50 protein-coding genes and 1 pseudogene are annotated in these 56,316 nt (G+C 57.2%); 23 read left to right on the top strand and 28 right to left on the bottom strand.

The window, feature by feature from the left end; all coding sequences use genetic code 11:
• From AB7S84_RS04805 to AB7S84_RS04780, 6 genes and pseudogenes are all read left to right on the top strand, one after another.
• Positions 1-325, top strand: a pseudogene (locus AB7S84_RS04805) (fatty acyl-AMP ligase); the annotation flags it as partial.
• A 36-nt stretch (positions 326-361) separates the two neighbouring features.
• Positions 362-1,438, top strand: a complete 1,077-nt coding sequence (locus tag AB7S84_RS04800) for an NAD-dependent epimerase/dehydratase family protein (protein ID WP_200809302.1) — start codon at positions 362-364, stop codon at positions 1,436-1,438.
• Positions 1,438-1,689, top strand: coding sequence for an acyl carrier protein (locus tag AB7S84_RS04795; protein WP_020876521.1), 252 nt, complete (start codon positions 1,438-1,440; stop codon positions 1,687-1,689). The genes AB7S84_RS04800 and AB7S84_RS04795 overlap by 1 nt, the downstream gene beginning before the upstream one ends.
• A 7-nt stretch (positions 1,690-1,696) precedes the next feature.
• Positions 1,697-2,878 (top strand): serine palmitoyltransferase, encoded by a 1,182-nt coding sequence (spt, locus tag AB7S84_RS04790; protein WP_020876522.1) that lies wholly within the window; start codon positions 1,697-1,699, stop codon positions 2,876-2,878.
• Between the two features lie 7 nt (positions 2,879-2,885).
• The gene (locus tag AB7S84_RS04785; RefSeq protein ID WP_428153169.1) at positions 2,886-4,670 is read left to right on the top strand and encodes an ABC transporter ATP-binding protein; all 1,785 of its coding nucleotides are present in this window, start codon (positions 2,886-2,888) and stop codon (positions 4,668-4,670) included.
• Positions 4,671-4,817: 147 nt separating this feature from the next.
• Positions 4,818-5,864 (top strand): hypothetical protein, encoded by a 1,047-nt coding sequence (locus AB7S84_RS04780; RefSeq protein ID WP_428153167.1) that lies wholly within the window; start codon positions 4,818-4,820, stop codon positions 5,862-5,864.
• Here AB7S84_RS04780 and AB7S84_RS04775 read toward each other — a convergent pair.
• The 3 genes from AB7S84_RS04775 to AB7S84_RS04765 are packed head-to-tail and all read right to left on the bottom strand — an operon-like array spanning position 5,842 to position 9,291.
• Positions 5,842-7,065: a CDP-alcohol phosphatidyltransferase family protein gene (locus AB7S84_RS04775; protein ID WP_428153165.1), complete on the bottom strand. Its 1,224-nt coding sequence runs from the start codon at positions 7,063-7,065 to the stop codon at positions 5,842-5,844. The two genes, AB7S84_RS04780 and AB7S84_RS04775, sit on opposite strands and share 23 nt — an antisense overlap.
• A 53-nt stretch (positions 7,066-7,118) precedes the next feature.
• Entirely contained in the window at positions 7,119-8,069 is a 951-nt protein-coding gene (locus AB7S84_RS04770) for a hypothetical protein (protein WP_428153163.1), read from the bottom strand.
• 1 nt (position 8,070) lies between these two features.
• A complete protein-coding gene (locus AB7S84_RS04765; RefSeq protein WP_428153161.1) occupies positions 8,071-9,291 on the bottom strand; it encodes a CDP-alcohol phosphatidyltransferase family protein in 1,221 nt (406 codons plus the stop codon).
• 215 nt (positions 9,292-9,506) lie between these two features.
• Between AB7S84_RS04765 and AB7S84_RS04760 the strand changes: the two genes are divergently transcribed.
• On the top strand, positions 9,507-10,505 hold the full coding sequence (locus AB7S84_RS04760; RefSeq protein ID WP_020876528.1) for a metallophosphoesterase family protein: 999 nt from the start codon (positions 9,507-9,509) through the stop codon (positions 10,503-10,505).
• Between the two features lie 15 nt (positions 10,506-10,520).
• Here the strand turns inward: AB7S84_RS04760 and lptG are convergent, their stop codons facing one another.
• The 3 genes from lptG to AB7S84_RS04745 form a co-directional block, all read right to left on the bottom strand.
• On the bottom strand, positions 10,521-11,588 hold the full coding sequence (gene lptG, locus AB7S84_RS04755; protein WP_020876529.1) for an LPS export ABC transporter permease LptG: 1,068 nt from the start codon (positions 11,586-11,588) through the stop codon (positions 10,521-10,523).
• Positions 11,589-11,651: 63 nt separating this feature from the next.
• Positions 11,652-12,725 (bottom strand): LPS export ABC transporter permease LptF, encoded by a 1,074-nt coding sequence (lptF, locus tag AB7S84_RS04750; protein WP_200809301.1) that lies wholly within the window; start codon positions 12,723-12,725, stop codon positions 11,652-11,654.
• Positions 12,712-12,936: a hypothetical protein gene (locus AB7S84_RS04745; RefSeq protein ID WP_020876531.1), complete on the bottom strand. Its 225-nt coding sequence runs from the start codon at positions 12,934-12,936 to the stop codon at positions 12,712-12,714. Before AB7S84_RS04745 ends, lptF begins: the two co-directional genes overlap by 14 nt.
• 272 nt (positions 12,937-13,208) lie before the next feature.
• Between AB7S84_RS04745 and AB7S84_RS04740 the strand changes: the two genes are divergently transcribed.
• Entirely contained in the window at positions 13,209-15,494 is a 2,286-nt protein-coding gene (locus AB7S84_RS04740; RefSeq protein ID WP_020876532.1) for a Tex family protein, read from the top strand.
• Between the two features lies 1 nt (position 15,495).
• Positions 15,496-15,936: a D-aminoacyl-tRNA deacylase gene (gene dtd / locus AB7S84_RS04735; protein WP_020876533.1), complete on the top strand. Its 441-nt coding sequence runs from the start codon at positions 15,496-15,498 to the stop codon at positions 15,934-15,936.
• Between the two features lie 157 nt (positions 15,937-16,093).
• Here the strand turns inward: dtd and AB7S84_RS04730 are convergent, their stop codons facing one another.
• Together AB7S84_RS04730 and AB7S84_RS04725 are read right to left on the bottom strand one after the other, a co-directional pair.
• Positions 16,094-22,960: a type I polyketide synthase gene (locus AB7S84_RS04730; RefSeq protein ID WP_234979144.1), complete on the bottom strand. Its 6,867-nt coding sequence runs from the start codon at positions 22,958-22,960 to the stop codon at positions 16,094-16,096.
• A 28-nt stretch (positions 22,961-22,988) separates the two neighbouring features.
• Positions 22,989-24,650 carry a PfaD family polyunsaturated fatty acid/polyketide biosynthesis protein gene (locus AB7S84_RS04725; RefSeq protein WP_020876535.1) on the bottom strand — a complete coding sequence of 554 codons (1,662 nt, stop codon included), beginning with the start codon at positions 24,648-24,650 and terminating at the stop codon, positions 22,989-22,991.
• Between the two features lie 628 nt (positions 24,651-25,278).
• On the opposite strand from AB7S84_RS04725, the gene AB7S84_RS04720 reads away from it, so the two are divergent.
• On the top strand, positions 25,279-27,177 hold the full coding sequence (locus tag AB7S84_RS04720; protein WP_020876536.1) for a bifunctional acetyl-CoA hydrolase/transferase family protein/GNAT family N-acetyltransferase: 1,899 nt from the start codon (positions 25,279-25,281) through the stop codon (positions 27,175-27,177).
• A gap of 6 nt (positions 27,178-27,183) precedes the next feature.
• Positions 27,184-27,873: a 16S rRNA (guanine(527)-N(7))-methyltransferase RsmG gene (rsmG, locus tag AB7S84_RS04715; protein ID WP_020876537.1), complete on the top strand. Its 690-nt coding sequence runs from the start codon at positions 27,184-27,186 to the stop codon at positions 27,871-27,873.
• 24 nt (positions 27,874-27,897) lie between these two features.
• Here rsmG and mutY read toward each other — a convergent pair whose 3' ends face one another.
• A complete protein-coding gene (gene mutY, locus AB7S84_RS04710; RefSeq protein ID WP_020876538.1) occupies positions 27,898-28,992 on the bottom strand; it encodes an A/G-specific adenine glycosylase in 1,095 nt (364 codons plus the stop codon).
• Between the two features lie 91 nt (positions 28,993-29,083).
• Between mutY and AB7S84_RS04705 the strand changes: the two genes are divergently transcribed.
• Positions 29,084-29,719 (top strand): hypothetical protein, encoded by a 636-nt coding sequence (locus AB7S84_RS04705; RefSeq protein WP_020876539.1) that lies wholly within the window; start codon positions 29,084-29,086, stop codon positions 29,717-29,719.
• A gap of 37 nt (positions 29,720-29,756) precedes the next feature.
• On the opposite strand, the gene AB7S84_RS04700 is transcribed toward AB7S84_RS04705, so the two are convergent.
• On the bottom strand, positions 29,757-31,370 hold the full coding sequence (locus AB7S84_RS04700) for a SagB/ThcOx family dehydrogenase (protein ID WP_020876540.1): 1,614 nt from the start codon (positions 31,368-31,370) through the stop codon (positions 29,757-29,759).
• Between the two features lie 195 nt (positions 31,371-31,565).
• On the opposite strand from AB7S84_RS04700, the gene AB7S84_RS04695 reads away from it, so the two are divergent.
• The 3 genes from AB7S84_RS04695 to AB7S84_RS04685 are packed head-to-tail and all read left to right on the top strand — an operon-like array spanning position 31,566 to position 33,698.
• On the top strand, positions 31,566-32,198 hold the full coding sequence (locus AB7S84_RS04695) for a hypothetical protein (protein WP_020876541.1): 633 nt from the start codon (positions 31,566-31,568) through the stop codon (positions 32,196-32,198).
• Positions 32,188-32,454 carry a hypothetical protein gene (locus AB7S84_RS04690; RefSeq protein WP_020876542.1) on the top strand — a complete coding sequence of 89 codons (267 nt, stop codon included), beginning with the start codon at positions 32,188-32,190 and terminating at the stop codon, positions 32,452-32,454. The genes AB7S84_RS04695 and AB7S84_RS04690 overlap by 11 nt, the downstream gene beginning before the upstream one ends.
• Positions 32,451-33,698: a D-alanyl-D-alanine carboxypeptidase/D-alanyl-D-alanine-endopeptidase gene (locus AB7S84_RS04685; protein WP_020876543.1), complete on the top strand. Its 1,248-nt coding sequence runs from the start codon at positions 32,451-32,453 to the stop codon at positions 33,696-33,698. Before AB7S84_RS04690 ends, AB7S84_RS04685 begins: the two co-directional genes overlap by 4 nt.
• Here the strand turns inward: AB7S84_RS04685 and folE2 are convergent.
• The 7 genes from folE2 to lon form a co-directional block, all read right to left on the bottom strand.
• A complete protein-coding gene (folE2, locus tag AB7S84_RS04680; protein WP_428153175.1) occupies positions 33,691-34,494 on the bottom strand; it encodes a GTP cyclohydrolase FolE2 in 804 nt (267 codons plus the stop codon). The genes AB7S84_RS04685 and folE2 overlap by 8 nt on opposite strands.
• Positions 34,495-34,552: 58 nt before the next feature.
• Positions 34,553-35,278 carry an ATP-binding protein gene (locus tag AB7S84_RS04675; RefSeq protein WP_020876545.1) on the bottom strand — a complete coding sequence of 242 codons (726 nt, stop codon included), beginning with the start codon at positions 35,276-35,278 and terminating at the stop codon, positions 34,553-34,555.
• The gene (gene rpoZ / locus AB7S84_RS04670; RefSeq protein WP_020876546.1) at positions 35,279-35,482 is read right to left on the bottom strand and encodes a DNA-directed RNA polymerase subunit omega; all 204 of its coding nucleotides are present in this window, start codon (positions 35,480-35,482) and stop codon (positions 35,279-35,281) included. It abuts the gene before it with no gap.
• Positions 35,483-35,544: 62 nt separating this feature from the next.
• Positions 35,545-36,012 (bottom strand): transcription elongation factor GreA, encoded by a 468-nt coding sequence (gene greA, locus AB7S84_RS04665; RefSeq protein ID WP_020876547.1) that lies wholly within the window; start codon positions 36,010-36,012, stop codon positions 35,545-35,547.
• Positions 36,013-36,353: 341 nt separating this feature from the next.
• On the bottom strand, positions 36,354-37,025 hold the full coding sequence (locus AB7S84_RS04660) for a phosphatidylserine decarboxylase family protein (RefSeq protein ID WP_020876548.1): 672 nt from the start codon (positions 37,023-37,025) through the stop codon (positions 36,354-36,356).
• A gap of 90 nt (positions 37,026-37,115) precedes the next feature.
• Positions 37,116-37,865 carry a tRNA (adenosine(37)-N6)-threonylcarbamoyltransferase complex dimerization subunit type 1 TsaB gene (gene tsaB, locus AB7S84_RS04655; protein ID WP_020876549.1) on the bottom strand — a complete coding sequence of 250 codons (750 nt, stop codon included), beginning with the start codon at positions 37,863-37,865 and terminating at the stop codon, positions 37,116-37,118.
• Positions 37,862-40,318 (bottom strand): endopeptidase La, encoded by a 2,457-nt coding sequence (lon, locus tag AB7S84_RS04650; RefSeq protein WP_020876550.1) that lies wholly within the window; start codon positions 40,316-40,318, stop codon positions 37,862-37,864. The genes tsaB and lon overlap by 4 nt, the downstream gene beginning before the upstream one ends.
• A gap of 400 nt (positions 40,319-40,718) precedes the next feature.
• Between lon and AB7S84_RS04645 the strand changes: the two genes are divergently transcribed.
• Positions 40,719-41,510, top strand: coding sequence for a prepilin peptidase (locus tag AB7S84_RS04645; protein ID WP_020876551.1), 792 nt, complete (start codon positions 40,719-40,721; stop codon positions 41,508-41,510).
• A 10-nt stretch (positions 41,511-41,520) separates the two neighbouring features.
• Positions 41,521-42,246 (top strand): metallophosphoesterase family protein, encoded by a 726-nt coding sequence (locus tag AB7S84_RS04640; RefSeq protein ID WP_020876552.1) that lies wholly within the window; start codon positions 41,521-41,523, stop codon positions 42,244-42,246.
• Positions 42,247-42,310: 64 nt separating this feature from the next.
• Here the strand turns inward: AB7S84_RS04640 and AB7S84_RS04635 are convergent, their stop codons facing one another.
• The 9 genes from AB7S84_RS04635 to ffh are packed head-to-tail and all read right to left on the bottom strand — an operon-like array spanning position 42,311 to position 47,526.
• Entirely contained in the window at positions 42,311-42,685 is a 375-nt protein-coding gene (locus AB7S84_RS04635) for a YraN family protein (protein WP_020876553.1), read from the bottom strand.
• Positions 42,675-43,298 carry a ribonuclease HII gene (locus tag AB7S84_RS04630; protein WP_020876554.1) on the bottom strand — a complete coding sequence of 208 codons (624 nt, stop codon included), beginning with the start codon at positions 43,296-43,298 and terminating at the stop codon, positions 42,675-42,677. The genes AB7S84_RS04635 and AB7S84_RS04630 overlap by 11 nt, the downstream gene beginning before the upstream one ends.
• Positions 43,299-43,311: 13 nt before the next feature.
• Entirely contained in the window at positions 43,312-43,659 is a 348-nt protein-coding gene (rplS, locus tag AB7S84_RS04625; RefSeq protein WP_020876555.1) for a 50S ribosomal protein L19, read from the bottom strand.
• An 8-nt stretch (positions 43,660-43,667) separates the two neighbouring features.
• Positions 43,668-44,261 (bottom strand): RNA methyltransferase, encoded by a 594-nt coding sequence (locus tag AB7S84_RS04620; RefSeq protein WP_144016475.1) that lies wholly within the window; start codon positions 44,259-44,261, stop codon positions 43,668-43,670.
• A complete protein-coding gene (gene trmD / locus AB7S84_RS04615; protein WP_428153173.1) occupies positions 44,212-45,069 on the bottom strand; it encodes a tRNA (guanosine(37)-N1)-methyltransferase TrmD in 858 nt (285 codons plus the stop codon). Before trmD ends, AB7S84_RS04620 begins: the two co-directional genes overlap by 50 nt.
• Before the next feature lie 47 nt (positions 45,070-45,116).
• Positions 45,117-45,641, bottom strand: coding sequence for a ribosome maturation factor RimM (gene rimM, locus AB7S84_RS04610; protein WP_040414871.1), 525 nt, complete (start codon positions 45,639-45,641; stop codon positions 45,117-45,119).
• A gap of 1 nt (position 45,642) precedes the next feature.
• On the bottom strand, positions 45,643-45,873 hold the full coding sequence (locus AB7S84_RS04605) for a KH domain-containing protein (RefSeq protein ID WP_020876559.1): 231 nt from the start codon (positions 45,871-45,873) through the stop codon (positions 45,643-45,645).
• 49 nt (positions 45,874-45,922) lie between these two features.
• Positions 45,923-46,174 carry a 30S ribosomal protein S16 gene (rpsP, locus tag AB7S84_RS04600; RefSeq protein ID WP_020876560.1) on the bottom strand — a complete coding sequence of 84 codons (252 nt, stop codon included), beginning with the start codon at positions 46,172-46,174 and terminating at the stop codon, positions 45,923-45,925.
• Positions 46,175-46,194: 20 nt separating this feature from the next.
• Positions 46,195-47,526, bottom strand: coding sequence for a signal recognition particle protein (gene ffh / locus AB7S84_RS04595; RefSeq protein ID WP_020876561.1), 1,332 nt, complete (start codon positions 47,524-47,526; stop codon positions 46,195-46,197).
• A 104-nt stretch (positions 47,527-47,630) separates the two neighbouring features.
• Between ffh and rlmN the strand changes: the two genes are divergently transcribed.
• From rlmN to AB7S84_RS04565, 6 genes are read left to right on the top strand one after another with little or no spacing between them, the layout of a single operon-like run.
• Positions 47,631-48,719, top strand: coding sequence for a 23S rRNA (adenine(2503)-C(2))-methyltransferase RlmN (gene rlmN / locus AB7S84_RS04590; RefSeq protein ID WP_020876562.1), 1,089 nt, complete (start codon positions 47,631-47,633; stop codon positions 48,717-48,719).
• A 55-nt stretch (positions 48,720-48,774) separates the two neighbouring features.
• Positions 48,775-50,118 carry an FAD-dependent oxidoreductase gene (locus AB7S84_RS04585; protein ID WP_020876563.1) on the top strand — a complete coding sequence of 448 codons (1,344 nt, stop codon included), beginning with the start codon at positions 48,775-48,777 and terminating at the stop codon, positions 50,116-50,118.
• 18 nt (positions 50,119-50,136) lie between these two features.
• Positions 50,137-50,553, top strand: a complete 417-nt coding sequence (locus tag AB7S84_RS04580) for a secondary thiamine-phosphate synthase enzyme YjbQ (protein WP_020876564.1) — start codon at positions 50,137-50,139, stop codon at positions 50,551-50,553.
• 17 nt (positions 50,554-50,570) lie between these two features.
• Positions 50,571-52,946, top strand: a complete 2,376-nt coding sequence (mrcB, locus tag AB7S84_RS04575; protein ID WP_159449715.1) for a penicillin-binding protein 1B — start codon at positions 50,571-50,573, stop codon at positions 52,944-52,946.
• Positions 52,946-53,563 (top strand): tetratricopeptide repeat protein, encoded by a 618-nt coding sequence (locus AB7S84_RS04570; RefSeq protein ID WP_020876566.1) that lies wholly within the window; start codon positions 52,946-52,948, stop codon positions 53,561-53,563. Before mrcB ends, AB7S84_RS04570 begins: the two co-directional genes overlap by 1 nt.
• Before the next feature lie 49 nt (positions 53,564-53,612).
• Positions 53,613-54,452, top strand: a complete 840-nt coding sequence (locus AB7S84_RS04565; protein WP_234979143.1) for a rhomboid family intramembrane serine protease — start codon at positions 53,613-53,615, stop codon at positions 54,450-54,452.
• Positions 54,453-54,460: 8 nt separating this feature from the next.
• Here AB7S84_RS04565 and AB7S84_RS04560 read toward each other — a convergent pair whose 3' ends face one another.
• Together AB7S84_RS04560 and AB7S84_RS04555 are read right to left on the bottom strand one after the other, a co-directional pair.
• Complete coding sequence (locus tag AB7S84_RS04560) at positions 54,461-55,438, bottom strand: glycosyltransferase family 9 protein (RefSeq protein ID WP_020876568.1); 978 nt, start codon at positions 55,436-55,438, stop codon at positions 54,461-54,463.
• Positions 55,439-55,451: 13 nt separating this feature from the next.
• On the bottom strand, positions 55,452-56,279 hold the full coding sequence (locus AB7S84_RS04555) for a universal stress protein (protein ID WP_020876569.1): 828 nt from the start codon (positions 56,277-56,279) through the stop codon (positions 55,452-55,454).
• Between the last annotated feature and the right edge of the window lie 37 nt (positions 56,280-56,316).

Raw genomic sequence — 56,316 nt, 5'->3', positions numbered from 1 at the left:
GGAAATCCGCACAGGAGATGCCTCGGCCTTCTCGTGCCTCTCTGCGACCGGCGAGGAAAAAGCCATCGTGATGATTCAGTGCCGGGAATCCGACCCTGCCCGGCGTCAGGAACTGACCGAACGCTTGAATCGAATCATCCGTGAAGAGTTGGGCATCGCCTGCGTTATCGAACTGGTGCCTCGGAACACCCTGATCCGCACGACATCCGGAAAACCGTCCCGTCACGGCACCCGAAAGGTTTACCTGGAACAGATCGCCGCCCAATCGTCGTCCATAGGCAACACTCATGCCGCTGCCGCTCCCGGACAACGACAGGCTGTTTAGCAGGACTGCCAACGTAGCGGCGGAATGGGGGTTGCTTTGAGATCCCCATCCCGACCTATCGCCGTCACAGGTGCGACCGGTTTTATCGGCGGTGCCGTAGCGCGACGCCTTTCGGCCCAGGGGTGGCGTGTCCGGGCCCTGATCCGACCCCGGTCGATCCATAAATCAACCGATGGTATTTCAGTGGATTGGGTAACGGGCGATCTGGAAGACGCGGAAAGTCTCCGGCGGCTGGTCGACGGCGTCGAGGCGGTGATCCATTGCGCCGGCGTCGTTCGAGGAAGAACTTCGGCCGATTTTGATCGTGTCAATGCAGACGGCGTGGCACGACTGGTCCATTTGGCGGCCCAGCAACATCCGCAACCCCGCTTTTTGCTGGTTTCCTCACTTGCCGCACGGGAACCCGGCCTTTCGGATTACGCCGCAAGCAAACGCAAAGGGGAGACGATTCTGGCAACTCTGTCAGGCGGCATGCCGTGGGCGGTGGTTCGGCCGCCGGCGGTCTACGGCCCTGGAGACCGTGAGATCCGCCCCCTTCTGGAATGGATGCAACGGGGCATTGCCCCTGTCATGGGATATGCCGACAGGCGACTCTCGCTGCTTTACGTCTCGGATCTGGCCGACGCCCTGATCCGACTTCTGGAGCGGAAAACAGCCGTCCACCGTGCCTATGAGTTGCACGACGGCCGAACGGGCGGTTATTCCTGGCCGGAGATTGTCGATGTCGTGGAAACCGTTGCCGTTCAGCCCATTCGCCGTTTCAGGATCCCGAGTCCCGTCCTGATGCTGGCTGCGGTTCTCAATCTTGCGGGATCTCGTATTCTGAAACGAGCGCCGATGCTGACGCCGGGAAAGGTCAGAGAGATGTATCACCTCGACTGGATAGCCGACAACGGCCCATTGAACGCCGACACCGGATGGGCGCCCAAAATCAGCCTCTCCGAAGGGTTTCGCCGAACGCTGATGGCCGGGGAATCCACCGCTATCCGGCATCGCCTCGAGAAAGAGCGGTTAAAACCATCATCTCCGCAGACGAAAGACGGCGGCAGTCATCTCCGGACGAAAACAGTGTCGATCAATTGCGTCGGCACTACAGGAAAGCTCAAAAATTGATGGAAATAGACGATAAGGTATATGAACGGATCATGGAAATTCTGAAGCCGCTGGTCCCCGAAGGCGTGACGGCCGGAATGGAGACCGACCTGACGGTAGACCTGGGTTTCGATTCATTGAAAGTGATGAAGCTTCTCGAGGATCTGGAGGACGGCTTCGATATCTCAATCCCCATCAGCATATTGCCGGAAGTCCGCACGGTGCAGGATCTGATGCACCAGATTCAGAAACTCTCTCAACCCGGAACATGAATTTCCAATGAAAATTTTCGATAAGTTTCAGCCGCTGGCCGAGACACGGCAGAGGATGTCCGAAACCGGGGGTACTTTTTTCAATATCGTGATGGATGAGGTGCTTTCCGCCACCGAGGCCGTTATCAACGGTCGCCGGGTCATTCTGGCCGGGTCCAATAATTATCTGGGTTTGTCATTCAACCAGGAGTGCATCCAGGCCGCTTGTCAAGCGACCCGGGAAGCAGGGACCGGGACCACCGGATCACGAATGGCCAACGGCACCCTGGCGGGCCATCTGGCGCTGGAAAAGGAGCTGTCCGATTTTTTCGGTCGACGCGGCACCATTGTCTTCTCCACCGGATACATCGCGAACCTGGCGATGCTTTCGACAATAGTGGGCCAGGGAGAGGTGATCCTCCTGGACGCCGATTGTCATGCCAGCATTTATGACGGCTGCCGGCTGGGAGCTGCCGAAGTGATCCGCTTTCGTCACAATGATCCGGAGGACCTCGAAAAGCGTCTGAAGCGCCTGGAGAAACGCCGCACCAATGTTTTGATCGTCGTCGAAGGACTATACAGCATGATGGGCGACCAGGCCCCGCTGGCCGAAATCGCCGGGCTGAAATCGCAATACGGCGCATACCTGCTCGTAGACGAGGCCCATTCCCTGGGTGTGCTCGGCGCCAACGGTCGGGGGCTTGCGGAAGCTTCGGGTGTCGAGGAAAGCGTCGATTTCGTGGTCGGCACCTTCAGCAAAAGTCTCGGCACCATCGGCGGATTCTGCACCAGCAACCATCCGGAGCTCGATCTGCTCCGATATGCCAGTCGGCCGTATGTATTCACGGCATCCTCCGCCCCGTCGATCATCGCATCCACCCGGACGGCGCTCGGGATCATTCGTTCGCATCCGGAGCTGCGCCGGAGACTATGGGACGGCGCCAACCATCTCTATCAACGCCTGAAGACGAGCGGGTTCCGCCTGGGACCCGAACCCGGCCCTGTCATCGCAGCCCGTTTCGACGACGTGGATCGGGCATTCGCCGCCTGGAACGGTCTTCTGGAAGGCGGCGTCTACGTCAACATGGTGCTGCCGCCGGCGACACCCGACGGCGGGGCGCTTCTCCGATGCAGCCTGAATGCCGAGCATACCCGGTCACAGATCGACCGGATCGGCGACGCGTATTCTGCCCTCAAACACTACGCTTAACCTTCCGATGCGTTTACCGATCACTTTTTTCCGGCGTTATCCCGGCGAAAGCCTCCTGACCCTCCTTGCCCTTCTCCTGGCCGGCGTTGCCGAAGGCTTCGGGATGACAATGCTGTTGCCGCTTCTGGGGATCGCCATAGGCGGTCCCGCCGATGCGATCGAGGCGTCGCCGGGTCAAAAACCCGCACTGGAACAGACGATCATCCGGTTATTCGAACTTATCGGCCTTTCCCCCACGATCGGTCTTCTGTTGGCCGTTTTCGTTTTGTGCATCATGATGAAAGCCGCTCTCCTGCTCATAGCCAACAAAAGGGTCGGATACATGGTCTCCCGGGTGGCGACGGATCTTCGGCTCGATCTGATTCGCGCGCTCTTCACGACCCGGTGGGAATATTACGTCCATCAACCCATCGGGCGTTTTACCAATGCGTTCGCCACCGAAGCCCGGCGGTCTGCCGACGCCTATCTTTACGGCATCCGAATCATGGCCCAGGCCCTGCAAGCCGCAGTCTACACCGTCGTGGCCCTGATGGTGGCACGGCAGGAAACCCTGACGACCCTGTTGGCCGGTTTCGTCATCCTTTTCGCGCTTCGGCATCTGGTCAAAAAAGCCAAAACGGCCGGCAACCGTCAGACGCAGCTGCTCAAATCACTGCTGTCCCAGCTGACGGATACGCTCCAGTCCATCAAACCCTTGAAGGCCATGGCTCGTGAAAACCTTGCCGATGCGGTGTTGCAGACCCGAACCCGACGCCTCAACAAGGCGCTCCGGAAGCAGGTTTTCAGTGAAGAGGCCTTGAAGGCCCTCCAGGAACCCTTGATAACCCTTTTTCTGGGCTTCGGACTCTATGCCGCGCTGGTCTGGTGGGAGATGCCCATGGCCACCGTCATCGTCATGATCTTCATGCTGATCAAGATCCTGAAGGCTCTTCAAAAGGCCCAGAAAGAGTACCAGTCCATGGTCATCGCCGAAAGCGCCTACTGGTCCCTCTGGTCAAAAATCGAAGAAGCCCGTCGGGAAAAGGAGCATCATACCGGATCTCTCACCCCGGTTCTGGAAGAGGGGATCCGTATCGAGAACGTCAGCTTTGGTTACGGGGACCGGTTTGTCCTGAAAGATCTGTCAATGTCATTTCCCATGGGATCGTTTTCGGCAATCATCGGCCCCTCGGGGGCCGGCAAGACGACGGTCGTGGATCTGATCACCGGTCTCCTGACCCCCAGGGAAGGCACCATATGGATCGACGACATGCCCTTGACTGCGGCGGACATCAAGGCATGGCGTCGGATGATCGGATATGTGCCCCAGGAGACGTTGCTCCTGCACGATACGGTGATGGTCAATGTCACCCTGGGCGACCCGGCATTCGATGAGAAAGACGCCCAACGCGCCCTCAGCGAGGCGGGCGCTTGGGGATTTGTCGCTGAAATGCCCGCCGGGATCCACACTGTCGTGGGCGAACGGGGCGCCCGCCTGTCAGGGGGACAGCGACAGCGGATCACCATTGCGAGGGCCCTGGTGCACCGTCCCCGGCTGATGATCCTGGACGAGGCCACCAGCGCCCTGGATCCCGCCTCGGAAGCCGAGATATGCCAAACCCTGCGACAGTTGAAAGGACGCCTCACCATCCTGGCGATCTCTCATCAGACCGCCCTCCTCGAGGCGGCGGACCGTGCCTACCGGCTCCACATGGGGATGGCCGAACTGCTGGCGACGCCGGATGAGAAAAAGACGCTTCGATACCCACAGAACCATCGCCAGGGCGGGGCGGCATCAGAAAAAATGAGATGAAGGAGAATCGCCGGAATGTTGCGCGTTGGGTTTCTTTTCAATCATTATTTTCCGCATCAAGTACCGCATGCGGTACCGTATGCATTTGAATTGTCGAAAAAATATCGGAATATCGAGGTCTTTGTCGCTTGTTCTTCCACCCGAGAGATGACGTTTGCAAAACGGATTGGGTCCCTTTATCCCGGCCACCGCTGCACGTTTCAACTGCTGTCGACGCCCTGGTATTACGGATGCATCGATCCCGTGGTATCCAAGTGGATGTTTTTACGCAAAAAAATGGTGCTGCGGCACAATCTTTCTTTTTTCCGTGGGCTGGATGCGCTGGTGTCTCCGGAACGGAACTGCATGAAACTGCGGACGCGATACGGCATCACGGACTTGATCATGATCCACACCCGTCATGGCGCGGGAGATCGGGAGGGTGGATTTGATGACAAGTCAGGCGCCTTTGACTTCACCCTTTTACCGGGGCGAAAATATGTAGACCAACTTCAGCGTCTAGGCTACCTGTCGGATGATCGCTATGCCGTGATCGGATGGCCGAAATTCGAGGTCGTTCAGGGCCTGAAGCCGGAAAGGCCGCGCCTTTTCAGGAATGATCGTCCCATTGTGGTGTACAATCCGCATTTTGATCAATCCGTGTCGTCCTGGAAGCCGATGGGACTGGACGTTCTGGACTTTTTTGCGGAAAACAGGGCGTTCAACCTGATATTCGCACCCCACGTGGTGCTTTTCAAGAGAAGCCGGCGGCATCGGGCTTCACTCCCCCGAAAATACCGTCGGCTGCCCAACATTCACATCGATACGGGCAGCGATGCCTCCATCGATATGACCTATATGCTCGGGGCGGATGTCTACCTCGGAGACGTCAGCAGCCAGGTGTACGAATTTCTTCTGAAGCCCCGTCCCTGCATCTTTCTCAACGGTCACCAGGTGGCGTGGCAAAACAATCCCTACTATCGGCACTGGGGGCTGGGACGTGTCGTGGATTCGGTCCGCCCGGGGTTGGGCGAAGCCCTGTCACAGGCTTTCAACACCCATCCAGAGTTCCTGGAAAGCCAACAGAAGGCTTTTGCCTACACCTTCCACACGGCGCCGGGAAGCACGGCAGCGGAAAGAGGAGCCGTCGCCATCGCTGAGTTTCTACTCGATACCCGGAAAGAAAACCATCTCAATCCGGTGTGCCGCGGATAAACCAGCGAACGGCCGGGGAGTTCAGGTCCCTCGACCGGCGTGCATCCACAAACCAAGTGGTCAGCGACCCCTCCCGGATTCTGATCAGGGATGCCCATGCCAACCGCAACAACAAAAAAACGCTGCTCAGCAACGTCCAGAAAGCCACCGCCAACAGTCCGAGATCCGGCCGCCCCCACAGCGTAAAAAAGGTCAAGAGGATCAGGCAGGGATTGCGCCGGGCAGTCACCAGCCTGAAACAGGAATCCATGGGCTGCCAGCAGAAAATGCCGAATCGGCCCAAACATTTTTTAAACGTCAGTTCCACCAGACGCCCGGCGACATACCCGATCAGCATCAGCCAGATGACCCTGTCAAGCGCATAGAACAGTCCGCCCGGATAAGCATATTTCAGCCCCAGACCCCATAGCATATACCAGACGGGCGGACTGAAAAGGTCGATCAGATGGTCGAAATAATGGCCGAAACGGCTGGCGGTCACGGTCACCCGGGCCAGTTTTCCGTCGACCGTATCCAGAAAGGTCATCACCCATGCCACTGCCAACCCCCAACCATATTGGCCCCGTATGAACAGACCACCCGCGAGGACGACCAGGATCAGACTCGTCAGGGTGACATGGTTCGGCTGAATTCCCAGACGCACACACTGCCGGACAGCCCATTGGGCCGGATGGGGCCAGACCCATTTGGTCACCAGATCGGTGACGCCCTTGTAGGACCAGGCAAACAGCCCTCGTTCCAGGCGTCTTTGCCGATCGGCTGAGACGGGCAGGACAAAAGGGGGATCGAATTTTCGTAATTTTTCCTGAAAAGAGAGAGCCAGGCTGTCCAGGGTCTGGATTCGGACACCGGGCGGCAAAGGCTTTTCAGGATCCGTCATGGCGGTATGGGTCTGATGGGCGATGCTGCCGGACACATGGGCCGCGACAGCCGTCTTCTCCCCTCCGTCTTCATTTAAAAGCAGCATGTCCGGGGTTGCTGCCAGGTAATGGATCAGCCGATCGTCGATCAGGTGGTCGGCCCTGAGGATCAGCACCGGCGCATCGGCATGAAGCACGGCAAGGTCAGCCACGATGCGAACGCCGCCCATGGCCCCCAGAACCCGCACCATGCGCTCCCGGCATGTCATACCCCATATTTTGACAGGGCTCTCCGCAAAAAAGCAGACGGATAACGTCATATTGTTCTCTTCTCTCTTCATGTTCTCTCCCGTGATATCCGTTTGTGGATACCGGTTTGCCGACACCTCGGGCTTCAACGGAAACCGCCGCTTCGGTAGGCCCGCCAGGCCAGGACCCCGGCAGCCAGGATCGGATGTCGCCGCAGGCGGGGCTCGGCCGCCACGGTGACGCCGGAGTGACGTTCGATCTTCCACAGGATATAATCCACTCCGCCCTCGAAGGTCATCGTGGCCTTGAGCAACCGCAATATCGACAGCAGCTTGCCCTGGACCGTCCGCAGCCGCCAGGCCGCCCGGGCAACCCATTGCGCGCTTTTTGGAATATTCGTTCGGAAGCGACCGTCAGCCTCCATCGGAACCGCCGTCCACCGGGGCATCCCCCCCAGGACGTGACGGGTGGCTGCTTCGAAATAACCGGGATCCGCGTCGACCAACCGAACCTGCCGATCCGGCCGCTCGCTCCGTAGTTCGGCCCGATAGCTGAGCTCAAGCCCCCGCCCCCAGAGTTCCCTGGCGGTAAACACCGGCGGCATACAGGGCAGGACCCGGGACACAAACGTCACGACGGCCTGTGCCAGCGCCGCGACCACGGCATCCGCTGTTGCGGCGTCGCGGGCGTATATCATGCGGCAAGGTTGGCAGAAACGTCCCCAGAGGTAGGAATGGAACCATCTGTCGGTGGTGCCCTTCTGAAAATCCTCGAGGGAGATCACTGCGTATTTGGCACGGACGGTCAACCCGTCAAAGGACGCCTCGTGATAATAGACGTTGGGCGGCAGCCGGTGATTCAGGAACGCGTGGCAAGCATTCCGGTAAGCGGTGCGATAGGTATCCACCAGGACATAAAGGTCGGCCAGACCATCCAGCGCATTTTCCTTTCGCAGGCATGATCCATAGAAGAGAATCCCCTGCACATGCCCGTCAAAACGTGTGAAGATGTCCTGGATCAGACGATCCATGGCCGACGACGGCGCACCGTTGACGCTTTCCCGAATCTGGTCGAGAAGATGAATCGGAACCTGCATGTTATCCCGTGGTACGGCCGGTGAAAAGCCGCCAGGCAAGTGTCCTGTCGTACCGATGTCGATCCGCGTCCGTGAACCAGGATACCAGGGGCCCCCGCCGTATTCTCGTCCCTGCCGCCCACACCAGACGCATCCACAGGAAAAGACTCGTCACTACCGTCCAGACGGCCACACTCAAAAGTCCGATCTCCGGGCGGCCCGCCAGGACGGACACGGTGAGCAGAAACAGGTTCGGGTTCCTTCGCGCCGTCACGAGGCGGAAAAAGGAGTCCACAGGCCGCCAGCAGAAAATGCCGAATTGTCCAAGAACCCATTGAAAAAGGCCCTCCGCAAGACGTCCCGACGCGTATCCGACCACGATGAGCCATAACAGGGCCGTCATCGAAACCCCCATGGACCCTCCCTGGTCGGTCGTCAATCCAATGCCCCAAAGCATGTACCATACCGGCGGATGGATCAAATCGATCAAATGGTCGAAATAATGGCCGAAACGGCTGGATGCCACGGTGACCCGCGCCAGCTTTCCATCCACGGTATCCAGAAAGGTCATCAGCCACCCGGCAACGAGACCCCAGCCGTACTGGCCGCAGGCAAACAGCCCTCCGGCCAGCACGACCAGCACGAGACCGGCCGCGGTGACATGGTTTGGCCGGATCCCCCATCGGACGCAACAGCCAACCGTCCATCGGGCCGGAACAGGCCAGACCCATTTCGTGATGACATCGGTGACGCCCTTATAAGACCAGTCGAAAAGCCGACGCTCAAGAGCGTGTCGCCGCTCCGCCGATACCTGCAGCACGAAGGGGGGATCAAATTTGAGGAGGCCGGCCTGAAACGAGAGGGAGAGGCTTTCCGGCGTCTCGATCCGAAGCTCGCGGATCGACGGATCTTCAGCTCCGGTTTCAATATATTCGGAGATTCGGGTGGCAAGGCCGGCGGACACATGGGCCGCCACCGGAATAGATCGTCCGCCGTCGTCGATCTGCAGCATCGTGTCCCGGGTCCGGGCCAGTTGTTTGACAAGGCGGTCGTCGATCAGGTAGTCACCCCGAAACAGCAACACGGCGGCGCATTCCCGAAGGTCGGCAGGATCGACCTCAACGGGATGGAATCCCGCAGCCGACAGCACACGAAAGATTCGCCGACGAGGCGTCAGCCCCCAGATACGAACGGTGGTTTTTCCGACAAAACAGAGGAACAGGTCCATAGCCGATGCATTCATAAATGTTTAATGCCCATATCGTCAGGGTAGATATCCGATTATCCGCGCCGCGCTCAGAACATCGATATCGCGTTTCCGGTTTCGGTCCTTTCTCCAGTGAACCGCCTTATATAGGGAAAGATGCGCCGACATGTCAATTCCAAATCAAAACGGTTCTCCATTCAGACGTCCGCAAGCCTTTGCAAATCGTTTTCGATTCCTGTATAGATGGAACCATGCCGCTTTACGACCCACCGCCGGCCCAGGACGATTCCCGGACCGATATCGGCCTCGTCGCCCGGACGCGATTCCTTCTGGCCCACGTTTCCGATCCTCACATGGCCTGGCGATGCCGGGTTTCCTGGCGCGATCTCATCGGCAAGCGGATCCTGGGGTATCTGGGATGGCGGCTGCGCCGCTGCGCCGAACACAGGGAGGAGATACTCACCGCGCTCCGGGAAGATCTTGCAAGGATAGCGCCGGATCATATCGCCGTAACCGGCGACCTGACCCATCTGGGTCTGTCCCAGGAATTCGAAAACGCCCGGAGATGGTTGGAGCGTCTCGGTGACCCCTCCCAGGTTACCGTAGTTCCCGGAAACCACGATGCGTATACCGGGGCGGACCGGCATCGAGGCTTCGTCCTCTGGCAGAGCTACATGGCCTCGGACGATTCTCATCCGCCGGAGAGATGGGCAGGCTCCCCGAATCTGTTTCCAACAGTGCGACTCCGGGGATCGGTCCTCCTGATCGGCGTGAACACGGCCCATCCCACCCCGCCGCATCTCGCCACCGGCACCATCGGAAATTTCCAGTTGAGGCGTCTGGAAAGCATCCTGAAAGCTGCCGCCGGCCGGCGGTTGTTCCGCGTCATTCTCATTCATCATCCCCCGCTGGCCGACATCGTCAGCCACCGCAAGCGTCTCACGGACGCATCCGCGCTTCAGTGTCTGATCGGGCGATACGGCATCGAGATGATTCTTCATGGTCATTCCCACAAACATACCCACAGGATATTGAAAACAGCCTCAGGTACGACTCTTGTCGCCGGCATGCCGTCGGCATCCGCTCTGGGCCGAACCCCAGAGCGACGGGCGCGCTACGCCATCCACGACATCCGCCCCGTCTGCGGCGGCTGGCAAGTGGTGACGACCGAACGGGTTTATGCCGCGGTCGGCAATTATTTTTTCACGGAGGCACACCGGTGCATGCACATGGCAAGTTCAAAACACTGAGCGTATCGATCCGCTTTACATAACAGCCCTCAACCGCCAAAACGCGACGCCGGATATAACAACGACCGGCACCATTGCCGTAACCCATGGCGGAATGTTCAGAAGCAATCCCAGGTTCACGCTCAACCGATCGAGCAGATACAGAGAGATCCCCACAAAAGCCCCGATGGTAATACGGTATCCGGCGCTCTGACTCCGGGTGGATCCGAAGATGAAGCTGAGGCAAAAGAGGACCATGGCCCCAGTGGTCAACGGCATGCCGAGTTTCCGCCACAAGGCGAGTGAATAAGGCGCAACGCTCTGGCCGCTCTCGTCGAGAGCCCGGATGTACCGCGTCAGGTCAGGGGTGGAGAGGCTATGAGGGGGTAGTGTGAGCAGGTCGATCTGTTCCGCGCTGAGAAAGGAATCCAGTGTCATCGACGGGACTTCTGTTGATGAAAAACCCTGTTCTGTAATCTGTTTCATTGAAACGCCATGCAGGATCCATTGCTTGTCGTCACCGATATCGGCGGATCGGGCCTGGATAAGACGCTCCAGCCGTCCGTTGGAATTGAATTCAAAGATGTCGATATCGGCTGCCAGACCGTGGCTCAGCATTTGGTCGACATGGATGAAAACGGTCTTTCGCCGCGCCCAGAACCCCTGACGGACGACCGTGACGTCTGCACCGGCAATGGCCTGGGCGCGGGCATTGCGGGCCTCCTGCTCCCAGATCGGCACGGCGATTTCGGCAAGCACGCCCGCTCCGACCATCAACAGCAGTCCGGCGCCCAACACCGATATCGATATCCGCCTGACCGAAATCCCGGAAGCCTGCATCCCGAGAAGTTCATTGCCGTCAGCCAACATCCCCAGGGCGATGATGCCGCCCAGCAGCGTGCTGATGGGCATCAGATCGAGGAGACGCTTGGGCAGGGTCAGGGCCACATAGCGGACGGCATCGGCCAGACGGTAGTCGCCGCGTCCCACATCGTCCAGCTGGGACAGGAATTCAAAAAAACTGAACAGGACCGCGAGAATCAAGATGATCAGAAAAAAACTCTGCAGAAATCGCTGCCTGATGTAACGATCGATAATTTTCAATAACGATACAAATCCTTCACATTCAAGACGGGACGCAGCGTCTGGCCGTACGTCCGGACACGATCACGCCTTCCGGAATATCGTGATGCGGGGCCGCCATAAGATCGCTCCCACCAGCACCGCCATCATAATCTGAACCCACCACACGCCGGGAAAGGTGGTGAGAACCCCCTGGCCGACCCATTTTTTGGCGACGGCGCTGAGATTGTAGTAAATCGCGAACACCACCACCGCTGCAGGCATTTTCGCGTACTTACCGCGACGTGGCGAAGAACGTGCAAGAGCGGCGCCTATAGGCGCCAGGAGCACCGCCGAGAACGGCGACGACAGCCGCCACTGGAGTTCGGCGATCTTTTCGGGATCCTCCGAACCGGCCAGTGAAGCGGTCGTTGCGGCCTTGATCTTGAAATCCCGCCGAGGGTCCCGGGGTTCCATGCGGATCATCGACGTACCGAAATGCATGATGCGCCCCTGATTTTTGACCGTGGAAAATTCATAAAAATAACCGTCCTTGAATTCCAGGACCGGCCTCCCGGTTTTTTCATCCCTGCGCTGCCTGGCCTCCTGTGCAAAAATGATCTGGAGTTCGCGGTCCTGCCGTGTTTGAATGAATATCTTTCGGGCATAATTTGCCTGACCGTCGACGCGGTCCGCGAAGATCACCCGATCGCCGTTTTCAATTTCATAAAAATTCCCCCCCTGCATCCGCGTCAGGTCGAAATTCACCAACGCCCTCGCCTTCAGTTCATAGAATCGTTCCCAGGCCCAAGGCCTTATGTGCAGCGAAAAACAGGCCGTGACCCCTCCGACGAGAATCCCCATCAGAAAAACAGATCTCATGACGCGACCGGTGGCGATGCCGCAGGCGGATATCGCCATCATCTCGCTGTCCCCGTACAGGCGACCCAACGCGATGATCACCGAAAGGTAAAGGGTCATGGGAAGCAACACTTCCAAAGCGATGAGAATTCTGAGTACAATGAGAAAAAAAACCACCATTCCAGACAGCTGGCCCTCGACGGCGTCCTCCAGATACCTGGCGGCGATGTAGCAGCCGAAAACAAAAACCAGAATCGTACAAATCACCACGGCCGGCTTGGCAATCTCGCGCTGGATATATCGGTCAAGAATCATCATCGATGCATTCGTAAGTGTGGGACATCATAACCGCCTTCAGACCGGCTTCATCGATTCGGCGGGTTTTCATCCCCAAAACCCATCCCCACTCCCTCATGGTCGAAATCTGGTTGTGGTAGGGCAGAATGGGGAATCCGGCCGACCGGATCGTTTTGACAAGACAGCGAAAGGCTTTGGGCGCGAAATAAGGGCCGGCTGCCTGCGTCACCATCACGCCCCCTTCGATCAGGTGCCGACGGATATGACTTGATACCTGTGCAATTAAGATTGATATAAACCAAGGGAATTCATAGCAGATCAGCACACAGGGGTCAATGGGGGCCTTTCGGCCCTTGACTTTGTCGGCGTCCCTGCTTTATAGCTCGTTACATTTTCGAGTGATGCGAAATATCCAATGGCCCAAACCTGAAGGTCGAAGCGGACGGCGTTTGTCGGACCTTCAGGCTTCAGTTAACCTCCCTGTTTTCAAATAGAGGACCTTTAATGAATTCAGAGCACCTGTCGAAAATCACGGAAACCACGGGCATCTCGACGGCTCAGATCCATGCCGTCGCAAACCTGATCGCGGAGGGCGCCACCATTCCCTTCATCGCCCGTTATCGGAAAGAGGCCACCGGCAGCCTCGATGAGGTCGAGATCACCGCCGTTCGCGATCAGCTCAAAACGCTGGAGGAATTGGACAACCGGAAAGCCGCTGTCTTGAAATCCCTGGAACAGCACGGCCACCTTACCGACGATCTCAGGGACGCCGTTGACGCGGCACAGACATTGTCGGTTCTGGAGGATATCTACCTCCCCTATCGGCCAAAGCGTCGGACCAAGGCCACAATTGCACGCGAAAAGGGTCTGGAGCCCCTGGCGAGAACGATTTTCGAACAGTCCACACCCGATCCGGAAACAGCGGCCACCGAATTCGTGAACCCCGAAGGCGGGGTCGAAACCGCGGAGGAAGCCCTTCTGGGTGCGCGCCACATCATCGCCGAATGGATCAATGAAAACGCGGAGGCCCGGGCCGATATTCGGAATCTGTATTTCGAAAAAGGGGTCTTTCGGAGTGAGGTCCTCCCGGGAATGGCGGAAAAGGGCGCCAAATTCAGGGACTATTTCAATTGGGAGGAGCCGGTCAAAACCGCCCCGTCCCATCGGGTGCTTGCCATGCGGCGGGGAGAAAACGAGGAGATCCTCAGCCTCATCGTCGCGCCGCCGGAAGAGGATGCCCTGGCCCTTCTGAGACATCGCTTTATCAAGACTTCCGGCGCCGCGGCCGATCAGATCGCGACGGCAGTGGCCGACAGCTACAAACGCCTCCTTTCCCGTTCCATGGAGACGGAGGTTCGGCTCGCCGCCAAGGAGGCCGCCGACGCCGAGGCTATCCGGGTCTTCGCCGAAAACCTGCGAGAGCTTCTTCTGGCGCCCCCCCTCGGTCCCAAACGGGTCATGGGGGTCGATCCGGGATTCCGGACCGGATGCAAGATCGTCTGCCTCGATCGGCAGGGAAAGCTTCTCCATCACGACACCGTTTACCTTCATCAGCCGGAACGCGCAACGAATCTTGTCCGAAAGCTATGCCGGGATTTTGAGATCGAGGCCGTCGCCGTGGGCAACGGGACGGCCGGGCGTGAAACCGAATCATTCTTCAGGGGTCTCGACCTGCCCCGAGACCTCCCTGTCGTCATGGTCAACGAAAGCGGCGCTTCCATCTACTCCGCCTCTGATGTAGCCCGGGAGGAGTTCCCGGATCTGGATCTGACCGTGCGTGGTGCCGTCTCCATCGGCCGGAGGCTCATGGACCCCTTATCGGAGTTGGTCAAGATTGACCCAAAATCCATCGGTGTCGGCCAATACCAACACGACGTCGATCAGGGGGCCCTTAAATCGGCCCTGGATGACGTTGTGGTGAGCTGCGTCAACGGCGTCGGGGTCGACGTCAACCGAGCCAGCGTTCAGTTATTGACCTATGTGTCCGGTCTCGGTCCCCAACTGGCGAAAAACATCGTCGCCTTCCGTGACGAAAACGGTCCATTTCGGTCACGGACAACGCTTCAGAAGGTCAAGCGTTTGGGTCCCAAGGCTTTTGAACAATGCGCCGGCTTTCTCCGCGTCAGCGACGGCGAAAACCCTCTGGATGCCAGTGCGGTCCACCCCGAAAGCTACCCTGTTGTGGAACGGATGGCCGCCGACCTTGGCTGCACCGTGTCGGATCTCATGGCGTCGGGGGACTTGCGAAGAAAAATCGACATTGCTTTGTATGTCACGGAAACGGTGGGACTTCCCACCCTCAGGGATATTCTCGAAGAACTGGCCAAACCCGGACGGGATCCGAGAAAGGTTTTCGAACCCTTTACCTTTGCTCCGGGTGTCGAAACACCCTCCGATCTCGTCCAGGGGATGAAATTGCCCGGCATCGTCTCAAATGTCACGGCTTTCGGCGCCTTTGTCGATGTGGGGGTTCACCAGGACGGTCTCGTGCATATCAGTGAATTGGCGGATCGCTTCGTGAAGGACCCGGGGGAAATTGTCAAAGTGGGGCAGCGCGTGACGGTGACGGTCCTGGACGTGGATCTGGCACGAAACCGAATCGCACTTTCCATGCGGTCGGCCTCGAATGAGCAGAAACAATCCGGATTTTCAGGAAACGCCGCCGTTGCCGGAAAGCAAAAGCCCCGGCGTAAACAGTCCACTGAAAAGCCGGAAATCGGAAAAAACCGCCGGAAACGAAACGAACCTTTCAACAATCCCTTCGCGGAGCTCATGAAAAAGCGATCCTGACATGAAGGCCGTAATCCAGCGCGTGAAAGAAAGCGCCGTCAGTGTCGAGGGCCGGATGGTCGGCCGAATCGGCCGAGGCATCCTGGTGCTGTTAGGGGTTTCCAGGGACGACACCCCTCGGGATGCCGAATACCTCCTGGACAAAATCCGTTACCTGAGAATCTTCGAAGACGAGGCGGGCAAAATGAATCGCTCCCTACTGGATATCAGCGGCGCGCTCCTTGTGGTCTCTCAATTCACCCTGTATGGGGACTGCCGCAAGGGGCGACGCCCCTCCTTTGCCCAGGCGGCCCCGCCGGAAAAAGCAGAAGCTCTTTACGATCATTTCATCAGCACGGCGCATGCGCACGGAATCCCGGTGGAAACCGGCCGATTCCGGGCCATGATGGATGTCTCTCTTGTCAACGACGGACCGATGACGCTGATCCTCGAGAGCCGTTAGATCCACTCCCCAAACCTTTGCCCGTCTCCCACGAGCCGATCAGGGGGGTGAGCACGTCTCCCCGCCCACCCGACCGGGCGCCTCTCCGATGCGAATAACAGCGGTAATGCTTCATACATCAGGATGAGCGGTTTGCTTTTCCCGAAAATCGAGATCGTCAGGATGTTCCGTTCGGATTGGCCATCACCGCTGTATACCCGATCAGCTGGGCCACTACCTCATTGTTGACGTCGAGGAAAGTAAAATTTCCGGTAACACTATCGTCGTCGGCGGCCGTCACCTCGAACACCGCCGTCACCCCGTTTTCGGGAAAGCCGTTTCGGTATTGGCGATAGGCTGCGCCGCAGCTGGGCAGGCTGAACATACCTTTCTGCTCATGAGACCACACCGTGACCATCTGGAAAGCCGAATCAAGGACAAGGGGGTCGCCGATCCATCGACTTCGAAGCGGCTCGACCATCCAGCGATCCGGCGGGGGCGCCGAGATGATCTTGGCGATGATGCCTTTCGGCGAACAGCTCATGATTTCCTGTATTCCCCGAAGATCCTCTCCCAGGAAGAGGATCTTTTCATAGATCTCGTCCATGCTTTTGGCGTAGGATTTCACCCGGATGTCCAGCGGAGGGCTGAAAAACGGCGGTTCCTGATGAGGCGACTCCGTCAGAATGGCCCGGGCTCGGGAATGAATCACCTCGCCATGATCTTCCTGTACGCCGTTTCGGAGTTCCACGTCGACCTCGTACACCAGGCCCTTTCGTCGCGCCTTTCCGGCCATGAGACGGATCAGTTTACGCCCCTCTCCCACCTGGATGCGCTTCACCAACCGCATATCGTCCAGGCCGTGAAGATAGAGCCCCGGATTGTCATGAAGGGCGCCGTGCCCCAGCCATTCAGCCATGAGGGCAAAGGGAAAGACCGGCTGGCCGTCCAGAACGGTAGCCCCCATCACGGGAAACCGTTCGATATCCACCTCACGCTTGAACAAAAGACTCATGGGGCTCAGGACTTCCGGTGTCGGCACGTTTCCAGCGCTCCTTTCGGTTTCATTCTCGGGTAGACCCTTCGCATTCACCGGTAACAGACCATTGCCCATGACGATCTCGACCGGCCCGCCCGGCCGGCCGGCCATCTCGGCCACCATGCTTGCTGCACCCGCCTTGAGAGGGATCAGGTCAATGCCGTTGCGTTCAAATTCCCGCCGCAGTTCGGGCGACACCATGCCGCCGGCCCACGGTCCCCAATTAAAGGAAACGACTCGGCAGGAAGGCCGGAGCAACGCTTGCTTCTGGGCTATCTTGTTGAGGACTTCGTTGGCCATGGCATAATCCGCCTGACCCCTGTTGCCCATCCGCGCGGCAACGGATGAAAAAAGGATGAGATATGACAGGGGATCTTTTTCGAGCGCAGCCATCAAAACTTCCAGACCGCCGACCTTGGTCTCGAATACCCGGGAAAACTGTTCCGGAGTTTTGTCGACAATAAGTCGGTCTTCCAGAACACCCGCGCCGTAAACCAATGCCTTGACAGGACCGTGTTCGGACCGTACCGCATCCAGAACCCGCTTTACGCCCTCCGCGTCCCGGACATCCACGGATTCATAGTGAACCGTGGCATCGGCCGCCGTCAGCCTCTGGATCACCCCGGCAATCTCCCGGCCGTTTATGACCCTGCGATAAGTCGCTTCCACCTGAGCCGGCGTCGGCGTTTTGTCGGTGAACTGGTGTTCCATGATGGCGCGCTTCATTTCCGCGGGCGTCGTTAAGGATGACAGCCACTGAGGCTCCGGTTCCGGCATGGGGGATCGTCCCAGAAGCACGAAGGTCAGGGGAATCCGCCTGGAAAGGGCGCACAGACACTCGGCTGTGACGCCCCGGGCGCCGCCTGCGGCCACCAACACATCCCCGGGATTCAGATTCAGTGTTCCCTGAGGATATTCGGCGGGTTCCATGGAGAGCCCCCATCGGTATTCGCGATCCAGTCCCACTTCCACCGGACCGGTTTGAACCACCTCCCGGGCGACGGCTTCGGCAATTTCGGTTATGTCATCCCATTCAGGTGAAATATCGAGGGCATGACAGCATACCCCCGGCCATTCGAGAGCAGCGGTTTTCACCAGACCGGACAATCCTCCCTGGAAGGGTGTCGCGACACCGCCCCCCTTGAATCCAAACGCTCCGTCCAGACGGCTGACGGCGGTGAACACCCCACCGCCCTGTCCGGCGGATTCTAAAAGGTCCGGCCCCAATCGACGCGCGAGCGCAAAGGACTCCTGCAAGAAGCGGCCGTCCTGGTCGGCCCACGCGTCGGCCAGAATCACCAGACCGCCCGCGGGACAGACATCCTGCCATTCCGGAAGTTCCTTGGGCGAGGCGACAACCGTCTGAAACCCACAGGCTTCCAGAGCGACGGCCAGGGCCCTGCCGAGTCCTGCGGCATCTTCGGTGATGAAGATGCATCTTCCATCGGGAATCTGGATCTGATCAGCCGCTTCAAGGGGATTGAGGACAGGGACAACGATCTTTTTGTCAACTTGAACCGGGTCCGTCCGGTCGGCATCGGTATCTGGACCGGCATCGTCATGCGAGACCGCGCTGCGGACCGGCTCATTCATGTCGCTTTCACCGCTCGGGACCTCTGAACGGGAAAGCGGCGTTTCCATCTCGATCGCATCGACCGAAGGAACCGTCTCACCGGATTCGACGCCGTTTTCCAGATAGGCGACGATCTGGCCGAGCGTCTTGAGCGTGCCTACGATCTCCGGAGATACCGGCGGGAGATGGGGCATTTTCTCCTCGAAGGCCGATAGGATCTCGACACGCTTGATGGAGTCGATGCCCAGGTCCGCCTCGATGTCCATATCCGGCGAGATCATCTCCGGCGGATAGCCCGTCAGATCGCTCACCACCGACAAAAGGACCGATGTGATCTGTTGCGTGTCGATTGCAGCGGCCGGGGTATCAGACGGCATGGCCGCCTCACACGTTTCCACCACCTCCGCCGTAGAAGCGCCCCCCCCTGAAGCCTCCGATAGGGTATCCACAATCTGCGAGAGGGTTTTCAGGGTTCCCATGGTTTCGGGCGCGATCGGCGGCAGCCCGGGCATTTTCTCCTCGAAGGCCGATAGGATCTCGACTCGCTTGATGGAGTCGATGCCCAGATCCGCCTCGATGTCCATATCCGGCGAGATCATCTCCGGCGGGTAGCCCGTCAGATCGCTCACCACCGACAAAAGGACCGATGTGATCTGATCCGCTGCCATGGCTGTGGGAGATGCCGAAGGGTTCCCCGGTTCCGTGTCTGTCGGCGCCGATGATATATCTGTTTCCGGGCCGGAGCCCACAAGATATTCGACAATTTGCCCCAGGGTCTTCATCGTCCCGATGATCTCGGGAGATATCTGGGGTAAATGGGGCATCTTCTCCTCGAAGGCCGATAGAATCTCGACTCGCTTGATGGAGTCGATGCCCAGATCCGCCTCGATGTCCATATCCAGAGAGATCATCTCCACCGGGTAGCCCGTCAATTCACCGACCACCGCCAGCATGGCGGCTTCGATTCCGGCCTGTCTGTTGCCGTCAGAAGGTGAAACCGGACGCGTCGGCGATACGGCATCGGTCACCGACGCCGATTTCATAACGGTCGCCGGCGCTCGTGAGGGCGACGACGAAACCGCCGCCCGCTTCACAGTATCATCCTGAAGAGGGACCGATGCCGTGGATGCCGTTGTCGGTGACGGCAGCGGCGCCGTGAAGGGCTGGGTCGGCTCAATCGGCGTCCTCCCCAGGGAAGCCTCGGCAAGACGCTGAGTGCTTTCCATCATCTCCTGAAGCGTGCGGTTGGCCTGAGCCTGGGTTTCCAGAAAGCGTTTATGGGTCTCGGCGGTCTGCATCTGGAGCGCCTGCATGGATTTCAGACCCTCCTGGACCACTTTGAAGGCATCCGACAAGTATCCCCCGATGGTATTTCCGGTCACCGGCGGCTGATGTGTTTTTTTCATGTTCATTGTCTTCTCGTTTTTAGAACGCGTTTTATCCGGCTCGAAGCGAACCGCTTCGGATAAGGCCGGTGATTGTTCGTCAGGCAATGCCTGTTGAATATCCGCGACAATGGGAGCGGCACTGTCCGTTGCTTTCGATCGATCGGCAACCGCAGGCATGCTTCCAGCCGCCTCATGATGTCGATTTTTTTTGACGGGGGAGCGGTAGTTGGCGCCGACGAGGGGAATGTTCATCCGTTGCTTCCGTTTTTCGGGCGCTCTCGTCTCCCATTGCTCCAGCGCCACGGAATGCCCCATCACCGCAAGATGGCAGAGAAGTCTGGCCAGATCGGCAATGCCGAACCGGCGTCCGGACGAGGCATCCAGGGCGACGGCGTTGACGTGCAACCCCTTCAGTATCGACCGAATCAGACCGGTCAGGACCGATTTGGGACCAACCTCCACAAAGGTTCGAACCCCGGCATCCATAAGGGCTTTGATCTCCCGGACAAAATCGACCGGAGACAGAATCTGATCGGCCAGAAGTCTCCTGGCCTGATCGGGATTCAGAGGGTACGGTCCCCCCGTGGCATTGGAAAACACCCGGATGTCGGTAGGGTGCATCGGTGTCCGCCCGACAGCCTCGGCGAAAGGCGCATGGGCCGACTCCATCAAATCGCTGTGGAACGCTGCCGAGACGGGGAGGCGTCGAATTTGGATCCCCAGAGATCGAAAGATGCCTTCGGCCTGTTCCACGGCGTCGACGGAACCGGATATTACCCCTTGGTCCGGCGTGTTCCGATTGGCAAGAACCACATCGAGCCCCCGCTTGCGGATCAGGTCCTCGATCTCGTTCAGGGATGCCTTGACCGCGGTCATCGTGCCGCCTCCCGCGGCACCCATAAGCCTGCCCCGGGTGAAGGCCAGATCCATAAAGGTTTTGCCGTCGATCCATCCTGCCGCGCAGAGTGCTGTCAACTCCCCGAAGCTATGGCCGCAGACGCTGTCGGGCATCACTCCGAAACGTTGCAGGATCCGCGCCATGGCCAGGCTCACCGCGCCGATGGCCGGTTGAGCCGCCTCGGTCTGTCGAAGTCGATTTTCTTGTTCTTCTCGCTCCGCCGGGCTTCGGGAGGGCTTTGGATAAACGAGATCCCCCGGAAATCCCAGCCGATCAACAACTGCGTTGGCCATGTCCATGACTTTCAACGCTTCGGGGAAACGGCAGACCAGGTCTCGGCCCATGTCGACGTACTGGCTCCCCTGTCCGGGAAAAACGAAGGCCAGCTTGCCTGAATCGCTTACGGGTCCGCCGTAGAAGATATTCTGAACATTCCAGATAGTCTCCCTGACGTTCGCCTTCAGGGTATTCAAGGCTTCCGAAAAGACGTTCGCTATATTTTCAAAACGGTCGAGGGTTTTTTCGATGACGACCAAGAGTCGATGAGGGGATCCCACGGAAAATTCCGCCCGGCTTCGGGCTGCCAGGACCGCGATGTCTTCGTCGTGCAAGTCCTCGATATCCCCCTGAAACACCTCGAGTCGATGAGCGATCTCTTCACGGCTGGCTCCGGAAAGGGCGAAGATCTCCACAGATCCGTCCCATGCCGGCTCACGTGTCGAGGATGGATACTCTTCAAGGACCATGTGAAAATTGCTGCCGCCGAAACCGAAGGCGCTGACGCCGGCCCGCCGCGGATGACTGCCGGTGGACAGCCATGGGCGGACAGAGGTGCTGAGATAGAAAGGACTCTCCTCTATCTCGAGCCGGGGGTCGGGGATCTCGGCCTTGAGGGTCGGCGGCAGAACCTTGTGGTAAAGGGCGAGAATCGATTTGATGACGCCGGCGGCACCCGCCGCTGCCTTGGTGTGTCCGATCATCGACTTTACGGTGCCGACGGCACACCAGTTTTTTCGCTGCTGACCGGAAGACGATTCCATTTGCGTGAAAACCTCCCGGAGCGCCTTGAACTCGACCTCGTCGCCGACGCGCGTGCCGGTACCGTGAGCCTCGATCAACTCGACGGTTTCGGGATTGATTTCAGCCTCTCGATAGGCTGTCGTAAGCGCCTTGATCTGCCCCTCCGGCCGAGGCGCGTAAATACTGCTGGATCGACCATCGCTGGCGGTGCCGATACCCTTGATCACCGCATAGATCCGGTCGCCGTCCAGTTGGGCATCGGCAAGACGCTTGAAAACCAGGAGGCCGATCCCCTCTCCCAGGATCGATCCGTCGGCGTCCCTGGAAAAAGGACGGACATCCCCCGTGGGTGAAAGGATCGGCGTCTTGGAGAAACACATGTGCATAAAGATATCGTTCAGCGTATCCACGCCACCGGTCACCACCATGTCGGACCGACCGGTCTTGAGTTCCATCACGGCCATATGCATGGCGCTCATGGAACTCGCACAGGCTGCATCCACGACACAATTGGTGCCTCCGAGATTGAGACGGTTGCAGATGCGCCCCGCCACCACATTCCCCAGAAGTCCCGGAAATGAATTTTCCTGCCAGGGCACGTACCCGTCCGCAATACGATCGATCACCTCAGCCGTTTTTTCAGCGGAAATGCCGGATGCCGTAAGGGCGCGTCGCCAAATCGGATGACCCAGTCGGGCGCCCAGTGGGATGACCAGTTCCTGGGTGCCCGTCACCCCGAGGATGACGCTGGTCCTGTCATGGTTGAACTCTCGTCCGCCGCCGTATCCCGCATCCTCAAGCGCGAGACGCGCCGCCACCAATCCCAGGAGTTGAGAGGTGTCCGTCGCCTCCAGGGAGGCCGGCGGAATTCCGAATTCCGTTGGATCGAACGGCACGGGTGAGAGATACCCGCCGCGGGTACAGTAGACATGGTCCGGGAATTTGGGATCCGGATTGAAGTAATCCGAAGGCGACCAATGGGTCTCTGGCACCTCGTCGATAGCGTCCTGGCCGCGAACGATCAGTCGCCAGTATGCTTTCAATCCGGAAGCTTTGGGAAACAGGCATCCCATGCCGATAACGGCGATGAGGTCATCTTTTCTGCTGGGTGTGTTCGTTTCTGTCAAATCCATCAACCTTGATTATCTTGAAATTTTAAAAACGCTGATCGAGTTTTTCAAAAAGTTCCGACAGGGGGAGCGGGGTGTATTTCGCAAGGGTCTGAGGCACATCGACGCCCTGGTTCCGAAGCCAGTTCACCCGTGTAATGATGCTGGCGCCCAGCATCAGGTTCAAAGCCACCGTCAAGGTGTCTCGTTGCTCCGACCGTTCCAGAAACGTCCCTCGCGTCCATTCGTTGAACGCCCCCATGGCCGGACCGCACCAGATCTGGTAGTCGATCACCCGCGTGGGATCCCCCGTGACGGCCCACCCGGACGACTGACCCAAATAGGATCGGAACACCAATGCCATCTTGTGTTTGGGATCCTTCTCCGCGCGAATGTTCTGGCGCGGGTCCCGGCGACTGAAGAAAGCTCGGGTCTGCTCCCATGCAGCCTGGAAACTGCACCGGAAATAGTCCTTTTCAAGAAGTGCTCTCTGCTCGGCCGGGATATCCTCATACCGATCGTGCCGCACATAAAGCTCGTAAAGCCTGGCGGCTCTCTGAGCAAACATCGTGCCCCGCTTGAGCACCTGGACCTTCACGCCCATCTCGAACATGTCGGCGGCGGGAGCCATGGCCACATCGGCCTGTCGTGCCTCAGCCAACATTCCCCGAACCTTCTTTGAGGTTCCCGCTTCCAGACAGGCCTGATTGATCGACCCGGTCAATACAAAGGCCGCCCCCATGGCAAACGCGGCCGCCGTTGATGCAGGGGTAGCGATGCCGCCGCCCAATCCCACATGAATCGGGTGCTGATAAACATATTTTTCCACCATGTGATCCCGAACGGCAATCAGGGTGGGGAGAAGCGCGAGAGCCGGCCGATTGTCCGTATGACCGCCGGAATCCGCTTCGGCCGTCAAGCTGTCGGCCACCGGAACCAATCGGGCCAGTTCAGCCTCTTCGGGAGAGATTTTCCTTTCGGCCACCAGCTTTGCCACCAACTTTGCCGGTGGCGGCGAGAGAAACTTCTCTGCCACCTCCACGCGGGAAACCTTGGCCACCAGGCGATTGGGGCAAACCACGTTCCCGTTCTCATCTCGATGAATCCCCTTGATCCGGTAATGCAGCAACGGCAGCGTCAGCCCTAGAAATGCCGACGCGCTGATGAGTCTTACCCCTTTGCGAAGGAAAAGCGCCACGGTGGCCGCTTCATGGTCAGGTTCACTGGGGCTGTGGATCAGGTTGACGCCGAAGCGGCCGTCGGGAAGCCTGCGCTGAAGTTGGTCGACAGCCGTTTCAATAGCCTCGATGGATAGCCCCGCCGCTCCGAAAAATCCGAGCATTCCCGCCTTTCCCACCGCCTCAACCATCTCCACCGAGGTGATGCCGTTGGCCATGGCACCCACGACATACGCGTAATCAAGCCCATAACGTCGCCTGAAATCCGCATTCCCCAACTGCCTCGGATGGAGCGGCGGCACATACGCCATAAGCGGCAGCGCATCGGTTTTTGGGGAGGTATCTCCCCCAAGCATAATATAACCGCCCCTGGTGACGGCCAGACGACCATCCTTCACCACCACCATAACCGGCCGGTTTACGGCGAATATCGATTTTTTGAGGACGCCATTTCCAATTTCAGGTTCAGTTTCAGGAATTTTTTCATCCGGCAGCCACCATCCGGCAACGGGATCTGTTCTGTAATTCAATGTTTCCGCTTCCTACAATTTGGTTCAAGATTGTCACCCCGCGCACCATCCATAAACAAATCGCACCCAACTAACAGGAGTGGATCGAACAGAGACCCCATGATATGCCACAATCCACTCAAAGGGGTTGATGAGACGACGTTCGATGCGACAGGGCCGGGGGCGGGCCTCTTCCAAACGACGCGCGACGCTCAGCCAACTTTTCCATTAAACGGTTCAATTTAAATAAATTGTTATAATGTGTCAAGAATGATACCCATCCTTTTTCCGATAATCTATGGCGACATCGACGCCGAAGGCTTTCGGGCTTCATCGGATGTCCAGATTCCGGGAATCGAAAAAACAACTCCCGGCAAGAGAGCTTCCTTGACTATTTTTGTGATTTGCGATGTTATGTATTCGCAAAAAGTCAATTTTCAGACGATTTCGTGAAACGTTCAAAACTCACATTTCAAAGTGCCGCTTAATGTTGAACCGTTATTCCGGTCTGTAGTGATCAGGGTTTCACGTCAGGCAGATTTCGAACCTTCTGCCGACCGTCGCGATACAACGTTCCGAATGCGGAAAGGTTCCGTTGGCTCCGGCCAATGCGTTTCAATCACCAATCTTTCAAGGAGAATGCGACAGAATGGATGTGCGTGAGTATTGCCCCCACAAGGTCGTCAATGCCGAAAAAGCCGTTTCGAAGATCCGGCGAGGCAGTCGGGTATTTATCGGCACCGGGTGTGGAGAGCCCCAGCATCTCATCCGAACCATGGTGGAAGATATGAGCATGCAGGATATCATGATCTACCAGATGCTCTCCTCCACCCTGTCCGACTATGTCAACGAAGACATGTTTCTGAGACGCTTTTCCCTCAAGCTCTTCTTCATCAGCCGCGCGATGCGCAAAGCCGCCTTTGAGGGTAAAATCGACTATATCCCGACCTATCTATCCCAGATTCCAACACTTTTTTTCAGCAAACGGATCGGGCTGGATGTGGCGCTCATTCAGGTGAGTCCCCCGGATAAATTCGGCTACTGCAGTCTCGGCGTTTCCGTCGACATCACCCGGTCGGGTATGGAAAACGCCAAGTTGGTCATCGCCCAGGTCAATCCCAAAATGCCAAAAACCTGGGGTGACAGCTTTGTACATATCGACGAGATCGACTATATCGTGCTGCACGAAGAAGATATCGTGGAGATGACGTCCTCCTACGCCAAGCGAGACGAAATTACCCGGCGCATCGGCATGTACGTCTCTCAGGTGGTGGATGACGAGGCCACTATCCAGGTGGGGTTCGGCCATCTGCCCAATGCCATCATGCCCTATCTCCACAAGAAAAAGGACTTGGGAATCCACACGCAGGTCATTACCGACGGACTCCTTCCGCTCCTTGAAAAAAAGGCGATCACCAACAAGAAGAAAACCCTGATCCCGGGCCGGGTGGTGGCGTCCCTCTGCATGGGATCCAAAAAGCTCTATGAATTTGTCCACAACAACCCCATGTTTTATTTCAGGTCTTCCGATTACGTTAACGACCCCACCGTCATCGCCCGGAACGACAACCTGATTTCCATCAGCTCCGCCCTCGAGGTTGATCTGACCGGACAGGTGTGCTCGGATTCGATGGGCAACCTTTTCTACAGCGGCATCGGCGATCAGGTCGACTTTCTCCGGGGTGCGGCCATGTCCAAGGGCGGCTTCTCCATCGTTGCCTTACCGTCAACGGCCCAGAATGGAACGGTCTCCCGCATCGTTCCCAATCTGAGCGAAGGCGCCGGCGTGGCGACGACCCGGGCCGACGTGGATATCGTCATTACGGAGTACGGCATCGCCGAACTTCAGGGCAAAAGTATCTACCAGCGGGCAATGGAGCTCACCCAGATCGCCCATCCCAAATTCCGGGAGGAACTCATCGAATCGGCCAGGACCAAGCGTTACATCTTCTCCGACCAGTTGCCCCCGGCCCAGGAGGACCTCATTTTCCTGGAGGGTTACAAGACCACCATGGAACTGAAAAACGGAAAAACCGTCCTCTTTCGACCGCTCTTTCCATCGGATGAATTCGCTTACCGGAATTTTTATTACAGCCTTCAGGAAAAAACCATCTACTACCGTTTCTTTTACAAAATGAAGGTATTCTCCCACGAAGTGCTCCAAAAGCAGTATGCCAGCGTTGACTACAAGAAAAACATGTCTCTTATCGGTCTGGTTCACAGGAAACGACACCAGGAGATCATCGCCATTGGTTCCTACGCCGAAGCCGAGGACGATCGTGCGGAAGTGGCTTTCGTGGTTCGGGAGGATTACCAAGGCATGGGTATCGCCTCCTACATTCTGGAGCAGCTCGAGATTATCGCCAAAGAAAACGACTACAAGGGATTCGTCGCGACGACCCTCAGAGAAAATGCGGCCATGATTCACGTGTTCAAGCGACGGTACCCCAATGCAAAAATCATTTCCAGCAGCAGCGATTACGTCATCCTCATGGATTTCGACGATCCGGATAAACCCAAAACCAAATTTCGCGAACCCGAGGTATAAAGAACCATGGAAATCGGGTCTCCGGAATGGTTGGCGCTCATCGAAAGCGGTGCGGCGGCCATGGGCCTTTCGGTATCGCCGTCCCAGGCGCGGCTATTTGCCCGTCACGCCGAGGTCCTCCTGGACTGGAACAAGGCGACCAATCTGACGGCCATCACCACACCCGAGGCCGTCGCCGTCAAGCATTTCCTCGATGCCCTCATGCCCTCCCGGCATATCCCGAGCGGGTCCGTTACGCTAGACATTGGATCCGGCGGCGGATTCCCAGGCATCCCCCTCAAAATCATGGACCCATCCCTCTCAGTCACCCTGATCGACACCGTTCGCAAAAAGGTCAGTTTCCTCAATTACCTCATCCGGGTCCTTGGATTGCAGGACATTTCCGCCCATCACATTCGAGCCGAAGCCCTGGCCATGCAGCACCCCATGGCCGGGGCCTTCGATGTAATCGTCTGCCGGGCACTTACCGCCCTGGACGGATTCATCCGAATGGCCCGACCCCTCCTGAAATCCGATGGTCTCCTCATCGCCATGAAGGGGGAAATTTCCGAAAAGGAGATCATCGCCGCCGAAGCGCTCATCGCCGACGGGAACGACGCCGGGAACATTTTCATCGACGTCGTTCACTACACCCTTCCGGTCCTGGCCCTCCCTCGGCGGCTCTATCTCATCCGTCCGTCAGGCGTCCCGCTCTGAGCGACGCGGAGGGGTTCTTTACGGCTACGGTCTTTGGATTCGGAAATCCTGTCCGACCAGAAGCGACATGAACTTGTGGTGGGTTTTGGGGAGGGGGTATTGTGTCAATTCTTCGGGACCGACCCAACGATGATCCAAATGGTCGTCAAGACAGACAGATCCGGACCGCCACCGAAAGATAAACAGATCCGCCAGGACCTTGAAATGGGTATAGGCATGCCGGATTCGTCCCAAGTGGCCGCAAGTGTCCACCGAGAGCCCGGTCTTCTTCCGGATGTGACGAATGCAAGACGCCTCCGATGATTCCCCGGCCTCCACGGCCCCTCCCGGAAACTCCCAGAACCCGCCCAGAAGTCCTTCCAGCGGAATCTGGAGGATCAGTACCCTGCCGCCCCTCTGAATCACGCCCGCCGCCATGGCACGGGTGGGAATCGGCGGCTTGCATACCCGCTTGGGATAGGTCGAGACCTGGCCGGTCAAATAAGCCCGGCAGAAAGCGGCAACCGGGCATGCATCGCAATGGGGCCGCTTCGGTCGGCATACCAGCGCCCCCAGTTCCATTACCGCTTGATTGAAGCGGCCGGGGTCTTTGAGGTCCAGCAGGGACTGGGCCTCTTTTTCAAATAGAGGATAGGCATCGGCACGGTTCACCGGAGCATTGATCAGCGACAGCCGGGCCAGCACCCGTTTGACGTTTCCGTCCACCACCGCATGAGGGCGTCCAAAGGCGATACTCGCGACCGCTGCGGCAATATATCGGCCGATCCCTGCAAGCCTACGGAGCGCAATAACATCGTCCGGGAGAATGCCGTGGTTATCCGCCGCCAGTTGCCGAGCCGCGCGATGGAGATTTCGGGCTCGCGCATAATAACCCAGTCCCTCCCAGAGCTTGAGAACCTCCTGTAAATCAGCCTCGGCAAGACGCCCCACGGTCGGAAAGCGTGCCATGAACCGCCGGTAATAGGGAATGACCGTATCGACCTGGGTTTGCTGAAGCATCACTTCGGAGACCCATATGCCGAACGGATCGACCGTTTGCCGCCAGGGCAGCTTCCGTCGGTGTTCCAGATACCAGCGAACGAGGCATTCCCTGAACGCCGCTGCCGCCGTCGCTTCCATGCTTGATCCTTTCGTCTTCGATAAAACCAGTTGATTATTTCTTCACGGCCCTTTATATATCGTTGATGATGTTGTTTAAAGGAGTTTGTTCATGAAAATGGAACGAAACCAATACATGCGCGGCGAGGCTCTGAAACGTCAGCTGTACATGTTGTCCAATCTCGGATTGTTCTATATTATCCTGCTCGCTCTTTTTGCCGTCCCCCTGATGGGAACCTTCGTGGTGGTGCTGATTAAAGGCGTCCTCGATTTCAGATATGCCATTATAGGATCGGGTATCATCCTTGTGGCGTCGGCTATTTTTTTCACGGCCAGATTTGGATGGCGGCTTTATCGACGGATACGCATGGACGGCGCCGCGGCGTTTCGGGATGCCGCCGGACGCGCCGAACGGGGGGAGCCGGTTCAGTTGGTGCTCTTCAACGGACTCATGACATTATCCTACGGCGGGCGACGGTCCTCCCCCGTCCTGCTGACGGCTCCTGACCATCCGACGCCGCTGCTGCCGGACATGAGCGGTGATGCCCAAACCTCGGATTCGTCACGAAACCCGATTGATCAGATCCATTCCCTTGCTCGCTTGAAGCGGGACGGAATGATCGACGACAACGAATTTATCGCGCTGAAAAAAAAGGTGTTTCAGGATCTCTGCGACGAACCGAACCACGCTGTAAGGTCCATCGACCGACCCCGCGAGAGAGGTGACCGGTCACCTTCCCGGAACTGATCCTCACATGGGGCACGAGACTGCCGGATCAGGCAATTCAAACGTCCGACAAATGACGGTAAGGCGGCATCGATTCAAGGCGTCCATCCCCCACGGGTGCACCCATCGTGAAATGATAAAGGCTCACGTAGCGGTCGTCCGAAAATCCGGCAAGTTCGTGAACGGCATCGTCAAAATAGCACCCGATTCCTGTTCCGCGGATGCCGGCGGCCTCGGCTTCCAGATAGAGGACCTGACCGATCATTCCGCTCTCCCGAAAAAGGCGACGGTATTGGTAGGGTGCCCCAAGAACCGTTGACCGGAAAGCCGCGATCATCCCCAGGGAACAGACGCCGTCTCCGGCGATATCCTGATGACAGCTGACCCTCCGGGCCGTGTCCCTGTAATCCCCCGTTCGCAGCAGAAACAGGGGAAACCCGTTGTCCACGGCCGACCAGCGCAGACCAGGCCTCATCGCACGTCTCAAACCATCGAGGCCGTCTTCGGTTCGTATGAAACAATAGAGGCCCGGAGACAGTCCGCGCACCCCATGGACGAACAGCAGAAGATCCACCGCCGGTGCCGAGGCCTCCAGATCAAACGGTGCCCCGGCATGGCGGGGCAGGGTCTTGTCAAGGATACCCAAGAAGACTTCCCGGTCGATCTCCCCGCCGGCATCGTATGCCGTAGCGCTCCGCCGCTTCCGGATGACGGCGGCCGCGGAAAAGGCTGACGGCGGCGCCGTTATAAACGACCGGTCGGGAAGGCGGAAGGTTGCTTCCGTCGTTTTGGGTTTTCGGGCGGCGGCCGCAACCGCATCGATGATCTCCCAATTGACGGATCGCCCGCTGAGTGGATTGGGGGAACCGACCACGGGGATCTCTGAAAAGGCCGCGACAACCTCCGGGGAGAGATCCAGGGGGACCACAACGTCGGCCGGATATACCACGCACAGCAATTCCGGATGTTCCTTTCCCGATTTCGGCCACACTGTCCGGTCAAACCCCAGGATCGTCTCGATGTCCGAATCCGATAACCCGCCGAGGGCCGTCACCCGCCAACCGAGAAGACCTGCGGAAAAGCTCAGGGTCGCAAGGGCGTGCCCCGCGTCCAGAAGGCAGTACCGAAAGGCACGCTCACCGTATTTCCAGGATTCCCGCCAGAAAATACTGCTGATGCCCACCAGGAAGGCGTCGGGATGAAAGCTGTCCCGAATGGCTTGTACAAGGCCGTCGGCAAGCGCCATCCGCTGCTCCAGCATGTGGTTGAAGGGATCGTAGTGGTAGACGCCGGCGGCTGGATCCTCTGTTCCGGACCACACGAGGTGGACCTCGGTGGGATGCAGGTTGCCGGAAGAGGGGTTCATCCGAAGGGACCATCTGCTGCCGCCGGTTGTTTTCCAGGCGGAAAGGCCCATGGAAAGCTCAAGAAAGGCCCCCAAGGTCGAAGCGTTCGACGGAGCCGGTGGAAGGATCCGGCGGTAAAGGGATATGTGACCGGCCGCAGGATCCTCTCGGATCAACGGCAGGGGAAAACGCTCCGCGCCCACATAGTTTCGGAACGGGTCCGGCTGATTTCCCCAGTCCATGAAACCCAAAGATCGTGCGTACCGATGGAAATGGTGTTTGGTCGCTTCGTGGTATCCAAAGACTGTTCGAGCCGTGTTCTCCATGTTCGTCTCCTTCACGCTGATAGTCCCAAGGGCATGTCTCTGCTGTTTTTCGTTCATCGGCGGATGTCCGACACCGACCCGGCACGGCGAGATGCCGCTTTCGTTCTGGTTTTTGGATGTAACCTCCCAACAATATTTCAACTATATGAGGAGCAGACTTGACTTACAATCGTTTTTTCCATATTTTGACTGACTATGAACGATTATCAAGAGGAACAGTTGAACGGTCTGAATGCCGTGTTAACGTACCTGAACGCCATGTCCGACGATCAACGGGAGAACCTTCGCGCCACCTTGGCGGACTATCTCGACTTCCGCCGAAGGACAGGGCGGTTTCTGTCGCAATATTTCGGGCACCTTTGCAACATGAAATGTTATCGGAACCGATTGAGCGCCTGTTGTTCGAAGGACGGCATCATCACCTTTTTTGCCGACATCGCGATCAACGCCCTGATCTCGGAAGAACGAGAACTTTCAAGCCTTTTTCGCGTACTCGAAGCCCCCTCAAACGGATTCAAATGCGTTTATCTCTCCGAGTCCGGTTGTTTGTGGCGTTTAAAACCGATTGTTTGCGAGATGTTTCTCTGCGATGCGGCCATGCGGGAAGTTTTTCTCCGCAAGCCCGCCTGCGAAAATGCCTGGCACCGCCTGCTCGAAGAAAAGAAATCCTTTACGTGGCCGGATAGGCCGGTACTCTTCGACACGCTGGAGCAGGCTTTCATGGACCTGGGATGTGACTCGCCGCTCATGTATCTCCACAAGAGTCCCGGGCTGCTGATGGTCAAGAAGAAAGCCCGGGAGAAAGGAAACCTCAATCATGAAAGATGACAAGGGGCTCTATTATCTTCCCTACCCCCAGAATCCCCGTATTCACATGTATGTCCGGAAAACGGGGCCGGACATCTGCTTCAGGCTGTGGAGCGCCGACGACACGACCTTGTGGGAACAGCACGGGTGGGTTCCGTTTGCCGCGATCCAGGCCGCCGCTGCCCTTTACGACCGGAAATCCGGGGGGTTCGATCCCAGGTCCGTCTATGATATGGCCGTTGCCCGTGCCCTTGTCAGCGAAGGATCGGCCGATTGAACCGGTGGTTTTTTTCTCTGCTGCTCCTGGCGGCCTGTCATGGGGTTCGTCCCGGGGCGACGGACGCTTTCTCCGCCGTCGGGGGCGAAGGATCGAAGCGCCTGAATATGGAACGACAGTCCATCGCCCGCCTCCTGGGAGACCAGGACGCGCTTCTGGCGGCTGATCCTGCCGGCAAAACGGTGGTGAGCATCCGTGCCGACAGGATGCTCGTGCCGGCCTCCACCCTGAAGATTCTGACAGCCCTCATTGCCCGACACTATCTCGGCACGGCGTTCCGCTTCAAAACCGAATTCTATCTGGACGATCGAAATAATTTAAAAATCAAGGGATACGGCGACCCCCTCCTGATTTCGGAGGTCATACGAAATATATCGGCAACAATGGCGGAACGCATCCATGTTTTCAACGACCTGATCGTTGACGGATCATGGTTCGGGGCAGTAGCCGTGCCCGGGATCACCGACACCCTCAATCCATACGACGCACCCAACGGCGCACTCGCCGTCAATTTCAACACCGTCAACTTCATCAGGCTCTCGGAGCACCGCTATGTCAGTGCCGAACCGCAGACGCCTTTGCTTCCGTTTATCCTTGACCGCATTCGGCAATCCGGTCGAACGGCGGAGCGGATCGTCCTGTCGGCGGAAAAGGATGAAGCAATGCTTTACGCTGGCCATCTGTTCCGTCATTTTCTACGCGACGCCGGCGTTCGCTCCAGGGGGAAGGTGAAGTCGGGCGTGATCCGACCGGGTCAAGACCGGATGGTGTACCGATACGACGCAACATACAGTCTCGATGAGATCATTCGGCAACTGTTGATGTACTCCAACAACTACATAGCGAATCAACTGCTGATTTCAGCGGGAATCGCCGTCCATGGCCCGCCGGGGACCCTCGAAAAAGGCATTTTGGCCGCTGATGACTATATCCGGACTGTGCTGAAGCGGCGTGACATACGGATGGTCGAAGGATCCGGGATATCGCGGGAAAATCGCATCACGGCCGCTTGCATGATGAAGATCTTGGAAGCCTTCGCCCCGCTCCATGACTTCATGCGGGAGGACGGCGGCATCTATTACAAGACGGGAAGCCTCACAGGGGTCAAAACGCGAGTCGGTTATGTCAGGGGAAAGGACGGCAGTCTGTCCCCTTTCGTGCTGATACTGAATACCCCCGATAAATCCGTCGACCCGGTCATGTCACGGTTGGCCGGCCTTCTCGAACAAAAAGCGACTAGATGATACTCTCCGCCCCTGCGTTGGGGTTTTCGCCGCGGGTAATGGAGGCGTATGCGCTGTGGTTGTGGATGGACTCGAAATTTTCGGCACTGACGGAAAACCAGGTGATGTTCTGATCCTCGAGTAGCTTGGCTGCGATGTCACGGACCACGTCCTCGACGAATTTGGGATTGTTGTAGCCCCTCTCCGTCACGCATTTTTCATCCACACGCTTCAAAACCGAATAGACCTCGCAGGAAGCACATCCCTCCACCAACTCGATCATATCCTCGATCCAGATAAACCGTTTGAATCGGGTCCTGAGGCGCACTTCGCCGCGCTGGTTGTGGGCGCCGACATCGCTGATTTCCTTGGAACAGGGACACACGGAGGAGATGGGAACCGTCACCTCCGAAACGATGTCGATACCGTCGGACGAATCGCTCACGCCGATGAGCTTGCAGGAATAATCCAGAAGGCCCGGGGAATCGCTGACGGGCGCTTTCTTTTCGATAAAGTAGGGAAACGATATTTCAATGTGGGCGGATGCCGCATCGAGATGGGCTTTCATCTGCTCGAGAATATGCGCAAACTTGTCAAGGGATATCTCCGGACGGATGATGTGGAGCAGTTCCACAAAGCGGCTCATGTGGGTGCCCTTATACTTCCCGGGCAGATCCACATACATATTGATACTGGCCACCGTGTGCTGGCGTCCGTTTCGGCGGTCTCTCACGGTGATGGGATACCTGAGATTCTTGATGCCGACCTTGTCGATGGGGATATTGCGGTCGTCCCGCTGGCTTTGTATGTCTATCATCATCTACCATGGTTCGAGAATCGTTTGCGGCGCTGCGGAATATGGCAATCCACGGCGCCTATTGTAACAAATAATCCGGTTTTACATGACTCATCGACCTGAAAATATTTCCCTTGATTTTTCGATTGGACCGATAGAGCGTCTTCAGCATCGCCTTGATCTCAGCCCGCCGGGATGTGGCGGCGCTGGGACACGAGTTGACGAATTCCGGGAAAGCCATTTCCTTTGCAAATCGCCGGATGACCTCCTCGTCCGAAAACGCCAGAGGTCTGATCACCGTAAAAGCGCCTTGAAAGAATGGCTGCACCGGCAGCATGGTGCTGATTTCACCGGCGTAGCACATGTTCAAAAACAGGGTTTCAATAATGTCGTCCTTGTTGTGCCCCAGCGCCAGCTTCCGGCACCCGAGTTCGCGGGCGACCTCGAAAAGCCGCTTCCGACGCAGCCGCGAGCACAAAAAACAAGGGTTCTCCAGGTTGACGTCGCTGTGGCTCAGCGGGCCGAAATCGGTATGTTCCACACGCAGCGCATATCCCATGCCGTCAGAATAACGGATCAGATCGTCGCTGAAGCCGTCTTCAAAACCAGGATCGATATAAACGGCAAACAGATCATAGTGGATGGGAACACGGGCCAGACGCTCCTTTAAACACCACATCAGGGTAAGACTGTCCGCGCCCCCCGAAAGGCCCACCAGAACCCGGTCGCCATCCGCGATCATGTCGTAACGGTGCAGGGCCTTTCCCACCGATCGTCTGAGCGTCTTGTGTACGTGCCGCAACATCTATTCCTTGTCGGGCTCTTTCTTGATAAAGACTTTGGCTGCGGCGATTTCCCGCAGCGCCACGACAATATCTTCGTTTTTCGGGGAGCTGACCAGGTATTCCGATCCCTCCCTGATCTGCCGAACACGCTTCGCCACCATATGAACCAGTTTAAACCGGTTTGGAACTCGGTTCAGGCAATCCTCAATGGTAATTCTCGCCACTATCCTCTCCCTCTTCTCCGCCCGCTTCTTCAATCGGCCGGACCCGGGTTATCGCTTTTGGATTACAAAATGTCAACGATCTCGTAACACCGTTTTCCGCCCGGAGCGTTCAGAACGACTTCTTCTCCCGGCGATTTGCCGATGATCGCTTTTCCAAGGGGGGATCCAACGGAAATCTTTCCTTTTTCGATATCCGACTCATCAGGTCCCACCAACTGATACCGGACCTCTTCTCCGGTATCGATATTTTCAAGAAGCACCTTGCATCCAAAGACCGCACGGTCCCTGGACACACTTTCAGTGTCAATGATCTCGGCATTCCCCAGCTTGAATCCCAGTTCGCTGATCCTTCCCTCGATAAACGCCTGACGATCCTTCGCAGCATCGAATTCCGCGTTTTCGGAAAGATCGCCGTGAGCTCTGGCCTCTTCGATTGCCTTGATATTCTTCGGTCGCTCGACGGACTTCAGCGTTTCGAGTTCTCGTTTAAGGGATTCATATCCTTCTCTGGTAATGGGTACACGTTCCAAAATTTTCTCCTGCGTTATGTAAAGTTGGCATAGCCGGCAATGAAACGAACAAAGATTCCATGGGCACCGCCCATTTTCGACAGACGGCCTTTTCAGCCCCGGTCGTCGCCCGGAATACGCTGCTCCTCAAAAAACGAATCACAGCGCCGTCAAACCATCACCACGCCATGAGGGCTATCTCACCACGTTATCTCATAAAATTATTTAGGTTTTAAGCCATCTGACGACACTTAAAACCTAACTTGAGCATGAGCCATTTTATCGAAACCAACCGCTGTGGTCTCCGTTTGAATCGTGTCGTTCCGTAGACCGCCCGGCGCGGTCTCACTGAAGACGGCCGCTTATTTCAGATGTCCCAACACGGAGGTTCCGCCCTTCACCCGATCGCCGACCCGGACGCATGGCGTCGCATCCGAGGGCAGATATAGATCCAGCCGGGAACCAAAACAGATCAGACCAAAACGCTGTCCTTTCGTGACCGGATCGCCGGGCTGGACATAACAGATAATCCGTCGGGCGATCAGGCCGGCAATCTGAACGAAGCAGAGCCGCACGCCTTGGGACGATTCGAGAACGACGGCATTGCGCTCGTTATCGCTGGAGGCTTTATCCAGGTTTGCCGAAAAAAATTTCCCGGGGTGATACAGAACATCCACAATGGTTCCCGAAAAAGGAACCCGGTTCACGTGAACATTGAAAACGCTCATGAACACGCTGACCTTCAAGGACGGACCTTCGATATAAGGATTCTCAGGGACGGTATCGACGAAAACCACCCTGCCGTCAGCAGGTGACACGACTCCCGTTTCCGAGTAGGGGATCACACGATCGGGATCCCTGAAAAAACAACAGATGCCTAGGGTTGCCGCCAATCCAATAACGGACGGCCAGACCAGCCCCAGAAGGGCAAAAACAGCGGTAGCAAAAGCGGCGGCGAATATAAACGGATATCCGGCTTTTGCTACGGGATATGCTGTCTGTCCCGGCGGATCGGACCAGACAAAATTTTTCATCTAAACGGCCTTTTGTAGGGTATGGTTCTCTGACAATCGTTTTTGTATAGTGAAATCATACTGCATTGTCAATAAAAACGATATGGCGGCTCAGGCATTTCGGGGTTCCGTGCGGCGTTTTGCGTCGAGATTGAGTTCCGCGTCCGATTTGCGCAGATACCTGGGGACAAGGCCGGTGATGTCATTTCCCGCGTCGTACTTCAGGCGAAGGAAGGCCAGCCGAGCCACCGAGGCGCCTCGAATAACATGATGTTCGTTTGCAGCCAGCCGGGCCTTCTCTCCCAGCCGGGCCGTGATCAGGGAAGCATAAGCACGGGCGCCTTCGCCCACAAACGTACACGGCGCCGTGATGTCCGCTAACACGTCCGCTGGGTGCAGGACCTTCTCCTCCGCTGAAAAACCCGTTGTTCCCCATCGGCTGTCGCCTTCGGTTTCCGAAAGGCCGGCGCTTCGGGCGAAGCGATAAGAGGCGCTGTAAACCTCGCCCTTACCTGCATCCAGGAGAGCGCACACAAGACGATCGAAACACATCAAAGGCAAGGCCAGGGCTTGAAGACTCGAAACGCCTACTGCCGGTTTTCCGGCGGCCAGAGCCAATCCCTTGATTGTGCTGATACCAATGCGAAGCCCCGTAAAACTTCCCGGGCCACGGGTAACGCCGAAGGCATCCACCGCGTCCAGCGTCGTGCCCGCCATCTCCAAGGCCATGTCGATCATCCGCATCAGGTGGCGGGAATGGGTTTGCGGGCGCAGGGTCGTCACCTCTCCTGCCAACTTTCCTGAATCGGTCACGGCCACACTGCAGCTCCGGGAACAGGTGTCGACGGCCAGGATCCTCACATGCGCTCCCCTCGCGCTGCCGACGTGCCGGGGGATTTCGCGGCGGGCGTCTTCCGTTCCGACCGCCGTTTCCTGGGGGCGGATTCCTCAAGGGCGATGGGAAGCACCTCGTCCATGTGCTTAACCGGTATAAACTTCATTTTTCGTTTGAGGTTCGCAGGAATTTCAGAGAGGTCTTTCCTGTTCTTCTCCGGTAGAATCACTGTTTGAATGCCCCCTCTCAGAGCGCCGAGGGCTTTTTCCTTCAAACCGCCGATGGGCAGGACACGTCCTCTTAAGGTGATCTCGCCGGTCATGGCGACATACTTGTTTACCGGACGACCGGTCATGACCGATATCAGCGCGGTTGCCATGGCGATACCCGCCGACGGACCGTCCTTGGGAATGGCACCGGCGGGAACGTGAATGTGGATATCCTGATTTTCGAAGAACGACTCGTCCACCCCCCATCGATCCATGTTGGCACGGGCATAACTGACGGCAGCTCGAGCGGATTCCTGCATGATCTCACCCAGCTGTCCGGTGATGAGCAGATCTCCTTTCCCGCCGAAAAGCGACACCTCAATGTAGAGGACATCACCTCCGGCCTCGGTCCAGGCCAGTCCCGTCGAGAGACCGACTTGGCTCTCGTCCTGGTCCATCTCGGGATAGTACTGTGGAACCCCCAGATATTTATGAATATTGGCCCGAGTAACCAGAAACGGCCCTTTTTCTCCCTCGGCTATCTTTCGGGCCACCTTGCGGCAGATACTCCCAATTTCCCGCTCGAGGTTTCGGACCCCCGCCTCCGACGTGTATTCATTGATGATCTGGAGCATGGCATTGCCCGTGATGGAGATATTTTTAGACTTCAGTCCGTTTTCCTTGATCTGTCGGGGCAAGAGATGTTTCGTCGCAATATCCATCTTCTCTTCGTCAGTGTATCCGGAGAGCCGAATCACCTCCATCCGGTCGAGAAGGGCTGAAGGAATCGTATCGGTCATGTTGGCGGTAAGAATAAACATCACCTTGGAAAGATCGAAGGAAAGGTTCAGGTAGTGATCGCTGAAGTTGGCGTTCTGCTCCGGGTCCAGAGCCTCCAACAGCGCTGATGACGGATCGCCCCTGAAATCGGAGCCGAGTTTATCGATCTCGTCCATCATGAACACCGGATTCCGACTGCCGCACTGTTTCAATCCCTGGATGATACGACCGGGGAGCGCGCCGATGTAAGTGCGGCGATGTCCTCGAATCTCGGCCTCATCCCGAACGCCTCCCAGAGAAATCCGAAAAAATTTCCGCCGCATGGCCTTGGCGATAGCACGACCCAGGGAAGTTTTTCCCACTCCCGGAGGTCCCACGAAGCAAAGAATGGGCCCTTTGGTTTCGGGGTTTAACTTGCGGACGCTCAAATACTCAAGTATTCGGTCTTTGACCTTGGTCAAACCGTAATGGTCTTCGTCCAGCACCTTTTTGGCCCCTGGGATGTCGAAATGGTCCGCGGTCATTTTCTGCCAGGGAAGTTCGACCAGCCAGTCCAGATAGGTTCGGACGATGGACGCCTCGGCGGCGTCGGGGTGCATCTGCTCCAGTCGTCTGAGCTGTTTTTCCGCCTCTTCCTTGGCCTCTTTGCCCAAACGGGCCCGTTTGATCCGCCGCTTGTACTCCTCGATCTCCAGGGCCTTTTCGTCCAACTCCCCCAATTCCCGGTGAATGGCGCGCACCTGCTCGCGCAGATAGTAATCTCTCTGGCTCTTGGAAATCTCGTCCTTTACGTCCGATTGGATCTTGGCCTGCATGGCCGACAGGTCCACCTCACGGGAAAGCAGCTCGTTCACCTTTTTGAGGCGCTCCAGAGGATCGATGATCTCCAGGATCATCTGAGATTCCTGAATCTTCAACTTCAGGTTGGAGGCCACCAGGTCGGCCAGCTTTCCAGGATCTTCGATGCTGTCCAGAATGGCGCCCACATCACTGCTCATCTCCCCTCGAAGAGTCATGATTTTCTCGGAGTACTCCCTGACGTTTCTCATGAGAGCCTCGATGGTGAGGTCATCCTTGGAAACCGGCAGGTCCTCGATGAGATTGATCTTGACACTATACCAGGAGCGCTTACGAACGTATTCCACTATCCGTGCCTTGGCAACGCCCTGAACCAACGCTTTCATCCGTCCGTCCGGAAGTTTCAACATGCGAAGCACGCGGGCTACCGTCCCCAGGGTGTATATCTCCTCGGGTTTCGGGTTTTCGACGCCGGGATCCTGCTGGGTAGCCAACATCAGATAATTGTCGTTTGCCACCGCTTCTTCCACCGCTCTGACGGATTTCTTCCGCCCCACGAAAAGCGGCAGCAACATATCCGTAAAAATGACGACATCCCGCACCGGCATCAACGGCAACACTTCCGGTATATCGATATCCTCTTCGTCTTCTTCTATGATGCTGATAAGATCATCTTTGTCCGATTCGGCCATTTTCTCTCCTATTTTCCGTAACCGTTTATGCCATCTCCGGCGCACTCCAGACGGTGGTGCGGCTGAAAACGGACAGCCTTAAGTCATGACTTCAGGCGAATAAATTCAGCGTATATGATAACGCATATTTCCATTTTGACAATATGATCCTTGCTTTTTTTGCAAAACTAGGACATGAATGTCATGGTTATTACAACTTCAATTACAACCGATCGCGTTCCGGAGTCGATCATCGGCATCTCAATTCAGGGTTGGCGGTTTCACATATTCAATTATATGTCATGCACTACGCTTTGTCACTGCGCAAAGCCATGGATGGATCGAGCGCTTCGACATTCGCAAGTCCTGAATTCAAATTCCTTGCGGAATCATCCGACATTCAACTTTCTATATATTTATCATGGCCATATACCCATCGGTCCTGATCCACTTTGTGGTGTTCGTTTTCGGGCTGTGCATCGGCAGCTTCCTGAACGTCTGCATCTTTCGGATCCCCCGTGCGAAATCCATTGTTCGCCCTCCGTCCGCCTGTCCGGTATGCGGAGCGCCCATCCGGTTCCACAACAATATTCCCCTGCTGAGCTATGCCCTCCTGAAAGGTCGATGCCGAGACTGCGGTGTCTCCATCCCGCTTCGATATCCGGCCCTCGAGCTGGCGACCGGCCTTACGGCGACAGCCATATTCGCCACTTTCGGTGCAAGCCTGTCAGCCATCGTTTACTTCACGTTCCTATCGACGCTCTGGGTCGTCAGTCTCATCGACATCGATCACAGGATCATTCCCGACGTCATTTCCCTCCCGGGAATCCCCTTGTTCTTCCTCGCCTCATTGGCCGTACCGTCGATGACGGTAAAAGACGCTCTTTTAGGCATCCTGTTCGGGGGAGGAAGCCTCTACATCGTCGCCTGGAGTTACAGCGCTCTCAAGAAAACAGACGGCATGGGCGGTGGAGATATCAAGCTCCTGGCCATGATCGGAGCGCTCATCGGGTGGAAGGGCGTTCTGTTCACGCTGTTCGTCGGTTCCGCCCTGGGAACCCTCGTGGGCGTCGGACTCATGATCACCGGCGGGAAGACCATGAAGCTGGCCGTCCCTTTCGCCCCTTTTCTCTCAGCCGGTGCAGCGATTTACGTCTTTTTCGGCCCCCGTCTCATCAACTGGTACCTGAACGTTATCCCGCTGTCCATTTGAAAAAAACGCCATGCGGATAGCCGTCATTGCCGACATCCACGGAAACCTCGAAGCGTTTCAATCGGTATTGAGGGACATTGACGGATCCGGAATCCAGCATATCGTCTCAGTGGGTGATAACATTGGATACGGCGCCGAATCCGAAGCGGTAATGGCGTTGATTCGGGAGCGCGGCATCCTCTCGGTTCTCGGAAACCATGAAATGGCGGTGAGATATCCTCGGTTCTTCAAATGGTTCAATCCACAGGTTCAGGCAACACTCCAATCGACCTTCGCGGGGCTGTCCTCTCAAACCCTGGCGGATATCCATCGCATGCCGTCCCTATTGATCCGATGGGGATCCCGGTTCGTTCACGGATTTCCCCCGAAGTCTCCGTTCCTCTACCTCTACCAGATGCGGGAGCGCAAGATATGCCGCGCATTTCACCGCATCGACGAAAAGCACTGTTTCATCGGCCACACCCATGAGTTGAACCTGATTCGGGTACGCGGCGGATCCGCCCGTTACCTGCCGTTCTCCCGGGGCGTTGCCGTTCTGGAAAACGACGCCGCCTATCTCATCAACGTGGGAAGTGTAGGCCAGCCCAGGGACGGGGACAACCGTGCCAAATATGTCATTTGGGATATATCGGCGTCATCGGTGGAGGTGCGTCGGGTCAGTTACGATATCGATACGGCGATCCGCAAAATTCTCGACGCGGGATACCCCGAATCTTTCGCCGCCCGCCTGCGATAAGGGCATTCAGTCGGCACCATCCCTACCCTGACCAGGGGGCGCATGCTGCCGGTGACAGGATTGATCAGCCGTAGGCAAGCTCGAAGGCATTTCTGACGATCTCGCACCGGACGTCATCGCCGCAGGGTGTGAGGGTAACGACATCAAAACGCGCGCTGCAGCCCATCTGCCCGGTCCCCTTGAGATAATAAAGCGCTGTTTTGGATATCTTCTGCTGCTTGGCTCGCGTCACGGCGTATTTGGGATGACCGTAATGCCCCCTGTCCCGACGAGCCTTCACCTCTACGAATACGATGGTCTCTCCATCCCGGGCGATGATATCGATCTCACCCATTTTCGTCCGATAATTCCGGGCAAGAATACGATACCCCGATCGTCTCAGAATGTCAGCGGCCAAAGCCTCACTCGCCCGGCCAAATTTCTGAGATTTATTCAACATATTCACGAACACCTTTGAAAGTTTTGCGATGGATGGGGCTCGGGCCATAAAGAGCGACGGCGAGACGGTGGGCCCGGGTGGGGTATCCTTTGTGACTGGAAAAGCCGTATTGGGGGTATTGCCGATGGTAACATTCCATGAGCCGGTCTCTGGTGACCTTTGCGACGATGGATGCTGCGGCAATGGATATGCTTTTGGCATCCCCCTTGACAATCGGCTCCTGGGGCAGGTCCATGGGAATCGGAAAAAGGCCGTCGACCAGAAGATAGTCCGGCTGAAGAACGAGATTCCTGACCGCCAAGACCATGGACCGGAGAGCGGCCTGGAGGATATTCGTGCGATCAATCTCCTCGGCAGTCACCACGCCGACCCCCACGCCCGGGGCATCCCGATAAATGCGGTCAAAGAGGATCTCCCGCTTCCGGGGCGCCAGTTTCTTCGAATCGTCAATCGCTATTGTCCCTACCGCCGTCAACCCGTTCTCAAACCAATCGGAAGGCAACATCACGGCGGCAGAGACAACAGGGCCGGCCAGGGGGCCCCGGCCGGCCTCGTCAACGCCCGCAATGGACGCAAAACCTTTTTTCCGGGCATGGGCTTCGAATGACCACATGGTGGGCTTTGAATTAATTGAGGCGTTTCTCCTTGATTCGAGCGGCCTTCCCCCGAAGCTTGCGAAGATAGTAAATTTTAGATCGCCGAACCCGCCCCTTGGTGACCACCTCGATTTTGTCGATGATGGGGGAATGCAACGGAAAAATACGTTCGACCCCGACGCCGTAGGATACCTTCCTTACGGTGAAGGTCGCATTGACCATGCCCCGATGCCGGCTGATCACCACCCCTTGAAAGACCTGGATACGTTCTTTTTCGCCCTCTTTGATTTTAACATGCACCTTGACGGTATCTCCGGGAATGAAATCCGGTACGTCAAGACGCATCATCTCCCTTTCCATTTTTTCCAATAGTTTCATAATTCCCTCTAACCAACTATTTCGGTATGTTGATGTTGTTCACACGATCCGCCTAAAAGACGGTCCACGATGATGGATGCCGCAGATCTGACGGACAGGTGATTGTAATGGGTTCCCCCGGTAATCGGCTCGAGCAGATAATCCGCTGCATGAATGAATTCCTCTGATAAGCCCCATGCCGTGCCGAAATTGAGAACAAAGGGCTCTCCTTGCGCCAGCATACAGCGAAGCCGGTCACAGCTCAAACTGCCCGGCGCTTTCCGCGCGGATGTCACCACGGTTTTGGGCACGCCTTGCCCCTCTGCGGTGATCTCATCGATCATCTCTTCGTACCTCTCCTTGATCCGGATGATGGAAAGCGCATCTTTTCGGGCGGGGTTGTAATCACCTCCGCCGCCTTCCACCCAGTGGGATATAATCCGGCGGGCCAATTTCCGTTGGTCCGACAGGGGAGTGATCACATAAAAGGCTTTAGCCCCGTAAGTTCTGGCCAGTCTGGCGATATCGTGCAAGTCCAGATTCGTCACCGCCGCAGCGACAGTGTCGCCGTTTTTATTCACGACCGGGTAGTGAATCAGCGCGAGATAAATTTTGGGTTTCAACAATTCTTTCAATCTCGGTAGACCATTTTCTCAAAATGTTGATCTCCCGGGCTGTAAAGGCCCGGTCTTCCATCAAGTCCGGACGTTTGAGAAACGTTCTTATCAGGGCAGTCTCGGTACGCCATTGTTCTATAGCCTGATGGTTGCCCGAAAGAAGAACATCGGGAACCCGGTCCCCCTCAAAATCCCTTGGCCGGGTATAATGGGCATGCTCCAGAAGTCCCTCGGAAAATGAGTCTTTTTCCGCGGAATCCGCACCGCCCAGAACACCGGGCAGAAGGCGGGTCACCGCGTCGATGATGATCATTACCGGCAGTTCGCCTCCGGTGAGGACATAATCACCGATGGAGATTTCGTCGTCGATGTACTGATTGAAGATCCTCTCGTCAACCCCTTCATAACGGCCGCATACAAAAATCACCCCCTCCTCCCGGGCCAGCTCATGGGCCAGGGACTGATTGAATCGCCGCCCTTGGGGCGTCATCAGCACCGTTCGGGAAAAAGGGGTGATTTTCTTGGCCGCCTGGATAGCCTTGGCAAGAGGCTCGGGTTTCATGACCATTCCCGGTCCGCCGCCGTAAGGCCGATCATCCGTGGTGCGGTGTTTATCCGATGTATATCGTCGAATATCAACAGCTGCCGCGGAGATGTGGTGACCCTCGATCGCCCGCTTGATGATACTGTTTTCCCAGAACGCATCAAACAGCTCGGGGAAAATGGTAAGTACCCGAAAAATCATCTCATGAAGGCCTCTGAAACAAACATTCCGGCATGCCAGCACCTCTGCGTCCGACATCGCCGTACCCATGATTCCCACAAAAAGAGGTCCCTTGCGTCTATATCAGTCCCTCGGGATCAGTCCCTCGGGATCAGTCCCTCGGGAAGATCCACCGTCATGGTGCCGTGCTTCAGATCCACATTTTTCACCACCGAGGCGAGGGCCGGAATCAACATTTCGCTTTTGCCGTCCCGAATCACATAGACATCATTGCTTCCCGTCCGGAATATGGACGCAATGATCCCCAACTCTCTGAACGCCGTCGTTCGAACGGCAAGGCCGATCAGATCAGCCCAATAGTAGTGCCCCTCCTCCAACACCGGCAATCGCGATTTTTCCGTGAACACGTCGTTCCCCACCAGGGCTTCGGCCGTATCCCGATCCGTCACATTGTCAAGCGCCAGGAGTATCGTACGATGGTGGGGCTTTGCCCAGCGAATCGCGTACGTTGCGCCGGTGTTTTCAGGGTTCCCGACATATACCGTCACGCCGGGCTCCAGAAGCGCCATGGATTCGATATGAGGGTATAGTTTCAGGTTTCCCCGGACACCATGAACCCCGATGATTTTTCCAATAATGAAACAGGCCTCTTCCTTCACCACTCTACTCTAAAATTTCAAGCACCGTGCGCTTTTTCACCTTGGCGGAAGCCGCACTCAGTATCGTACGCATCGCTCTTGCCGTACGCCCCTGTTTCCCGATGACTTTCCCCAGATCCTCTTTTGCCACTTTGAGTTCGAGCACTGAGGTCTGGTTTCCCTCAACCTCCTCTACCGATACCTGATCAGGATTGTCAACCAGTGCCTGCGCAATGTACTTAATCAGATCTTTCATAGCTCCGCCTCCTTAAAGGGTTCAAGAGAGTCAGGGGTAAAGACGACGATCAGGGGTTGGTCAGCAGTCCTTGTTTTTTAAGAAGGTTCCTTACGGTATCCGTCGGCTCCGCACCCTGCGCCATCCAGTATTTAACGCGATCCCCTTTCAGGTTCACCTCTGCCGGATCAGGCAACGGATTATAGGTGCCGACAACCTCCAGAAACCGTCCGTCTCTCGGACTTTCAATGTTTGCGACAACAATTCTGTAAAACGGCCTCTTTTTTGCGCCATGCCTGGCGAGTCTGATTTTTACTGACATACCGCTTCCAACATCTCCTTTCAAAACGGCAGCATTCCACGGCCAAATCCGCGTATGCCGCCTTTGTTGAGTTTTTTGATCATTTTCATGACCTGAGTATAATTTTTCAGGAGCCGGTTCACGTCCTGCACCTGGGTACCGCTTCCCCGTGCGATCCGCTTTCGCCGGCTCCCGTTGATCACTTGATGATGGGACCGTTCATGCGGCGTCATGGAATTGATGATCGCCTCGATACGAACCAACTCGGTCTCGTCGACGTCAAGGTTCTTGAACTGCTTATTTGTTTTCATCCCCGGGATCATACCGATCAGGTCTCCAAGGGATCCCATTTTTCGGATCTGGACCATCTGATCCTTGAAATCTTCCAGGGTGAACTGGCTCTTCCTCAGTTTTTTTTCGAGCTCGACCGCCTTTTCCTCGTCCATCACCGACTGGGCCTTTTCGATGAGAGTCAGGACGTCTCCCATCCCCAGAATGCTCGATGCGATCCGGTCGGGGTGAAAGGCTTCAAGTTGGGTCAATTTTTCACCGACGCCGATAAATTTGATGGGCTTTCCCGTAATCGCGCGAATAGACAAAGCCGCACCACCCCTGGCATCGCCGTCCATCTTGGATAGAATGACACCCCCGAGGTCCAGGGCTTTGTCAAAGGATTCCGAGATGTTCACCGCGTCCTGCCCCGTCATGGCATCGGCAACCAGCAGAATGTCCGAAGGCATCACCGCATCCCGAATCCGAACGAGTTCCGCCATCAGCTCCGCATCCAGATGAAGGCGGCCCGCGGTATCCAGCAGCAGGACGTCGCACCCCGCCTTCTGGGCAGCGGTCCTCGCCTTGTCGCAAATCTCCACCGGATCCATTTCGGTTTCCGACGGAAATACCGGCACGCCGATCTGCCCTCCCAACTTTTTCAACTGGTCGATAGCTGCGGGACGGTAAACGTCCGCCGGCACCAGATACGGCTTTTTCCCTTTCTTTTTGAGATAAACCGCAAGCTTTCCCGACGTCGTCGTCTTACCGGACCCCTGAAGCCCCACAAGCATCACCGATACGGGTCTGGTGCCGGAAAGATTGAGGTCTTCGAGGCTCTCACCCATGAGACGCGTCAGTTCTTCGTTGACAATCTTGACGACCTGCTGCCCCGGCGTCAGACTCTTCATGACTTCCTGGCCAAGAGCGCGGGCTTTGACATCGGCAATGAATTTTTTGGCTACACGGTAATGAACATCAGCCTCGAGGAGCGCCATCCGGACCTCCCTCAGGCCCTCTTCGACGTTCTTCTCGGTGAGTTTGCCGTGCCCCTTGAGCTTTTTAAATACCCCTTCAAGCCTGCTGCTCAGACTGTCAAACATAACTGCACCAATTTCACTTCAAATTAAAATTCTTGAATTTAATATGCAAACAAGGTAATGTCAAGAAAAATCATTTTTGGATCTTCTTGTAAAAACAATATAAAATGAATTACCTACCCACGCCGATCGATATCAAGGAACTCACCCGGGCAGATCTCATCTGCCTACTTCAGGAAGAGCGTATCGCCCCTTACCGGGCCGGACAGATCTTTAAATGGATCTACCAACACCAGGTCGACCGGTTCGAAGAGATGTCGGACCTGAACAAACCCCTGCGTCGGCAGCTGGCGGCGCGGTTCGTCATCGGCCGGCTGCATCGAACCGCGGTTGAAACCGCCCGCGACGGCGCCCGAAAATATCTGTTGCGACTGAACGACGGCCGCTTCATCGAATCGGTTTTGATCCCCGAAAAAGAGCATTACACCCTCTGCATATCAAGCCAGGTCGGCTGCGCTCAGGGATGCCGATTCTGTCTGACCGCGCAGGAGGGGTTTATCCGCAACCTCACCATGGGCGAAATCATCGCCCAGGTTCGCGACGCCGTTTTAGACATCCCCGCCGCCGACCCACGTCGTCTGACCAACATCGTATTTATGGGCATGGGGGAACCGCTGGCCAACCTCACCCACGTCATCCGGGCTCTGCAAATCATCACGGACGCCGACAGCGGCCTGAAATTTTCTGCCAGGCGGGTTACTGTTTCCACTGCCGGTCTGGCGGCCCAACTCGATCGTCTGGGGCGGGAAACGGAAGTAAATCTTGCAATATCACTAAACGCGGCAGATAACAAGACCCGTTCCCGCCTGATGCCCATCAACCGGAGATATCCCATCGAGGTTCTCATGGCGGCCTGCCGGGAATACCCTCTCAAGCCGCGCCGACGCATCACCTTTGAATACATCCTGATCGACGGCGTCAACGACGGGGACAAGGACGCCCGCCGCCTGGTCGACCTCCTGCGTCCGGTCCGTGCCAAAATCAATCTGATCCCATTCAACGAACACGACGGCAGCCCGTTTTGCCGTCCCGATGAAGCTCGGATTTTGAAATTCCAGGAAATCCTCACCAGCCAAAACTATACCGCCGTCATCCGCCACAGCAAGGGACAGGACATTTCCGCCGCATGCGGTCAACTGAACGCCCGAAACCGAGACGGTTGTCCCGCGTCCGGATCCGCCTCCGCGATGGCATAACATTACCGCCGGAGGCGATGCTTCAACCCAAACCGCACAGAACAAGGAGGTCTTCATGGATTTTGTCATCATAGGCGGCGACGCCGCAGGGATGAGCGCCGCCAGTCGCGCCAAACGACACCAACCGAACCTTCGGGTGACCGTCCTGGAGATGACCCGGGACGTCTCATACAGCGCCTGCGGCATGCCCTACAACATCGCAGACCCCCAACGAGACATGGATGACCTGGTCGTCCGCGAGGCCGCCGTATTCGAAAAGAAGCAGGGTATCCGTGTTCGCCTCCGCCACGAGGCCCGACGGATCGACCCTGAATCCCGGCGGGTGGAAGGCGTCGATGCCGACGGCCGGCCTTTTTCCAGTCCCTACGACCGGTTGCTGATCGCCACGGGCGCCTCGCCGATCCTGCCGAAAATCCCGGGGATCAAGCTTCCGGGCGTCCTGGTCCTGAAAAACCTCGAGGACGGACGAAGGCTGAAACATTACCTCTCGGGCCGAAAGATCGGCAGGGTCGTCATCATCGGCATGGGATATATCGCCCTTGAGATGTGCGAAGCCCTCGCTGCACGGGGGATCGCCGTGGATATGATTAAACCCCGGCCCGGTCTGCTGCCCTGGATGGATTCGGAGTTGTCCGCCCGTGTACGTGCGGAACTCGAGGCTCACGGCGTCGGGATCCATGACGGCCGTGCCGTCGAAAATATCACTGCAGCGCCCGGCGGGGGTTTCAAGGTAGGTGCCGCCGACATGACGATCTCCTGCGACATGGTCATCGTCGCCGCGGGGATCTCCCCCAACAGCCGAATCGCGGCTGATGCGGGGCTTGAGACGGGGCCTATGGGTGCCGTATCCGTCGACGCGACCCTCCGCACCTCGAATCCATACATTTATTCGGCCGGGGACTGTGCCGATGCTTTTCACGTGGTGACCGGTAAGCGGGTATGGATTCCCCTGGCGCTGAGGGCGAACCGTGCCGGATGGGCCGCCGCGGACAATATCTGCGGCATTGAAACCCGTCTCTCGGGAATCGCCGGTACTGCCGTCTTCAAGGTCTTCGACCTGGAGGTGGCCTGCACCGGCCTGACGCAGAATGAAGCGACGACGGCGGGTTTTCTTCCCGAGACGGTGACCATCAAAACCCGATCCCGGGCTCACGCCCATCCCGGCAGCGCATCGATCCATGTCCACCTGGTCGGCGACCGTGAAACCGGCCGCCTGTTGGGGGCACAGATGGTCGGCCGGGAAGGCTGTGCGCATCGCATCAACGCAGCGGCAGTCGCGCTTCATGCCCACATGACCGTAGCCGATTTCAGCCAGTCGGATCTGGCCTATGCACCGCCCTTCGGGCCGGTATGGGATCCCCTTCTGACCGCTGCGAACCAGCTCCTGAAGAAACTGTAACCCCTTTGGAAGGACACCATGAAGAGCTATAGAAAGGAATTGTGGTTCCATGTACCGACCCGCCGGGCCTTCGTCAACATTACGCCCCAGGTCACGAAATGCTTGGTTGAAAGCGGTATCCAGGAGGGCCTTGCACTGGTCAACGCCATGCACATCACCGCCTCCGTCTTCATCAACGACGACGAGTCGGGCCTTCATCACGACTATGACGTCTGGCTTGAAAAACTCGCCCCCCATGAACCGGTTTCGGCCTACCGCCACAATGTCGGGGAGGATAATGCCGACGCCCATATGAAACGCCAAATCATGGGCCGCGAGGTTACGGTGGCCGTTACCCGTGGTCATCTGGATCTGGGTACTTGGGAGCAGATATTTTACGGCGAATTCGATGGACGCCGGGAAAAGCGCGTACTGGTCAAAATCATCGGGGAATGATGAATCGGAGTCAGGGTTTGAAGAAAAAGAGGACATCCAGGACGGCGAAAAAAATCAAAAAAAAATCACCGAGACTTCGAAGGCATCTTTTCCTGACGGCCGGCGTTCTGATCGCTCTTTTACTCATTGGATATATCGGCCGCCTCGGATGGGAGGCGAGGGAACGTTTCGGGAGCAAAAAATGGGAGTTGCCGGCCCGGGTCTATGCACGTCCGCTGGAACTCTATCCCGGTCTCGCCATGAACGAAGCATCTCTGATGAAGGAGCTTTCCCTGCTTTCCTACCGCCCGGCGGATCGGATCGCCGTACCCGGAAGCTTCTCCAGAAAAGGGGGCCGTGTTACCCTTTACAGCCGCCCCTTCGCCTTTCCCGACGGTCATGAACCTTCAAAAAAGATTCGGCTCACCATCGCAAACGGCCGCATCCGCTCTCTGAGCGATATCGAAACAGGGGAACAGCTTTCAATCGCACGTCTCGACCCGGCCCTCATCGGCAGCTTTTATCCCACCCACCACCAGGATCGGCTCTGGGTCAGATTCAGTGAAGCCCCCCCCCTTCTCATCCAGACCATCATGGCGGTGGAGGACCGGGATTTTTATGAACATTACGGCATTAAACCCCTCTCGATCCTCCGGGCCCTCAAGGCCAATATCATGGCGGGGAAGACTGTTCAGGGGGGCAGCACGCTGACTCAGCAGCTGGTCAAGAATCTTTTCCTGAGCCGTGAGAAATCCCTGCGTCGAAAAATCGAAGAGGCGGCCATGGCCCTCAGCCTCGAATTTTTTTACACCAAGGACCAGATCTTCGAAGCCTACATCAACGAGGTCTATCTCGCCCAGGACGGCAATCGGGCCATTCATGGATTCGGTATGGCCAGCCGGTTCTATTTCGGCCGATCTCTGGAGGATCTGGGAGCCGGTGAAACAGCTCTGCTTGTGGGGATGCTCAAAGGGCCGTCAGTCTACGATCCGCGTAAGAACCCGGATCGTGCCCTGGCACGTCGGAACCAGGTTCTGAAGATGATGGCCCGCCAGAAACTGATTCGACCCGGTGAGGCCAACCTGGCCATGAAGACCCGGCTGGATATTCTGGCAAGACCGCCGTCGGGCAACAGTCCTTTTCCGGCCTTCATGGAGCTGGTCAAACGCCAGCTTCTCCTGGAATACGAGGAGAAAGACCTCAGGTCCGAGGGGCTGAGGATCTTCTCGACCCTTGACCCCCAGGTACAGATGGCTTTGGAGGCATCGGTGACGACTGAATTGAACGCCATCGAATCCGGAAGGGGGCTTCCGAAAAACAGCCTCGAGATTGCCGCGGTGGTGACATCCACCTCAGCCAATGAGGTGGTGGCGATGATGGGCGGACGTCTTCCCGGCGACCCTGGGTTCAACCGGGTTCTTGATGCCCGCCGCCCCATCGGATCTCTCGTCAAGCCGGTGATCTATCTCTCGGCGCTGATGAGACCGCAGCATTACACCCTGGTCACGCCGCTGAATGACGGTCCGGTCGAGATCAAGGCCGCCGGGAGCGTCTGGAGCCCCAAAAATTATGATCGGCGACACCACGGTATCGTGCCGCTGTATGAGGCGTTGGCTCAGTCCTACAATGTCGCCGCCGTCCGCCTGGGGATGGACATCGGATTGGCGACCGTGTTCGACACCCTGAACCGGCTGGGCGTCGAGGGGGATTTTCCTGCATATCCATCAGCCCTTCTAGGAGCGCTGGAGATGTCCCCCATCGAGGTAACTCAAATGTACCAGACTCTGGCGTCCGGTGGATTCTACTCTCCGATCCAGTCTATCCAGGCGGTCTATCGTTCCGACGGCGAGTTGCTCCAACGCTATCCCCTGACGGTCCGGGAGAATATCGATCCTGGGGCCGTCTATCTGCTCAACACCGCCCTCCAAGCCGTTGCCACCGACGGCACCGCCAGATCCCTGGATCAGGGTCTGGTACGTCGATTGACGCCCGCTGGAAAGACCGGAACCACGAATGACATGCGAGACAGTTGGTTTGCCGGATTCACCGGAGATCGCGTAGCTGCGGTATGGATTGGTCGTGACGACAACACGCCCTGCGGTCTGTCGGGGGCCACCGGTGCGCTCAGGGTCTGGGGGAAGATCATGTCTCGGATCGCCGCCGCACCCCTCACCTTGACACCCCCCGAAAACGTAGCAGCCATTGCCGTTGACCCCGTAACGGGAATGCGCGCTGAACCGGCGTGCCCCGGTGCCGTATCAGTGCCGTTTATCCGGGGTTCGGAACCGCGGGAAACCGTCGCCTGCAGACAGCGCATCCCCAAACGAACGGCGGAATCGCCGGCTGCGCCCCCCCAACGACGGTCGAGGTCCGGACCCGACAATCTCCTCAACTGGTTCAAGGAATTATTTTAATGAAAATGTCGACTGTATTGGGATGCTTTTTTTTCGGCGTGGTGTTGACTTTTGTCGGCTGCGCCAAACCGCCGGTGCGCAGTTATCCCCGCCCGACGGTTTCATACCCCGCCAACCGGCCTCAGCCCCAGACGGGGACGACAAGGTCGGTAGATGCCGGGAAATCAGGTGGGCTCCCCGAAGCTTCGTCCACCCTCGACAACCGTTTATCCCCGCCCGCCTACGACAAGCCCCTGGCGTCCGTTGGCAATACGTCAACGGCTAAAAGCGCAACGAAGAACGACTATCTCCTGGCGGCAGTCAGCCCGCTTGCCGACCAAGCCTCCCGATACCTGGCTAAAGGAGATCTCGACAAAGCCCAGACCACGGCCGAACGGGCGGTTCGCATTGATCCGAACAATGCGGAATTGTGGCACCTGATGGGTAAGATACAGTTGGCCCGCCGGAATTTCAGCCAGGCGGAGCAACTCGCCCGCAAATCGAACCTTCTGGCCAAAGACAACCCACAACTTCATGCCCGGAACTGGCGGCTGATCGCCGATTCACTCCGCGGGAGAGGCAATGTCTCCGCCGCAGAAGCAGCCATGGAAAAAGCCCGCCGCTTCAATTCCAGATGATCCCGATGGTCCGATGACCGGCGGGAAGATGTGCTTCGAAAGGAATGCCGTGAACGACACACAAAAGAATTCAGTCCTTTGCCCCCATTGCAGGAAACTGGTCGGACGGGACGAGCTCCGCTGCCCGTATTGCGGGGCCGCGCGCCCGGGAGCGCCATGGAAGGCTATCGTCAACCTCGGCGGGGCATCACTGGAATATCGCATCATCCCGGCCCTCATATACGTCAATGTCGGCCTGTATCTGCTCTCGCTGCTGCTCTATCCCCCGAATCTGAACTTCATGAACCCGTTGACGGCCTTCTCGCCGTCCAGCGGAAGTCTCCTGCTTCTGGGTGCATCGGGAACGATCCCCATCGACCGTGCCGGCAATTGGTGGTCCCTGGTGTCCGCCGGTTACCTTCACGGCAGCCTGCTTCACATCCTATTCAACATGATTGCCCTGAAACAGCTGGGAACGCTGACCATCCAGGCTTACGGCGCCCGCCGGATGATCGTCATCTACACACTGACCGGCATCGCCGGATACGCCGCATCCTATCTCGCGGGCGTTCGTTTCACCATTGGGGCGTCCGCCGCCATATGCGGCCTCATCGGGGCCCTGCTATATTATGGAAAAAGCCGGGGCGGCCTTTTCGGCGAAGCACTGTTCAAACAGGTCAGCGGCTGGCTCGTCGGCCTGTTTCTCATCGGTCTTATGCCAAATATCAACAACTGGGGCCACGGCGCCGGGATCCTGAGCGGCATCGCCGTAGGGTACATAATAGCCTACCCGGAAAAACGACCGGACGCCTTCCTGCACAACGTCGGCGCGGCCCTCTCCATCGTTCTCACCCTGCTGGTTCTGCTGCAGGCCGTCGCTTCCGGTCTCTGGTATCGCTTTTTCGGATAACGTTTTCCTCAGCCGCAGTCTGAAAGCAGTTCCAGCAATCGGGCCGCCACGTCCGGCGCCGTGACGGCCAAAAGACACGGCGATCCTTCGCAATTTTCCTCTGTTCTCTCAAAACAAGGCCGGCAATTCAGATCTGCCGGCGTCACTACCGCCGTCCTGCGCCCCCGAGGCCGCCATCGGACCGGATCCGAAGGACCAAAAATTGCCAAAGTCGGCAGCCCCAGGAAAGCGGCCAGATGCGTTGCGCCGCCATCATTGCCGACATAGCCGTCAGCGCGTTCAAGGAGCGTTACGAAAGCATCCAGCGTGGCGGGGGTATGAATCGTCCATCCCGATACATCTTCCGCGATTCGTGGAAATATATGGTCTTCGGCAGGGCCCAATATAAATTCCGGCACCATTCCTTCCTGTCGGATGCGCCGCGCCAAAGCCGCAAACCGGGCCGACGGCCAATTTTTCCGGAGACTGCCTGAGCCGGGATGGATAAAAACGGTTTTCGAGGCGCCCTTCCGCCGTTTTACGGACGGAAAGCCTTTGGGAAAGGATGCTCCGTCATTCACCGCCGTCAGGAGTCCCGCAGCGACGAGGTGCCCGGAAACATGGTCATGAATATGGATTCGAGAAGTTATAGGGGGCCGGGGCGGCATTCGGTAAACGGGTCCGTGAAATACCCTTGAAATCCCCCTTTCGAGATGCCGGGAATTGGAGAACAGGACGACCCCGCCGTAGGGACGGAAAAGACTGCCCGGCACCGGATCGGAACCGCCCGACGTTTCAGCGTACAAACCCGCGAACACCGACGACTCCACGGGAAATGCGCGCCTGAATATTCCCAGAGTACACCCAAGCTTGCCGAGAGCGTTTTGGCAGACGCCCTCGACGCCGCCGGGAAATCGTTGCTTCAGACGGAGGAGGTTGTCGAAGGTCGCCACGACATCCCCCAGCGCCCCCGGATGATACACCAGTATCGGAGCGTCGTCCCGCAAGGCAGCCTCCCCGTCAACGTCCGGCAGCGTATGCCGGTCCGACGATCAGGAGGTTGTTGGAGATAACCGACTGAACCTTTTCCATGGTACTGCCGAACACAAAATCGCGAATCAGGCCATGCCCGAAAGCACCCAGCACGACCAAGGCGTCATGGGGAACATCATAGAGATTTTCTTCATCCACGTCCCGTTCCCAGAAATGCCACTCTGCTCCGCATTGCCGGAGCGCCTTGTCGAGCCCCTGCTCCCGAACCGCCTCCCGGTAGGCGTCGGAATGTTTTCCCTCGGTTCCGGTAAACAGGCGGAGAGGCATTCCTGTTTTCCGCTGGATGCGAAGCCCCAGATTCAAGGCTTTGAACGCGTTGACGGATCCACCAAAGAAGACGGCGATGCTCGTCCAGGGTTTATAAACAGGGCTGGTCAACAACACCGGAAAACGAGCAGATCGGACAATACGCCGAACCCGCGGACCGATGTAGCCGAGGCCGATCTTGGAAGACAGATCGCTGATGCTTCTTGGACAACTCATGAAATCAAAATCGGAGGGAATGTCCGGGAGGGTCGACGCCGTGAAATTCCTGGGCGTCAGAAAACCGGCCTCCAGGCCGTATTCGACCATCAATCCGGAGACGCGATCGACGGCGGTATCGGGTGATGTGAGATAGGACGCGTCCAGGTCGACTTGAACGACATCGTTTTCAAAATACATCAAAAATTTAATGAACGCCGGAATGTAAACCACCGGCGTCACGCCCATCTGCTTGCAGAAATGGATCGATTGCATGAGCGTCTCTCTGCCCAACGGGGTGTTTCTGAATATGTGGAGCAATCGGGCTTCCATAAGATCTCCTCGCCTTATCGGCACGTTTGTACACGAA

Source organism: Desulfococcus sp., from assembly GCF_050178255.1.
In the GTDB taxonomy this organism is placed as follows: Bacteria; Desulfobacterota; Desulfobacteria; order Desulfobacterales; family Desulfococcaceae; genus Desulfococcus; species Desulfococcus multivorans.
This window is presented reverse-complemented; position numbering and strand designations above follow the sequence as displayed.

Bases quoted from the DNA above. Each gene is read 5' to 3' on its own strand.
- AB7S84_RS04795 (WP_020876521.1), top strand. From the start codon at position 1,438: ATGGAAATAGACGATAAGGTATATGAACGGATCATGGAAATTCTGAAG.
- spt (WP_020876522.1), top strand. From the start codon at position 1,697: ATGAAAATTTTCGATAAGTTTCAGCCGCTGGCCGAGACACGGCAGAGG.
- AB7S84_RS04785 (WP_428153169.1), top strand. From the start codon at position 2,886: ATGCGTTTACCGATCACTTTTTTCCGGCGTTATCCCGGCGAAAGCCTC.
- AB7S84_RS04780 (WP_428153167.1), top strand. From the start codon at position 4,818: ATGACGTTTGCAAAACGGATTGGGTCCCTTTATCCCGGCCACCGCTGC.
- AB7S84_RS04775 (WP_428153165.1), bottom strand. From the start codon at position 7,065: ATGAAGAGAGAAGAGAACAATATGACGTTATCCGTCTGCTTTTTTGCG.
- AB7S84_RS04770 (WP_428153163.1), bottom strand. From the start codon at position 8,069: ATGCAGGTTCCGATTCATCTTCTCGACCAGATTCGGGAAAGCGTCAAC.
- AB7S84_RS04765 (WP_428153161.1), bottom strand. From the start codon at position 9,291: ATGAATGCATCGGCTATGGACCTGTTCCTCTGTTTTGTCGGAAAAACC.
- AB7S84_RS04760 (WP_020876528.1), top strand. From the start codon at position 9,507: ATGCCGCTTTACGACCCACCGCCGGCCCAGGACGATTCCCGGACCGAT.
- lptF (WP_200809301.1), bottom strand. From the start codon at position 12,725: ATGATGATTCTTGACCGATATATCCAGCGCGAGATTGCCAAGCCGGCC.
- AB7S84_RS04745 (WP_020876531.1), bottom strand. From the start codon at position 12,936: ATGGTGACGCAGGCAGCCGGCCCTTATTTCGCGCCCAAAGCCTTTCGC.
- AB7S84_RS04740 (WP_020876532.1), top strand. From the start codon at position 13,209: ATGAATTCAGAGCACCTGTCGAAAATCACGGAAACCACGGGCATCTCG.
- dtd (WP_020876533.1), top strand. From the start codon at position 15,496: ATGAAGGCCGTAATCCAGCGCGTGAAAGAAAGCGCCGTCAGTGTCGAG.
- AB7S84_RS04720 (WP_020876536.1), top strand. From the start codon at position 25,279: ATGGATGTGCGTGAGTATTGCCCCCACAAGGTCGTCAATGCCGAAAAA.
- rsmG (WP_020876537.1), top strand. From the start codon at position 27,184: ATGGAAATCGGGTCTCCGGAATGGTTGGCGCTCATCGAAAGCGGTGCG.
- mutY (WP_020876538.1), bottom strand. From the start codon at position 28,992: ATGGAAGCGACGGCGGCAGCGGCGTTCAGGGAATGCCTCGTTCGCTGG.
- AB7S84_RS04705 (WP_020876539.1), top strand. From the start codon at position 29,084: ATGAAAATGGAACGAAACCAATACATGCGCGGCGAGGCTCTGAAACGT.
- AB7S84_RS04700 (WP_020876540.1), bottom strand. From the start codon at position 31,370: ATGGAGAACACGGCTCGAACAGTCTTTGGATACCACGAAGCGACCAAA.
- AB7S84_RS04695 (WP_020876541.1), top strand. From the start codon at position 31,566: ATGAACGATTATCAAGAGGAACAGTTGAACGGTCTGAATGCCGTGTTA.
- AB7S84_RS04690 (WP_020876542.1), top strand. From the start codon at position 32,188: ATGAAAGATGACAAGGGGCTCTATTATCTTCCCTACCCCCAGAATCCC.
- folE2 (WP_428153175.1), bottom strand. From the start codon at position 34,494: ATGATAGACATACAAAGCCAGCGGGACGACCGCAATATCCCCATCGAC.
- AB7S84_RS04675 (WP_020876545.1), bottom strand. From the start codon at position 35,278: ATGTTGCGGCACGTACACAAGACGCTCAGACGATCGGTGGGAAAGGCC.
- AB7S84_RS04660 (WP_020876548.1), bottom strand. From the start codon at position 37,025: ATGAAAAATTTTGTCTGGTCCGATCCGCCGGGACAGACAGCATATCCC.
- lon (WP_020876550.1), bottom strand. From the start codon at position 40,318: ATGGCCGAATCGGACAAAGATGATCTTATCAGCATCATAGAAGAAGAC.
- AB7S84_RS04645 (WP_020876551.1), top strand. From the start codon at position 40,719: ATGGCCATATACCCATCGGTCCTGATCCACTTTGTGGTGTTCGTTTTC.
- AB7S84_RS04640 (WP_020876552.1), top strand. From the start codon at position 41,521: ATGCGGATAGCCGTCATTGCCGACATCCACGGAAACCTCGAAGCGTTT.
- AB7S84_RS04635 (WP_020876553.1), bottom strand. From the start codon at position 42,685: ATGTTGAATAAATCTCAGAAATTTGGCCGGGCGAGTGAGGCTTTGGCC.
- AB7S84_RS04630 (WP_020876554.1), bottom strand. From the start codon at position 43,298: ATGTGGTCATTCGAAGCCCATGCCCGGAAAAAAGGTTTTGCGTCCATT.
- rplS (WP_020876555.1), bottom strand. From the start codon at position 43,659: ATGAAACTATTGGAAAAAATGGAAAGGGAGATGATGCGTCTTGACGTA.
- trmD (WP_428153173.1), bottom strand. From the start codon at position 45,069: ATGGGTACGGCGATGTCGGACGCAGAGGTGCTGGCATGCCGGAATGTT.
- AB7S84_RS04605 (WP_020876559.1), bottom strand. From the start codon at position 45,873: ATGAAAGATCTGATTAAGTACATTGCGCAGGCACTGGTTGACAATCCT.
- rpsP (WP_020876560.1), bottom strand. From the start codon at position 46,174: ATGTCAGTAAAAATCAGACTCGCCAGGCATGGCGCAAAAAAGAGGCCG.
- ffh (WP_020876561.1), bottom strand. From the start codon at position 47,526: ATGTTTGACAGTCTGAGCAGCAGGCTTGAAGGGGTATTTAAAAAGCTC.
- rlmN (WP_020876562.1), top strand. From the start codon at position 47,631: ATGAATTACCTACCCACGCCGATCGATATCAAGGAACTCACCCGGGCA.
- AB7S84_RS04585 (WP_020876563.1), top strand. From the start codon at position 48,775: ATGGATTTTGTCATCATAGGCGGCGACGCCGCAGGGATGAGCGCCGCC.
- AB7S84_RS04580 (WP_020876564.1), top strand. From the start codon at position 50,137: ATGAAGAGCTATAGAAAGGAATTGTGGTTCCATGTACCGACCCGCCGG.
- AB7S84_RS04570 (WP_020876566.1), top strand. From the start codon at position 52,946: ATGAAAATGTCGACTGTATTGGGATGCTTTTTTTTCGGCGTGGTGTTG.
- AB7S84_RS04555 (WP_020876569.1), bottom strand. From the start codon at position 56,279: ATGGAAGCCCGATTGCTCCACATATTCAGAAACACCCCGTTGGGCAGA.